36 protein-coding genes, 1 tRNA gene, 1 rRNA gene and 1 other RNA gene are annotated in these 43,948 nt (G+C 33.5%); 15 read left to right on the top strand and 24 right to left on the bottom strand.

Annotation, left to right across the window (positions count from 1 at the left end; translation table 11 throughout):
* The 4 genes from ACKOWY_RS06210 to ACKOWY_RS06195 form a co-directional block, all read left to right on the top strand.
* Window positions 1-690, top strand: a 690-nt coding sequence (locus tag ACKOWY_RS06210) for a T9SS type A sorting domain-containing protein (protein WP_408940573.1), incomplete at its 5' end; no start/stop codon positions are given.
* 11 nt (window positions 691-701) lie between these two features.
* Entirely contained in the window at window positions 702-2,441 is a 1,740-nt protein-coding gene (locus ACKOWY_RS06205; protein WP_408940572.1) for a FlgD immunoglobulin-like domain containing protein, read from the top strand.
* 70 nt (window positions 2,442-2,511) lie between these two features.
* Window positions 2,512-4,116 (top strand): T9SS type A sorting domain-containing protein, encoded by a 1,605-nt coding sequence (locus tag ACKOWY_RS06200; RefSeq protein WP_408940571.1) that lies wholly within the window; start codon window positions 2,512-2,514, stop codon window positions 4,114-4,116.
* Window position 4,117: 1 nt separating this feature from the next.
* The gene (locus ACKOWY_RS06195) at window positions 4,118-5,296 is read left to right on the top strand and encodes a DUF1566 domain-containing protein (RefSeq protein ID WP_408940570.1); all 1,179 of its coding nucleotides are present in this window, start codon (window positions 4,118-4,120) and stop codon (window positions 5,294-5,296) included.
* A gap of 1 nt (window position 5,297) precedes the next feature.
* Here ACKOWY_RS06195 and ACKOWY_RS06190 read toward each other — a convergent pair whose 3' ends face one another.
* Window positions 5,298-6,833, bottom strand: coding sequence for a YifB family Mg chelatase-like AAA ATPase (locus ACKOWY_RS06190; RefSeq protein ID WP_408940569.1), 1,536 nt, complete (start codon window positions 6,831-6,833; stop codon window positions 5,298-5,300).
* Between the two features lie 147 nt (window positions 6,834-6,980).
* On the opposite strand from ACKOWY_RS06190, the gene ACKOWY_RS06185 reads away from it, so the two are divergent.
* The gene (locus ACKOWY_RS06185; RefSeq protein ID WP_408940568.1) at window positions 6,981-7,460 is read left to right on the top strand and encodes a hypothetical protein; all 480 of its coding nucleotides are present in this window, start codon (window positions 6,981-6,983) and stop codon (window positions 7,458-7,460) included.
* On the top strand, window positions 7,450-7,650 hold the full coding sequence (locus ACKOWY_RS06180) for a helix-turn-helix transcriptional regulator (RefSeq protein WP_408940567.1): 201 nt from the start codon (window positions 7,450-7,452) through the stop codon (window positions 7,648-7,650). Before ACKOWY_RS06185 ends, ACKOWY_RS06180 begins: the two co-directional genes overlap by 11 nt.
* A 34-nt stretch (window positions 7,651-7,684) precedes the next feature.
* On the opposite strand, the gene ACKOWY_RS06175 is transcribed toward ACKOWY_RS06180, so the two are convergent.
* The 7 genes from ACKOWY_RS06175 to ACKOWY_RS06145 all read right to left on the bottom strand — a co-directional run bounded on the left by ACKOWY_RS06175 (window position 7,685) and on the right by ACKOWY_RS06145 (window position 14,737).
* Complete coding sequence (locus tag ACKOWY_RS06175; protein WP_408940566.1) at window positions 7,685-9,685, bottom strand: cytochrome c biogenesis protein CcdA; 2,001 nt, start codon at window positions 9,683-9,685, stop codon at window positions 7,685-7,687.
* Window positions 9,685-10,935 (bottom strand): tRNA lysidine(34) synthetase TilS, encoded by a 1,251-nt coding sequence (gene tilS, locus ACKOWY_RS06170; protein ID WP_408940565.1) that lies wholly within the window; start codon window positions 10,933-10,935, stop codon window positions 9,685-9,687. Before tilS ends, ACKOWY_RS06175 begins: the two co-directional genes overlap by 1 nt.
* 66 nt (window positions 10,936-11,001) lie before the next feature.
* Window positions 11,002-12,285 (bottom strand): anthranilate synthase component I family protein, encoded by a 1,284-nt coding sequence (locus tag ACKOWY_RS06165; protein ID WP_408940564.1) that lies wholly within the window; start codon window positions 12,283-12,285, stop codon window positions 11,002-11,004.
* Window positions 12,286-12,370: 85 nt separating this feature from the next.
* Window positions 12,371-12,444, bottom strand: a tRNA-His gene (locus ACKOWY_RS06160).
* A gap of 62 nt (window positions 12,445-12,506) precedes the next feature.
* Window positions 12,507-13,223 carry a bacillithiol biosynthesis deacetylase BshB1 gene (gene bshB1, locus ACKOWY_RS06155; protein ID WP_408940563.1) on the bottom strand — a complete coding sequence of 239 codons (717 nt, stop codon included), beginning with the start codon at window positions 13,221-13,223 and terminating at the stop codon, window positions 12,507-12,509.
* A 36-nt stretch (window positions 13,224-13,259) separates the two neighbouring features.
* Window positions 13,260-14,315, bottom strand: a complete 1,056-nt coding sequence (locus ACKOWY_RS06150; RefSeq protein WP_408940562.1) for an isochorismate synthase — start codon at window positions 14,313-14,315, stop codon at window positions 13,260-13,262.
* The gene (locus ACKOWY_RS06145) at window positions 14,315-14,737 is read right to left on the bottom strand and encodes a hotdog fold thioesterase (protein ID WP_408940561.1); all 423 of its coding nucleotides are present in this window, start codon (window positions 14,735-14,737) and stop codon (window positions 14,315-14,317) included. The genes ACKOWY_RS06150 and ACKOWY_RS06145 overlap by 1 nt, the downstream gene beginning before the upstream one ends.
* Window positions 14,738-14,867: 130 nt before the next feature.
* Here ACKOWY_RS06145 and ACKOWY_RS06140 point away from each other — a divergent pair, with 130 nt between their 5' ends.
* Window positions 14,868-16,445, top strand: coding sequence for a hypothetical protein (locus ACKOWY_RS06140; RefSeq protein WP_408940560.1), 1,578 nt, complete (start codon window positions 14,868-14,870; stop codon window positions 16,443-16,445).
* A gap of 155 nt (window positions 16,446-16,600) precedes the next feature.
* Complete coding sequence (purL, locus tag ACKOWY_RS06135; protein ID WP_408940559.1) at window positions 16,601-20,257, top strand: phosphoribosylformylglycinamidine synthase; 3,657 nt, start codon at window positions 16,601-16,603, stop codon at window positions 20,255-20,257.
* 1 nt (window position 20,258) lies between these two features.
* Here purL and ACKOWY_RS06130 read toward each other — a convergent pair whose 3' ends face one another.
* Complete coding sequence (locus tag ACKOWY_RS06130) at window positions 20,259-21,677, bottom strand: ATP-dependent RecD-like DNA helicase (protein ID WP_408940558.1); 1,419 nt, start codon at window positions 21,675-21,677, stop codon at window positions 20,259-20,261.
* Window positions 21,678-21,747: 70 nt separating this feature from the next.
* On the opposite strand from ACKOWY_RS06130, the gene ACKOWY_RS06125 reads away from it, so the two are divergent.
* Window positions 21,748-22,605 carry a DUF3822 family protein gene (locus ACKOWY_RS06125; protein ID WP_408940557.1) on the top strand — a complete coding sequence of 286 codons (858 nt, stop codon included), beginning with the start codon at window positions 21,748-21,750 and terminating at the stop codon, window positions 22,603-22,605.
* Complete coding sequence (rsmD, locus tag ACKOWY_RS06120) at window positions 22,602-23,159, top strand: 16S rRNA (guanine(966)-N(2))-methyltransferase RsmD (RefSeq protein ID WP_408940556.1); 558 nt, start codon at window positions 22,602-22,604, stop codon at window positions 23,157-23,159. The genes ACKOWY_RS06125 and rsmD overlap by 4 nt, the downstream gene beginning before the upstream one ends.
* On the opposite strand, the gene rnpB is transcribed toward rsmD, so the two are convergent.
* The 7 genes from rnpB to ccsA all read right to left on the bottom strand — a co-directional run bounded on the left by rnpB (window position 23,157) and on the right by ccsA (window position 30,316).
* Window positions 23,157-23,470, bottom strand: an RNA gene (gene rnpB / locus ACKOWY_RS06115) — RNase P RNA component class A. The two genes, rsmD and rnpB, sit on opposite strands and share 3 nt — an antisense overlap.
* Window positions 23,471-23,497: 27 nt before the next feature.
* Complete coding sequence (locus tag ACKOWY_RS06110; RefSeq protein WP_408940555.1) at window positions 23,498-24,406, bottom strand: ribonuclease Z; 909 nt, start codon at window positions 24,404-24,406, stop codon at window positions 23,498-23,500.
* A 259-nt stretch (window positions 24,407-24,665) separates the two neighbouring features.
* Window positions 24,666-24,998, bottom strand: a complete 333-nt coding sequence (locus ACKOWY_RS06105) for a ribonuclease Z (protein WP_408940554.1) — start codon at window positions 24,996-24,998, stop codon at window positions 24,666-24,668.
* A gap of 11 nt (window positions 24,999-25,009) precedes the next feature.
* Window positions 25,010-25,939 carry an aspartate carbamoyltransferase catalytic subunit gene (locus tag ACKOWY_RS06100; RefSeq protein WP_408940553.1) on the bottom strand — a complete coding sequence of 310 codons (930 nt, stop codon included), beginning with the start codon at window positions 25,937-25,939 and terminating at the stop codon, window positions 25,010-25,012.
* Between the two features lie 2 nt (window positions 25,940-25,941).
* Window positions 25,942-26,481: a bifunctional pyr operon transcriptional regulator/uracil phosphoribosyltransferase PyrR gene (gene pyrR / locus ACKOWY_RS06095; protein WP_408940552.1), complete on the bottom strand. Its 540-nt coding sequence runs from the start codon at window positions 26,479-26,481 to the stop codon at window positions 25,942-25,944.
* Between the two features lie 113 nt (window positions 26,482-26,594).
* The gene (locus ACKOWY_RS06090) at window positions 26,595-27,179 is read right to left on the bottom strand and encodes a glutathione peroxidase (protein WP_408940551.1); all 585 of its coding nucleotides are present in this window, start codon (window positions 27,177-27,179) and stop codon (window positions 26,595-26,597) included.
* Window positions 27,180-27,181: 2 nt separating this feature from the next.
* The gene (ccsA, locus tag ACKOWY_RS06085; protein ID WP_408940550.1) at window positions 27,182-30,316 is read right to left on the bottom strand and encodes a cytochrome c biogenesis protein CcsA; all 3,135 of its coding nucleotides are present in this window, start codon (window positions 30,314-30,316) and stop codon (window positions 27,182-27,184) included.
* 162 nt (window positions 30,317-30,478) lie between these two features.
* Here ccsA and ACKOWY_RS06080 point away from each other — a divergent pair, with 162 nt between their 5' ends.
* From ACKOWY_RS06080 to ACKOWY_RS06060, 5 genes are all read left to right on the top strand, one after another.
* Window positions 30,479-31,237 (top strand): Rossmann-like and DUF2520 domain-containing protein, encoded by a 759-nt coding sequence (locus tag ACKOWY_RS06080; RefSeq protein ID WP_408940549.1) that lies wholly within the window; start codon window positions 30,479-30,481, stop codon window positions 31,235-31,237.
* Window positions 31,221-31,748 (top strand): KdsC family phosphatase, encoded by a 528-nt coding sequence (locus tag ACKOWY_RS06075; protein ID WP_408940574.1) that lies wholly within the window; start codon window positions 31,221-31,223, stop codon window positions 31,746-31,748. The genes ACKOWY_RS06080 and ACKOWY_RS06075 overlap by 17 nt, the downstream gene beginning before the upstream one ends.
* Before the next feature lie 15 nt (window positions 31,749-31,763).
* Window positions 31,764-32,690 carry a geranylgeranylglycerol-phosphate geranylgeranyltransferase gene (locus ACKOWY_RS06070; protein WP_408940548.1) on the top strand — a complete coding sequence of 309 codons (927 nt, stop codon included), beginning with the start codon at window positions 31,764-31,766 and terminating at the stop codon, window positions 32,688-32,690.
* Window positions 32,683-33,279, top strand: a complete 597-nt coding sequence (locus tag ACKOWY_RS06065) for a Maf-like protein (protein ID WP_408940547.1) — start codon at window positions 32,683-32,685, stop codon at window positions 33,277-33,279. Before ACKOWY_RS06070 ends, ACKOWY_RS06065 begins: the two co-directional genes overlap by 8 nt.
* Window positions 33,280-33,433: 154 nt before the next feature.
* Entirely contained in the window at window positions 33,434-35,155 is a 1,722-nt protein-coding gene (locus ACKOWY_RS06060) for a sodium:solute symporter (protein WP_408940546.1), read from the top strand.
* On the opposite strand, the gene cmk is transcribed toward ACKOWY_RS06060, so the two are convergent.
* The 8 genes from cmk to rrf form a co-directional block, all read right to left on the bottom strand.
* Window positions 35,152-35,841: a (d)CMP kinase gene (gene cmk, locus ACKOWY_RS06055; RefSeq protein ID WP_408940545.1), complete on the bottom strand. Its 690-nt coding sequence runs from the start codon at window positions 35,839-35,841 to the stop codon at window positions 35,152-35,154. The genes ACKOWY_RS06060 and cmk overlap by 4 nt on opposite strands.
* A 33-nt stretch (window positions 35,842-35,874) precedes the next feature.
* Window positions 35,875-36,897, bottom strand: coding sequence for a type IX secretion system protein PorQ (gene porQ, locus ACKOWY_RS06050; RefSeq protein WP_408940544.1), 1,023 nt, complete (start codon window positions 36,895-36,897; stop codon window positions 35,875-35,877).
* A 126-nt stretch (window positions 36,898-37,023) separates the two neighbouring features.
* Entirely contained in the window at window positions 37,024-39,477 is a 2,454-nt protein-coding gene (lon, locus tag ACKOWY_RS06045) for an endopeptidase La (protein WP_408940543.1), read from the bottom strand.
* 179 nt (window positions 39,478-39,656) lie between these two features.
* Window positions 39,657-40,241, bottom strand: a complete 585-nt coding sequence (locus ACKOWY_RS06040) for a lipocalin family protein (RefSeq protein WP_408940542.1) — start codon at window positions 40,239-40,241, stop codon at window positions 39,657-39,659.
* 54 nt (window positions 40,242-40,295) lie between these two features.
* A complete protein-coding gene (locus tag ACKOWY_RS06035; RefSeq protein ID WP_408940541.1) occupies window positions 40,296-41,606 on the bottom strand; it encodes an MFS transporter in 1,311 nt (436 codons plus the stop codon).
* Between the two features lie 67 nt (window positions 41,607-41,673).
* On the bottom strand, window positions 41,674-42,501 hold the full coding sequence (locus ACKOWY_RS06030) for a M48 family metallopeptidase (protein WP_408940540.1): 828 nt from the start codon (window positions 42,499-42,501) through the stop codon (window positions 41,674-41,676).
* Between the two features lie 64 nt (window positions 42,502-42,565).
* Window positions 42,566-43,432, bottom strand: a complete 867-nt coding sequence (locus tag ACKOWY_RS06025) for a T9SS type A sorting domain-containing protein (RefSeq protein WP_408940539.1) — start codon at window positions 43,430-43,432, stop codon at window positions 42,566-42,568.
* A gap of 438 nt (window positions 43,433-43,870) precedes the next feature.
* Window positions 43,871-43,948 (bottom strand): 5S ribosomal RNA (rrf, locus tag ACKOWY_RS06020); the annotation flags it as partial.

The raw sequence follows: 43,948 nt of genomic DNA, 5'->3' as shown, positions 1-43,948 counted from the left end.
GCACATCATTCAAGAGGACAAGGTCGAGGTGGAACTGTTTGGGCGCCCGGATTTGAATGGGGAGGCATGCAAGGAAATCAATATAAATTTGACCAATACCGTCCGGGTTGGGGAAAACCCATTCAAAAAGTATTCGAAGATACTGGAGTCGATATTTTCTTTCAAGGACATGATCATTTATATGCAAAAGAGCAACTAAACGGAGTTGTATATCAAGAAGTTCCTATGCCAAGTGATGCCACTTATACCTATGGATTTACCTCTAATGGTGATGCATATACCGATGTAACTTTAGATGGCACTGGTCATGTTAAAGTAAATGTCACTCCGGATTGTGTAACAGTAGATTATGTAAAATCATATATTCCAGGAACTACAGGTTCTGCAGGACATACAAATGGAGAAATTGGCCATTCCTATTCTATTGGAACTTGTGCTTTAAATTCTAATCAAGTTAGCACTACAAAACCTGAAGTTGTAGTCTATCCAAACCCAGCAAGTAACTTGTTAACCATTAATTTTACAGATAATTCTACCAATCATAAATACGAATTAACTAATTTATTAGGTCAATCTGTTCTTCAATTTGAAATGAATGAAATAGACACTTCTAAAATTGCAGATGGAATCTACTTTTTAAAAAGTGACCAAAATAACAATTGGACAAAAAAAATAATCATTAAGCACTAAACCGATATAATATGAAAAAGAACTATTTAATAATAGTAACCATAATATTTACTTGTAACCTAATCGCTCAAACGGTTTCAAGACAAGAGGTTTTAGGAAAACCAAGAGATACGGGGATTGCCCTTAAAATGTTTTTTTCAACCCCAGCAGAAATGGCAGTTCAATTTGGAACAACTAGTGGTAATTTAACATCTCAAACTCCATGGCAAACTTTTGCTGCTAATGCACCTGCAGAAATTACCATTAACGGACTTCAACCGGATACTAAATATTATTACAGAGTGATTCATAGAAATCCGGGTGATATTAATTTTACCACACGAGGAGAGCATTTTTTTCATACTCAAAGACAACTTGGTAGTGCTTTTACTTTTGTAGTTCAGGCCGATCCTCACATGGATGCTTCTACCAATGTAGCTTTATATCAAAGATGTTTACAAAATCAATTGGAAGACAATCCCGATTTTATGATTGATTTAGGGGATTTTTTAATGACAGATAAATTAAAAAATCTTACCACAAATACCATTCCTCATGACACAATTCCGTACCGATGCAATTTACTTCGCTCTAATTATGAAACTATTTGTCACTCGGTTCCTTTATTTATTGCTTTAGGAAACCATGAAGGTGAAGCAGGTTGGAATTTAACCGGAACAGCTGATAATATTGCTATTTGGAATACCCAAGAACGCAACAAGTACTTTTTAAATCCAGGACCTGATGGTTTTTATTCTGGTGACACTACCCAACAAAATTTTGTAGGACCTAACAATACTCCTGGGCAAAGAAATGCCTATTATTCTTGGACTTGGGGAGATGCTTTATTTATCGTAATCGATCCCTATTGGTACACCAATCCTAAACCTAATGCAACTGCAAATACCGGTTGGAATTGGTCTCTTGGACTAACTCAATACAATTGGCTTAGAACCACTTTAGAAAGCAGCAATGCCAAATTCAAATTTATTTTTGCACATCAAATTGTTGGTGGTGACCCAGAAGGACGAGGCGGAACAGAATTTGCTGATAAATACGAATGGGGAGGAATGAATTATGATGGAGTTACCCCAGGATTCGCAACTTATAGACCCGGATGGTATAAACCAATTAAAGATTTACTAACCGAAAATCATGTTAATATCTTTTTTCATGGGCATGATCATTTATTTGTTAAACAAGATAAAGATTGTTTAGTTTATCAAGAAACACCGCAACCAAGTTTACCTAATTTTAATTATCCTTCTCAAGCGGCAACTTATGGCTACTTAGCAGGACAAATTGTAGGGAATTCAGGGCATTTAAGAGTTACCGTTACCGGAACAGGACTTCAAGTAGATTATGTGCGGGCTTATCTAACATCGCAAGAAAGCGCTACGCGCCACAATAAAGATATTTCAGCAACCTATTCAATTGGGTTAACAAATTGCTATAATCTTAGTACGAATTCGGCTGTGATTTGGAATAGCAACTATGCAGATGAAATCACTTATCCCAATCCATTTTCAAAAGAAACCACCATTTCATTTACATTAAATAAAGCCCAAAACATTTCAATAATTATTTATAATGAATTAGGACAAGAAATAAAAAATTTAATTCCAGGAAACTTTGTGAATGAAGGTAAATTCCAAGTGGTATGGGATGGAACAAGCAACTCCGGAAGTGAAGTTAATAATGGTATTTATTTTTTCAAAATTTCAGGTGAAAACCGAGAAATAAAATCTGGTAAAATGATATTAAAAAGATAAACTATTTAGTTTAACTTCATTGCACAAGTATTTTATTAAAAAAACATCTAATAATTAAATAACATAAATTATGAAAAAAATAGTCGCATTTTGTTTATTGCTTTTTAGCATTTCAATGACATCACATACACCTAATTATGAAAATCAAGTTCTTAGACATTGGTATATCCAAAAAGAGAATAAACATATTGAGGGATCATTTCATAAATATAAAAATGGCATGGTATCTATTGAAGACGAACACAACAATTTAATTGATGTGCCTTTAAAATATCTATCTTCAGCAGATCAAACTTATGTTCAAAAAAGAGAAAATGCAATTATTAATTTAAATACGCATTACTCGAGCCAAATAACCAAAAATAATTCCGTTTTCTTATCAAATAAAGCAATAACACTGATTCTGATATTTATTTTAATTGGAATTTGTGTTTATTTCTTTTCAAATAATCAAAATCGAAAATACTTAATTCCTCTATTTTTTGCAGGAAGCCTACTGACATTATTCGGATTTGGAAAAAAATTACTTACCACAACCGATCCGAACTTTGTAAATTCAGCATTTATTCCTTTTATTCCAAATGTGCATACCTCTTGGGATAACACCTATTTTTATGTTGAAAGTAAAGGAATTCCAAACCACACCATGATGGTTGGAATATCAAATCATGGTTGGCAACAGCAAGTACCTAATCCGCAATGTTATATTGGAACAAATCATTGGAGTATTCCATTAAATCCAGTCATTGCTGCTACCCCAACTCTTATTGACAATGTACATTTTACAAGAGGTGCAATTGGTATTGCAGCAAATGGAGTTCCTATTTTTAATTATCATACTAATACAGGAGTAGATTCGTATTTGGATGGTCAATTAGATACTTACGGAGGTCATTGCGGCCGAGGAGATGATTATCATTATCACATCGCACCAACACATTTATACACTTTAGGTCAAACTACAACTAATCTTCCATGTGCTTTTTCTTTTGATGGATTTGCAGTATACGGAAGCGTAGAACCAGATGGAACTCCAATGACAACTCTTGATAGCAATCACGGACACTACGGAACTAACGGAGTATACCATTACCACGGAACTGCCACCGCTCCTTATATGATTGGAAGTTTTGTAGGGCAAGTTACTGAAGATGCTACCTACCAACTAATTCCGCAAGCTGCTGCCCATCCTGTAAGAAATGAAAACTGGACTCCACTTGTTGGAGCATTGATAACATCTTGTGTTGCTAATGCAAATAATAACGGATACAACCTTTCCTATACTTTAAATGGAACACCGGGTTATGCAACTAACTTTAGTTGGAGTGGCGCTACATATACATTTAATTATGTTACTCCAACTGGAACTACCACTACTAATTATAATGGTTTTACCCAATGTACCGTTCCATTGGCTGCTACCGTTTTTGCCTTAGATAATGCAATTACTATTTATCCAAACCCAGCAAAAGAGTTACTTCAAATTAATTTAGGCACTACTCTTACGGATAGTGATATTCAAAATATTGCTATTTATGGAATAAAAGGTGAACTATTGCTAAAAACAAATAGTTTTAAACCTTCAATAGATATCAAAAATTTAGCTCCAGGAACTTACTTTGTTAAGTTTCAAATCAATGAAGCTCAAATTACTAAAAAATTATTAGTTAAATAAAATGAAGAAACTAGCACTTTTATTTATCTCTACTATTTCTTTTTCGCAAAGTATTTCCAAAACAATAAACTTGTTACCTGATACCGGGCAAACAACAAGTTACACTACAACATTTGGCGAAGACCATGATTATAATATAAACACACCATCCTATTCTAATAATGGTAACGGAACAATTACAGATAATGTTACCGGATTGATGTGGCAACAAGCAGATGGTGGCGAAATGATATATGAAAATGCTGCTCCCTATTGTGATGCCTTAAATTTTGCCGGTTATACCGATTGGAGATTGCCATCACCTATTGAAGGATTTACTTTGATGAATCTTCAAAATAACAATCCAGCAATGAATTCAACTTTCTTTACAACAAGCACTGCAGAATATTGGTGGACTAACACCGTTCAGGTTGGAGATAATACGAAAGTTTGGTGTACGAATGCAGGAGGAGGAATTGGAAACAAACCAAAATCAGAGACAATTAGCGCCGGTGGAACATTTAAGTACCATACCCGTTGTGTGAGAGATATTGCAACTCCTTCATCACTCCCGAATCATTTTACCGATAATGGAAATGGCACAATTACAGACAATTTAACCCAACTGGTTTGGCAAAAAATTCCAAGTACAACAACTTACACTTGGGAGCAAGCTTTAACCTATGCGGAAGGATTAAATTTAGCCGGAAATACAGATTGGCGCCTTCCAAACATCAAAGAATTACAATCACTTAATGATGAAAGTGTCTCTAATCCTTCTGTAAATTCGGTTTATTTTAATGCGTTAGGAGTTCATAATTATTGGTCATCCACTACTTTAAAACCAAACACAACCAATCCTTCAAGTGCTTGGTATTGGAATACGCAGCTAGGAATAACAACTTACGATCTTAAAACTAATTCAAATTATGTACTGTGCGTAAGAGGAATTCCTACTTTAAGTAATAACGATTATCAAACTGATAATAAAGTTTTTGTAATCTCAAATCCGTTTACTTCAAATATTAAGTTGCTAAACACTAGCGGAAATGAATCATATGAATTATTTGACGCAAATGGGAAATTAATTTACAGCGGAAAAAATATTGAAAAACAGGATTTTTCTGCAATTTCAAATGGATTTTATTATTTGACAATTCAAGATATTATATCAATTCAAATAAAATTAATCAAAATCTAATTTACCCCAGCCACCCTTCTCGGTCCAAACTTCGGTATTGTATAGCTTCTGCTATGTGCATAGACTCTACATTTTCCGATTCTTCTAAATCGGCTATGGTTCGAGACACTTTTAAAATTCGATCATAAGCTCTTGCCGAAAGGTTTAATTTTTCCATGGCATTTTTCAACAATTCAAGTGATTCAGGTTTGAGTTCACAATATTCCCGAACTAATTTCGAACCCATTTGGGCATTATAATGAACATTTTCCAATGCTTCAAATCGAACGGTTTGAATCTCTCTTGCCTTAGTAACACGTTTTCTAATTTCTACACTACTTTCTGCTTTTCGAGTTTCTGTTAGTTTTTCAAATGGCACCGGAGTCACTTCAACATGAATATCGATGCGATCTAATAGTGGTCCCGATATTTTACTCAAATACCGTTGCATTTCCATTTGCGAGGAACTAACAGGGGCATCGGGATCATTAAAATATCCACTCGGACTCGGATTCATACTCGCTACCAACATAAATGAAGACGGATACGTAATTGTGAATTTTGCTCTTGAAATAGTAACCTCTCTATCTTCCAGTGGTTGCCGCATGACTTCCAATACTTCCCGTTTAAACTCGGGTAATTCATCTAAAAACAATACCCCATTATGGGATAACGATATTTCTCCCGGTTGCGGATAACTCCCCCCTCCGACTAATGAAACACTGCTTGCCGTGTGATGGGGACTCCGAAAAGGCCTTTGACTCATTAATCCCGCATCTTTAATTTTACCCGCAACCGAATGTATTTTGGTGGTTTCTAATGCCTCCTTCAAAGTCATGGGCGGTAGTATACTTGGAAGTCTTTTGGCTAACATGGTCTTACCTGATCCTGGAGGCCCAATCAAAATTATATTATGTCCTCCGGCTGCAGCAATTTCCATGCATCGCTTTATGGATTCTTGACCTTTGACATCAGAGAAATCGAATTCTGGAAAATCTAATGTTTTATAAAACTCTTCTCGAGTATTGATAACCGTAGGATCAATAGTTCCATTACCTTCAAAAAAATCAATAACCTGAGTAACATTTTCAATTCCATATACATCCAATCCGTCAACAATAGCCGCTTCTTTTACATTTTGAATGGGAAGAAAAAAACCTTTAAATCCTTCTTCTCTTGCTTTTATTGCTATCGATAATGCTCCTTTTATGGGCTGCAAACCACCATCCAAAGACAATTCACCCATAATGATGTATTTATCTACTTCTTCAGCTTTAATTTGACCGGATGCAACTAAAATGCCAATCGCCAAAGTCAAATCATAAGCAGAACCTTCTTTTCGCAAATCGGCTGGAGCCATGTTAATAGTAATTTTCTTACCAGGAAGTTGATAGCCGTTATTCTTTAATGCAGCTGCTATTCGGTAACTGCTTTCTTTAATGGCATTATCGGGAAGCCCTACCAAGTGGTACCCTACTCCTTTATCAATATTGACTTCTACTGTAATCTTAGACGCCTCTACCCCAAACACCGCACTTCCATAGACTTTTACCAACATAATTATTTCCTATTAATTGACTAGTCTATTAAATATACGAAAAAGAAATCAAACACATTAAGTAAAACAAAATATACTTTTAGTAAATTTTATTTGTCTATATGTAAAATAAACTTTACTTTTGAATTGTAATTTTAAATATAATTTATGAAAACTCACTTTTTATTTCCTAATCAATTTAAAACAATTGGTTGGATTTTATTTATTCCAAGCTTTATTGCAGGAACATTCTTACTATTTTCTGATTTTGATTTTGACAGGAATTATGAGATACAAGTTTTTGCATTTTTGAATGACACCATTTTATCTGATATTAAGTATTGTACAATTATTAAAAATGGAATATTAGACGAGTTTTTAGTTATTTCAATAATTACAGGCGCAGTATTCATTGGATTTTCTAAAACTAAAAATGAAGATGAATTTATTTCAAAAATTAGATACGAAAGTCTAGTTTGGGCAACTTATTTAAATCTAGGATTAATGATATTGAGCACTTTATTCATTTATGGTTTTTCTTATTTTAATGTTTTGATTATAAATATATTTGCGATGCTTATTTTCTTTATTATTCGCTTTCATTTTATGATATTCAAACTAAACAAATCTTTTAGCGATGACGAATAATTTAAAAGTGCTTAGAGCTATAAAAACCATTTCTCAAGAAGAATTGGCTAAACAAATTCAGGTTAGTCGCCAAACAATAAATGCAATGGAAAAAGGAAAATACGTTCCATCTACGGTATTAGCTTTAAAATTGGCTGGTTATTTTAAAGTTTCGGTTGAAGAAATTTTTAAATTAGAAAATGAAGACTAAAAAAATCCCATTATTACTAATGGGATTTTTTTATTTATTTTTTGAAATTCGCAATTCCTTGATTCAACCAATCCTCAAACAATTGTGCATCGGGATCGTAGCTAGTGGTTGGAGTTATCGAATTCAAGTTATTACCATCTAAATCAACCAAAACATACAAAGGCTGTGTATTGGTTTTATATTTTGTAATCATGAAGTCGGTCCATTTATCTCCAATAGTTACAATTTCTGATCCAGTAGAAGGCGAAATATGTTGATCACTTTTAGGTAATTCGCGTTTGTCATCGGCAAACAAGGATATTAATACCACTTCATTTTTCAAGATTTGAGCAACCTGTTCGTCCGTCCAGACATTGTTTTCCATTTTTCTACAATTCACGCATGCATGACCCGTAAAATCTAAAAGTACTGGTTTGTTTACTTTTTTGGCGTAGGCCAACCCTTTTTCATAATCGGTAAAAAGAAGCAATCCATGTTTGTTGCGTTCGGCTCCATCCGGTAATTGATCAGATGAAAATTCAGCAGTTGTACCACCTACCCCATTCGGACTTTCACTATATTCTTCAGGAGGTGGAAATGCACTAATTAATTTTAATGGCTCACCAAACAATCCCGGAATCATATAAAATGTAAACGAAAGAACTAATAAGGCAAGCATTAATCTTCCAACTGAAATATGTGTTAATGGTGAATCATGCGGTAAAGTTATTTTTCCTAATAAATAAATTCCCCACGTTCCAAATATTGCTATCCATATTGCTAAAAAAGTTTCTCTTTCAAACCAATGCAATTGCAAAACCAAATCAGCATTTGATAAAAACTTGAAGGCTAATGCCAATTCTAAAAAACCAAGTGAAACCTTAACGGTGTTCAACCACCCTCCCGATTTTGGCAAGGAATTTAACCAACCTGGAAACATAGCAAACAACATAAAAGGAAGTGCCAATGCCGAAGAAAAACCAAGCATCCCAACAATTGGAGCGATTCCGCCACTCGAAGCAGCCTGAACTAAAAGCGTACCTACAATTGGTCCGGTGCAAGAAAAAGATACAATAGCTAAGGCCAAAGCCATAAATAAGATACCAATAATTCCGCCTCGATCAGCTTGTTGATCTACTTTGTTTGCCCAAGAATTAGGCAACATGATTTCAAATGCACCCAAGAAAGAAGTTGCAAAGAATACCAATAAAACGAAGAAAATCACATTAAACCATACATTCGTAGACAATGCATTTAAAGCATCTGCTCCAAAAATAGCGGTCACAGCCAGACCTAAAACAACATATATTCCAATAATTGAAATCCCATAAATAATCGCATTACGCTTTCCTTGCGCTGGAGTTTTACTTTGTTTGGTAAAGAAACTAACCGTCATCGGAATCATAGGAAAAACACAAGGTGTCAACAAAGCTGCAAATCCACCTATAAAGGCAAAGAAGAAAATAGACCACAATCCTTTTTTCTCTTCGTTTTTTGGTTCAACTTTTGGCGCCGTTTTAACCTCAGTTTGAGTTGCTGGTTTTTCTATTGCAGCTGAATCACTTTTTACTGTATTTGCAACAGCATCAGGAGTTTCTGCAATAGCTACTGTTGGAATTGCAAAGGTCAAATCTACATTATCATTAATACACTGGTTTTGACAAGCTTGAAAATCCAAATTAATAACAATTTTATCAGTTTTTGGATTGGTTATTTTAACCTTTTGAGTCAACGTGGCTTTGTTTTCAAAATAGTATTCATCAACTTCAAAATCTTTATTGAACTCTTTTTTGTACGGACTTTCTTTCGTTTTACCAATCAATTCAAAATTGCCTTTTTGATTTTTAATGGTTACCGTAATTGGTAATGGGCCGCCATCCGGAGTGAATTGAGAATACATGTGCCACCCTTGCTCAATGGTTGCATTCATAACCAAATTGAATTCGGTGTCCGAAATCTTTTCTGTTTTGGCTGTCCATTTAACAGGCTTTTTAATTTGTGAATTCACATTTACAAAAGCAAAAATAGCTAAGAGTAAAAAAAGTAATTTCTTCATTATTGTAATTTAATTTGTAATTTATTTTTGGTGTTTTTTGTAATTTTAAAACGATCATCTTGTCTTTTTCCAACAACCCAAACTATTTGATTATTAGAACATAAAATCCATTGATTTAATTTATCAATTAAAGAGTATTTCTCGTCTTTATAATATTTACTTAACTTCTTTTTTCCTTGCATTCCTATCGGATAAAAATAATCTCCCTCTTTCCATTTTCTAATAGTTAAAGGAAATTGCAAAGCATCTTCATCGACAAATATACAATCGGAATTGACATTTGTAATGTGAATCACGTTACAAAATGAAAATTTTATAGGTGTCTCAAACCCCTCTCCAATTTCATATTCCTGAGTATCCTTATCTTCTCTTGGTGAAACAATTAAATAATCTCGATCTTTTAAAACCATGAAACTATCCGAAAACACCTGTTTACCAGATTGTGCTGTGACTAATTCATAAATATCATTCCATGCCGTAAACTCGAAATCCTTCAGCCACTGAAACAAATAAGCCTTAAAATTAGAATGTTTAAGCAATTCATTAATATTGATTTTTAGCTGATTACCTTCCTCTTGTATTACATTTTCATAAACCAAATTGGACGCATCCTCAACAAGCGATTGGGATTGATTTAAATTCTCCAATGTATTTTGAAAAGAAGAAAGTAAACCCGAATTGAGTTCCTTTAAAACAGGTACTACATTGTGTCGAATTTTATTTCGAAAATATTTGTCGGAAGCATTACTCGAATCTTCGCGCCATTTCAAATTGGTTTCCGAAGCATATTTTTCTATTTCTTCTCTTGAAAATGGCAACAAAGGACGGATGATTTTATCATTTTGTGCCGGAATTCCGGTTAAACCCTCTAATCCAGTACCACGCGTGAAATTAATTAAAAAGGTTTCTAGATTGTCATCTAAATGATGGGCAGTTAAAATATAATCAAAGTTTTTTTTAGCTAACTGACTGTAAAACCAATCGTAACGCAATTTTCTTGCCGCTAACTGAATGGACAATTTAGAATCCTCAGCAAATTTATTGGTGTCAAATTTTTGAATATGCACTGGAATAGATTTCGCTTCACAAAAACTCCTCACAAACTCTTCATCACCATCACTTTCTGTATTTCGAAGTGAAAAATTACAATGAAGCACTTCAATTTCATAATCCAATTGATGAAACAAATCTAGTAAAACCATGCTATCAATTCCTCCGCTTACAGCCAAAAACAAACGCTTTCCTTTCAAAAAAGGAAATTTGGAATCCAAGTGAACTGTTAATTTATCAAGCATCTTTCAAAAATACGGATTTATTTAACTTAAAACAGCAAACATTGCTTTTGCCTTTAACAAGCATTCTTCGTATTCTTTTTCGGGATCGGAAAGTGAGGTGATTGCACTCCCAACAGAAAATGAAACATATTGATTTTGAGCATTATATAGTATACTCCGAATCACCACATTAAAATCGAAGTCACCATTTGGAGTAAAATAACCTACAGCCCCGCTGTACAATCCCCTCTTGGTTTCTTCGAGTTTTTCAATAATATTCATAGCCGAAATCTTAGGCGCACCCGTCATACTTCCCATAGGAAAAGTCGTTCTAAGAATCTCAACTGGTGAAATTGTATTTTCCACTTGAGAAACTATAGTAGATATCATTTGATGAACCTGTTTAAAAGAATACATGCCACATAATTCCTCTACTTCTACCGAACCTTTACTAGCAGTTCTTGAGAGGTCATTTCGAACCAAGTCCACAATCATAATGTTCTCCGAACGCTCTTTTTCATTGAATTCTAAATCTGTTTTTGATTTTTTATCCAATTCAATTTCAGTATGTCTTCGGGAAGTTCCTTTAATGGGTTGTGAAATTATATTAGTAGCTGTTTTTTTCAAATAACGTTCAGGCGAAGCCGAAAGCAAGAATTGCGAATCATTTTTAAAATACACAGAAAAAGGAGCTTCCGAAATGGAATTTAATTTTTGATAGACATCCAATGGATTTATTACAGAATTATCTGCGAAAAATTCCATGCAAAAATTAGCTTCATAAATATCACCACGCTGAATATGCTCCAGCATTTTTTCAACTTTAACTACATATTCTTCTTTTGAAATTCGTGGCTGAATTACAACTTCCGAAGTAAGATTTGTGTAAACAGCACTCTGAATAATCTCTTCAAAATCACTTTCCATTTCATCATCACAAAAACGCAAATAATGCATTTCTAGTTGATTTCCTTTTAGAAGAAAAAGTTTTTTGGGTTGAAAAAAATACAAATCCGGAAATTCCAATCCGTCAAAATTTGCTGAATGCAAATCTTCAGTATCATTTTTCAAGTCATACGACAAATACCCAAAAAGCCAATCTTTTGTTTGCTCTTGGTATTGATGTAAATCTTCAAAGGCATTGATGTAATCCGTTTTTATTGAAGTAAATGCATCCACAGCCAAAACACAATCAAAACTTGAATATTTTTGAGGATAGGAATTGGAATCCAAAAAAGCCACTTCCCTAGCGGAATTGGACCACTGCAAAAGGTACTTTTTAAATTGTGTTGGGTTTTCTATAAACTTGGAAAGCTGCGTTCTCAAAAGATTGATTTATTTTTCAAATTTACAATAAATGAAGTTTTTAGAAACAAAAAAACCTTGAATTTCTTCAAGGTTTTTTATTAAGGGTGGCTGACCGGGTTCGAACCGGCGACCCGCGGCACCACAAACCGCTACTCTAACCAGCTGAGCTACAACCACCATTTTTGACGAGTGCAAATATATTGTAAAAGTTTTCGTTATACAAAGAAAAAAAGAAAAAATTACTTCAAATCACTTAAACTATTGACAGCCAAATATCTTTCTACTGTAAATCCTTCTCCGTGGGCTACACCAATGATTCTACCAAGATCTTGAGCGCGATATTTAACGCTGTCAAGGAAGTTTTTTGAACTAATTGGAGATTCTGGTTCTTTTGAATTTGGATCATAAAATTGAGAGCTGTAGGCCAAAATAGATTCCATTTTTACATCTATAAAACCAGAAATATCTACTACAAAATCAGGCTGAAGATTCTCCCATTGAATATAATGATAAACTACTTTAGGGCGCCATGCTTGTTGGGATTCACCATTTAGTGTTGTTTCAATTTTTCTCAAACCCGATAAAAAACAAGCATCAGAAACCAATTTACTTCCCTTACCGTGGTCAATATGGCGATCCTGAATAGCATTGCACAATACAATTTCGGGTTGGTATTTTCGAATCATTTCAATGATTTTTAGCTGATGTGCTTCATCATTAATAAAAAATCCATCACGCATGTCAAGATTTTCTCGAACAGCTACTCCTAAAATTTGAGTTGCTTTTTCTGATTCCGAATTTCGAATTGCAACCGAACCACGCGTACCTAATTCACCTCGAGTTAAATCAATAATCCCGACTTTTTTACCAAGGCTAATTTCCTTGGCAATAGTACCACTACATCCTAATTCCACATCATCGGGATGGGCTCCAAAAGCTAAAATATCTAATTTCATATGCTCTAATTTAATGCTAATTTAGTCAATCCTAAATTAATGCAAGATACTTTTTAATGTTTGCGACTTGTTTACCGTTTCAATAAATTCTTTTTCGGGTTGGCTTCCGCTATTAATTCCGCAACCAACAAATAAAGATGCAGTAACATTTTGCGAATTAATTTCCATTTTCATACAGCGTAAATTCACATATAAATCAAAATTTCCATCTTGATTCCATTCTCCTAAATAACCAGCATAGTATTCCCTATTATACCCTTCGTTGTTCAGAATAAATGCTTTGGCCAAGTCTTTTGGGAAACCACAAACAGCAGGAGTTGGATGCAATAATTCAATGCAATTTGATGCTTTTATTTCTGAGTCAAACTTAGCTTGAATGTCGGTTTTGATATGTACAATTGCTCCTGCTTGAAAAGTATATGGATTTGAAACAACCACTTCTCCCCCAGCAGATTGCAATACATCAACGATATAATTAGTAACCGTTTGCTGTTCGTTTATTTCTTTTTCTGCCCAAACTACATTTTGATTATCCAAAGCCAATTGAGTCCCAGCTAATGCAACCGTATTAATTGTATTTCCTGATGATTTTATTAATTGCTCGGGGGTGGCTCCCATCCAAAAACCAATTTGAGGATGATAAAAACAATAACGAAATGAATTTGGGTATTTTACTATAAGTGATGAAAAAACTTTTTCAATTGAAAAATTTGGCAATTCAATTACTTCCTTTCTTGACAGAACGACTTTCTCAAAGGTATTGGAATTTATCTCTTCTAGTGCTTTATTTACAAGTGATTCAAATTTGTTTTTGGCATTTTCATCCCAATGCTTTTCTTTTAAAGAAGTAGAAAAATCGGTAAAATTTGAAATTGATTCGGTTGCTTGTTCCGATTCTTTTAGTGGAATTCCATATTTCTTTTCAGAATCAAAAGATACAAATGCAAAACCCGATTCAATTTGATCTAAAGAAAATAAAGTAGCATCTTTATGAAACAGTGCAATTAGTTGATCTGCATTGGGTTTACAATAGCAAACAAACGGTAATTTAGCATCAAAATGGTTTTGGATTTTTTGTAATAATTGACTCATTATCTACGAGATAATACCATATTAGTTAATTTACAAAGTGAAATTAACTTATCATTTTCATCAACAATTCTAATTTCCCAAAGGTGAATACTCGCACCTTTATGCAATATTCTAGCCGTTGCAGTAACCAATCCTTCGCGCTTACTTCTAACATGATTTGCAGAAATTTCGATACCACGAACTTCTTGTTTTTCGGGATTAATGAACATTAAAGAAGCAGCACTCCCAACACTTTCAGCCAATGCAACTGAAGCACCACCATGTAAAATCCCCATTGGTTGATGCACTCTAGGGTTAACCGGCATCGTTGCAACAAGAAAATCTTCACCAGCATCTACATATTCAATTTCTAAAGTTTGCATCAAGGTGTTATTTGACCACTCTTTGCATAATGTCAGCATTTGTTCTCTATCGAAAGCCATGTTATTTTTTTTGCAAAATTACTAATTTTATAGTCACAAACTAATATTGCTCTTTTTCCGTTATTAGAAGGCAGAATTGCTTTTTTATTTTTCAAATAATTGCCTACATTTACAAATTAGAAATTAAGATATGCGTAATTTACTTTTTATACTTCTTTCGGGAATAGCAATCACAATGTCTTCATGTAGAAATGATTTTGCTTTTGAACCAAGTACGGGCGGACTGGAATTCTCTAAAGACACCGTTTATTTAGATACAGTATTTACAAATATTGGATCAAGCACTTATACAATAAAAGTATTTAACAGAAGTGATAAAGACATTTCCATTCCGAAAATTCAATTGGGCAAAGGAGTAAATTCTAAATACCGAATTATGGTTGACGGAATGACTGGAGATGCAGGAGCTCAAGGTAAAATATTCAGTAATGTAGAACTTCTAGCTAAAGACAGTTTGTTTATTTTCGTAGAAGTTACCGCTGATGTTGCTAGCGCCAATCCAACCGATTTTTTATATACCGATCAAATTCAGTTTACAAATATTTCGGGCGCAGCTCAAAAAGTAGAATTAGTAACGCTAATCCAAGACGCTTATTTTATTTTCCCTCACCGAACTCAAAATGCCGACAATACCTTTACGTATGAAGGAATCAATTTAGGTAATGATGACACCAACCAACCTGTTACAATAACAGGAAGTACCCTAGACCACAACGACCCCATAAATCATGACGAATACAATTGGGGCAATGACAAACCTTATGTTATCTATGGGTATGCTTTAGTTCCAGATAACGAAACACTTAATGTGAGCAGTGGCGCTCGAGTTCATTTTCATGCCAATTCGGGTTTGATTATTGCCAAAAACGGTACACTTAGAATTAACGGATTACCATCAACTACAAATGATCCCGCCGATATAACGAAAGAAGTAATTTTTGAAGGCGATCGATTGGAACCTGATTTTTCAGATGTTCCTGGGCAATGGACTGCGATTATTAATTTTTCAACTTCCAATAATAATCTTATTGAACACTTGACGTTAAAGAACGCAACCGTTGGTATTTTGTCGAATAACTTGGCATTAACCACGGATAATTCAGTTACTAAAATGACCATAAAAAATTCGCAGATTTACAACTGTTCAAATTTTGGAATTTTAGGAAGATCGGCACAAATAACAGGAGATAATTTAGTTATCAATTACAGCGGACAAGCTAATCTAGCGGCAACCTATGGTGGAACTTATACTTTTACGAATTGCACCTTTAACAACAATTGGAGCAGCTCTAAACAAGCAGCAGTTTTATTGAATGATTATTTAGAAACAGATACCGCTTATTTGACAAAAACAACGACAACCAATTTAACTAATTGCATCGTATACGGTTCCAACAGTACTGAAATATCACTTGAGAAAAAAGGCGTTTCATTCACTACAAATTTTTCTAATTGCTTGTTTAAAGTTTACGATCAAAGTACGGCTTTGGCAAACAATCCTTTGTATGAAAGCATTCGTTTGGAGCAAAATGGAAACAAGAAAAACCTAAATCCAAAATTTAAAAATAGTGCTAAAAACCAAATGTGGCCAACTGAAAATTTATTTGCGGTAATTCCTCCTGCAAGCTCGAGTCCGTTTGACATCCTCAATAAACCTAGAAATGCTACCAATACCAATATTGGAGCGTATCAGTTTATAGCGAATTAATAGAAAGCCCTATCGGGCTTTTTTTTATTTTTAAATTGTCGAAAACCCGTTAAAAACTATTTACAACTCCTTTTGTAGCTTTTAATTTTTAAACTAAATTTGCATACACAACAAAAGTGCAATTTTTAATTTGCCACTTACAACACAACAATAAAATGATTCACTTTTTCGGAAACGAAAGCGCTGTTGTTTTTGCCGTTCAATCGAGTGAAAACCAACTTTCAGCAGAAACTATTTCTAAGTTAAATTGGCTTTTTGGTAACGCAATAAAAATAGAAAAATCCGTCGTTGCGGATTTTTTTGTAGGTCCAAGAGCAGCAATGGTTACACCTTGGAGTACAAATGCAGTTGAGATTACTCAAAATATGGGTATTTCTGGTATCATTCGAATTGAAGAATTTGAGAAAGTAACAGCAGGTTTCAACCAATTTGACCCAATGCTTTCGCAAAAATACTCGGAGTTAAACCAAGATTTATTTACAATAAATATTGAGCCCGAAGCTATTTTAGAAATTGAAGATATAGCACAATACAACCAACAAGAAGGTTTGGCATTAAGCGCTGAGGAAGTGGACTATTTAGAAAACCTTTCTAAAAAATTAAACCGAAAATTAACCGACTCAGAAGTATTTGGTTTTTCTCAGGTAAATTCAGAACATTGCCGTCACAAAATTTTCAATGGAACTTTTGTAATTGATGGCGTTGAAAAACCAAGTTCATTATTCAAGTTAATTAAGAAAACATCAGCGGAAAATCCGAATGATATTGTTTCTGCATATAAAGATAATGTTGCCTTTATTAAAGGTCCAAAAGTGGAGCAATTTGCACCAAAAAGCGCAGACCAACCCGATTATTACATCAAAAAAGAATTTGATTCGGTACTTTCCTTAAAAGCAGAAACTCATAATTTCCCAACTACTGTGGAGCCATTCAATGGAGCTGCAACCGGATCGGGAGGAGAAATTAGAGACCGTCTTGCAGGTGGTCAAGGATCATTGCCTCTTGCAGGAACTGCGGTATACATGACTGCTTATTCAAGATTACAAAAAGATAGAAATTGGGAAAACGGAATGGCCGAGAGAAAATGGTTGTACCAAACTCCAATGGACATATTAATTAAAGCATCCAATGGGGCTTCCGATTTTGGAAACAAATTTGGACAACCTTTAATTACCGGTTCGATTTTAACTTTCGAACACGAAGAAAACAATAGAAAATTAGGTTACGATAAAGTAATCATGCAAGCCGGTGGAATTGGTTATGGAAAAGCGGCTCAAGCACAAAAACACGAACCAAAATCAGGAGATAAAATTGTAATTCTTGGTGGAGAAAATTACCGAATTGGTATGGGTGGCGCAGCCGTTTCTTCAGCTGATACGGGTGCTTTTGGATCGGGTATTGAATTGAATGCAATTCAAAGATCAAATCCTGAAATGCAAAAAAGAGCAGCCAATGCTATTCGTGGATTGGTAGAAAGTGATGAAAATCCAATTGTATCCATTCACGATCACGGTGCAGGGGGACATTTAAATTGTTTGTCGGAACTGGTAGAAGCAACTGGTGGTTTGATTGATTTAGATAAATTACCTGTAGGTGACCCTACTTTATCTGCCAAAGAAATTATTGGAAATGAAAGTCAGGAACGAATGGGATTGGTTATTGGCCAAAAAGATATAGACACTCTACAACGAATAGCCGAAAGAGAGCGATCTCCAATGTATCAAGTGGGTGAAGTAACTGGAAACCATCGTTTTACTTTTGAAAGCAATAAAACAGGTGCTAAACCTATGGATTTTGCACTTGAAGATATGTTTGGCAGTTCGCCAAAAACCATTATGGCCGACAAAACGGTGGTTAGAAACTACAATGAATTAAGCTATATTCATGAAAACCTTCCAAATTATTTAGAGAATGTTTTAAAACTGGAAGCTGTTGCTTGCAAAGATTGGCTGACTAATAAAGTGGATCGTTGTGTAGGAGGAAAAGTAGCCAAACAACAATGCGCGGGTCCGTTACAACTTCCGTTAAATAATGTTGGAGTGATGGCGCTAGATTATAAAGGAAAAGAAGGTATTGCAACAACCATTGGCCATGCTCCTATTTCGGCACTAATTGATACAAAAGCAGGAAGTAGAAACGCCATTGGAGAAGCCTTAAGCAATATTGTATTTGCACCATTGAAGGACAATTTAAGCAGTGTTTCCCTTTCGGCAAATTGGATGTGGGCTTGTAAAAATGAAGGCGAAGATGCTCGTTTGTATGAAGCAGTAGAAGCTTGCTCAGAATTTGCAATTGAATTAGGAATCAATATTCCAACAGGAAAAGATTCACTTTCAATGAAACAAAAATATCCAAATGATGAAGTAATCGCTCCAGGAACTGTAATTATTTCTGCCGCAGGAAATTGTTCGAATATAACAAAAGTTGTTGAACCGGTATTGCAACGCAACGGTGGTTCTATCTACTATATTAATTTATCGCAAGATGAATTTAAATTAGGCGGAAGTTCGTTTGCCCAAACACAAAATAAAATTGGTGAAGCAACTCCAACAATTAAAGATGCTGCCTTTTTCAAAAAAGCATTTAATACAATTCAAAACCTTATTAAAGACAGACAAATTGTTGCTGGTCATGATATTGGTAGCGGTGGATTGATCACTACTTTATTAGAAATGTGTTTTGCAGATGTGAATTTGGGTGCAAAAATTGATTTCGATTCATTAAATGAAAAAGACATAATCAAATTATTATTTTCAGAAAATATTGGTGTGGTTCTTCAAGCGAAAGACGATGCTACATTTGAAAAAGCATTTGAAGGAATGGAAATTTTCAAAATTGGATCAGTTACTGAAAGTGCTATTTTAGAAATTGCAAGCTGGAAATTAGAAATAAATAACTACAGAAGAATTTGGTTTGAAACTTCTTATTTATTAGATCAAAAACAATCTAGAAACAACAAGGCAACTGAACGCTTTGAGAATTTCGACAAACAAGCATTAAACTATAAATTTCCTTCACATTTTACCGGGAAAGCTCCAATTATTCCAAATAATGCGCGTCCTAAGGCTGCGATAATCAGAGAAAAAGGAAGTAACAGTGAGAGAGAAATGGCAAATGCCATGTATTTGGCCGGATTTGATGTAAAAGATGTTCACATGACTGATTTAATTTCGGGAAGAGAAACCTTAGAAGACATTCAATTTATTGGAGCCGTTGGAGGATTCTCCAATTCGGATGTATTGGGTTCTGCCAAAGGTTGGGCTGGTGCCTTTTTATATAATGAAAAAGCAAAAACTGCTCTACAAAATTTCTATAAAAGAGAAGATACTTTATCGGTGGGTATTTGTAATGGATGCCAATTGTTTATGGAATTGGAATTAATCAATCCAGAACATGAAATTCATGGTAAAATGCACCATAATGATTCTCAAAAACACGAAAGTATATTTACTTCAGTAATAGTTCAAGAGAACAATTCGGTTATGTTATCAACTTTGGCCGGAAGCACTTTAGGAGTTTGGGTTTCTCATGGTGAAGGTAAATTTAAATTACCTTACGAAGAAAGCCAATACCATATCGTTGCCAAATACGGTTATGAGGGATATCCTGCAAACCCAAATGGATCGGATTACAACACAGCTATGCTGTGTGATAAAACGGGAAGACATTTAGTTATGATGCCACATATTGAGCGTTCTACTTTCCCATGGAACTGGGCGTATTATCCTACCGATAAAAAAGATGAAGTTTCACCTTGGATTGAAGCATTTGTAAATGCTCGATTATGGATTGACGAGGTAAATTCTAAGTAATTTATTCTTCGAAATTTTCGTCTTTAAAGCCAATTAAATAGAGTTTATTTTTGGCTCTAGTCATTGCGGTATACAACCAGCGAACGTAATCCCTATCAATTCCGTCGGGAAGATACGGCTGTTCAATAAAAACAGTATCCCACTGCCCTCCCTGGCTTTTATGGCAAGTAATGGCATAGGAAAATTTGACTTGCAAGCCATTAAAATATTCGTTGTTTTTTACTTTTTGAAACCTCGCATATTTTGAAGTCAAATGCTCATAATCTTTTTGAACTTCTTCATAAAGTGCATTCGATTGTTCGTAGGTTAATGAAGGAGATTCACTTTTTAGGGTATCTAAAATTAAAACCGTTTCAAACGGAATCTGATTTGGATAATCGACCATTCGAATCTTAACTTTTGCAAAATTAAATCCGTATAATTCTTTGAAACTGTAAATTTCTAATACTTCTATAATATCGCCGTTGGCAATAAAAACAGCTTCATCTTTTTCTTTTAACCACAAATAATTGTTCTTCCCCACCATCAAATACTCACCTACAGACAAATCACTTTCTTTATCAAGAATTTTAAGTCGGATTTGTTCGTTGTATTGATTGGCTCTTTTATTGGAACGGACAATAAATGCGGTATCTTCAATAGAATAATTACTATATGCCTGATTGATAGCATCTTGAATATCATATCCATCCGTTAAACGAATAATATCTTTGTACCCAGATAGTTTAAATTTAAAATCGGTAATAAAAGAATCTTTAAGCAATTCGCGTAATTCGGTTGCATTGTATAAAATCCCTGAATCCAATTCTTGACGCATTACTTCATCCAATTCAATTGAATCTACACGTTTGTCAAAACCAAGCTCTAAAGTATCTGTGTTTAAAGCGGGTGAAATATCTAAACTTACCGGAGGTAACTGCGCGCTATCGCCCAATAAAATCATTTTACAATTTTCACCACTGTACACATAGGATATCAAATCATCAAGTAGACTTCCATTTTCATACATTTTGCTTTCATTACTTTGGTCAGAAATCATGGAAGCTTCGTCAATAATGAATATGGTATTCTTGTGTTTATTTTGTTGCATGGTAAAGGCTACACCTCCTCCACTCGACTTTTTTGGATAATATATTTTTTTATGAATTGTAAATGCTGGCTTATTCGAATAATTTGCAATAACCTTGGCAGCTCTTCCCGTTGGGGCTAAAAGCACATATTTCTTATTAATTTCAATTAAATTATTTACAATTGTAGAAATAACCGTTGTTTTTCCGGTACCTGCATAACCCTTTAATACAAAAATAGAATCATTTGAAGGCGATTCTAAAAAGGCAGCAATTTTTTGAAAAAATAAATCCTGTTTAACCGTTGGATTAAATGGAAAATTACTGGTTAATATGGAATAAAAATTCTTCAAAGGCTTATTAAATAAACAAGTTGTAAAGATAGAGGATAAAAAGCCAAATTCAATAACCAAATACTATCAATTGAAAAATATTGATTTTTTCTTCGTAAGTTTGCTTATTCAAAAAAGAAATATGTCGAGCAGTATTATTGATAAAACGTACAAAAAATTAGCTGTCCAAGTTGCCTTAGACGGATTGTCATTTGGCGTTTTTGATACCTTGAATAATACACCTCTTCTATTAAAACAAGTTCCGTTTAACTCGATTCAACGAAGTGCGAAGATTGAAGACATCATGGAGGAGGTTTATGGTGACAATCCCGAATTGAAGCACCAGTATGATGAAATTGCTGTTATTCACAGTAATAATTTATCCACTTTTGTCCCAACGGCGCTATTTGATGAAGAATTCATTGGTAGTTACCTTCAATACAATACCAAAGTTTTTGAAACCGACTTTTTTACTTTTGATACACTAGAAAATTATGAGATGAACCATGTGTACATTCCGTATGTAAACATGAATAATTTTTTCATTGATCAATATGGATCCTTTGATTACAAACACGCCCATACAGTTTTGGTTTCTCGACTATTAGATTTATCAAAAAACAAAGAGGAACGCAAAATGTTTGTTCATATGAACGAAAGTCATTTTGAAATCATTGTGGTTCAAAATCAAAAATTACTCTTGTTCAACTCTTTTGAATATAAAACCCCTGAAGATTTTATCTACTATATTTTGTTTACGGCAGAGCAATTGCAACTTAATCCAGAAAACTTCAATTTAGAATTACTTGGAAACATTCAGGAGGATGATGTTTATTTTAAAATTGCCTATCAATACATTAGAAATGTTGCTTTACTAGATGTTTCAGAAAAAAAGAATACTTTTTCTGATGCTGAAAATAGATCATTTTTTATCCTTTTGAACTCGTGAGAATCATATCAGGGAAATACAAAGGCAGAAGAATCACCGCTCCAAAAAATCTTCCGGTTAGACCCACTACCGACATGAGTAAAGAGGCATTATTTAATATCTTAAATAATCATTTTAGTTTTTCAGAATTAAAAATCTTAGACTTATTTTCTGGGACTGGAAACATCAGTTACGAATTTGGATCCCGTGGTTGTGAGGACATTACATGCATTGACGGAGATATGGGCTGTGTGAATTTTATTAAAAAAACAGCCAAAGAATTCGACTTAAATATCACGGCAATAAAAAGTGATGTTTTTAAATTTTTAGAAAAACACAAATCCAGTTATGACATTATTTTTGCCGATCCTCCTTATGGAATGGAGCAAAAGGAATTCGAAAAACTAATTCTTCAAGTTTTTGAAAACGAATTACTTGACGAAGAAGGCATGTTAATTATTGAGCATTCTAAGCACACTAAACTGGATCATTTAGAACATTTTTCCTTTGAGAAAAATTACGGAGGTTCGGTATTTACCTTCTATGAATTTGATTTGGAGGAAGAAACTGAATAAAAAAGCAGACCTATAAGCCGGATTCTGTCACTGATAAATCAGCGCCTTATCATTTATCTAGGCTTGCAATTACTCACAAGCTCCATCTTTCTACCCTTCGACAACGGACGAGTAATCCTTAAATGCCGATATACTTGAAATTTCACCGCATAGAGTTTACCTGGTTTCACTACAGCATTACCTGTACCTGCTTTCTGTTGCACTTGTCCTAAGTTAATTTCTCAACCCGACGGGTGTTACCCGCTATGCTACTCTGTGGTGTCCGGACTTTCCTCTCTTCATAACTGAACAGCGATAAGGCGGTCTGCTCTGCAAAGATAGGTTATTAGATCTGAATATTATTCCAAAGAAAATTCTTTTCCATCTTCGGCAAGATGAACCGATGAAAATATCGTCTGAGCCTCTTCTTTAAAGAATTCAATACTACTGTATCTTGTAGAATAGTGTCCTAAAATAAGGTTTTTTACTTGGGCTTTACTTGCTATAGTTGCTGCTTGCTTTGCGGTAGAATGCATTGTTTTTTCGGACAAAGCTGCTTCACTTTCTAAAAAAGTACTTTCATGATACAAATAATCCGCATTTTGAATTACCGGAATAATGCTTTCATCGTATCGGGTATCACTGCAATAGGCATAGGATTTTACTGGCAAAGGGGGAAATGATAATTCAGAATTTGGGATAACTGTTCCATCTTCCAGAGTAATGTCTCCGCCAAATTTTATTTTGTTAAAATATACTTTATCAATGTTGTAGTTTTCTATTGTTTCAAAATTTAATTTTCTTTCACTATTTTTTTCTTGAAACAAAAAACCATTAGTGTATATACGATGACTTAACGGAATAGTTTTAACAATTACTTTATCGTCTTCAAAAACGGTAACCGATTCTTTTTCTGTCAATTCATGAAAATAAAGATTGTAACCCGAATACGAATCGGAAGCTCTTAATTGCAGCAGAATAATTTCTTTAATTCCTTTAGGTCCGTATATGTGCAAATCATTTTCGCGGTTTAACAACATAAAAGTAGATATTAAACCAATTAATCCATAAAAATGATCTCCATGTAAATGCGAAATAAAAATGTGATTGATTTTAGAAAACTTAATTTTGCTTTTACGCAATTGCACCTGAGTTCCTTCGGCACAATCAATTAAGAATACTCTATTTTTTATCTCTAAAACCTGTGAAGTTGGATTGGATAAAGTTCTGGGAGTGGCTGCATAACAACCTAATATAGTTAGTTTCATAAGATTAAAACATTGAAAAAGTTAGAACTAACTACCGATTATTTATTTTTCGTTTTTGTTATTTTCAATTTTACCCAAGCGAACAACTTGAACAATAACATAGACTAATAAGGCTACATTTACTCCAATTTTGAAAAAATCAAAATTCTGAGTTTTGAACCCTTTAATTATTCTACTTGTTAGCAAAAAAGTTAGGATAAATAAGAAAGCTATGTAAATATAAAGCAGCATTTTATTGTTTATTTTCATGTAGTTGTAATTAAAATCCCAAATCTCGCTCTATTTCTTCCATTTCAATAATATCATGTGCCTCTTGAATTGAAGGAACGACCGTTAATTGAGCTGGAACGGCATTGAAATCAATATCGGAAGCTACTAAAACAAAAGATTTTTTCCCTTTTGTATGTAATTTCGACAAATCGGAAAACAATTTAATATCAGAAAGTTGCACATTTTTATCATGTGTTACATCTACAATTAAATTTTGATTTTTAAAAGATCCGTGTTCGTGTGAAAGTTTTTCAAGAAAATTTTGAATGGCTCCCTGAGTATCTTTTATTATGGTAGTATGTCCTTTTTGATCTACTTTCATCCTTGAATTGTTTACTGTTTAATTTTGGAAGCCAATAAATAAATTACCGCCATACGAATAGCCACTCCATTTTCTACTTGATCTAAAATTACCGATTGTTGTGAATCGGCAACATCAGAGGTAATCTCTACACCACGATTTATTGGACCTGGGTGCATGATGATAATTTCTTTATTTAATGAATCTAAAAAAGCTTTATCAACTCCATATTGTTGAGCATATTCTCTTGTAGAAGGAAAATAATTCACATCCATTCTTTCGTTTTGAACACGCAACATATTGGCAACATCACACCATTCAAGAGCTTTGCGAAGATTTGGTTCAACGGTAACACCAAGACTCTCAATATATTTCGGAATTAATGTTTTTGGTCCGCATACTTTCACTTCGGCACCTTGCATTTGCAAAGCATAGATATTTGACAATGCTACACGCGAATGTAAAATATCACCAACAATTACTATTTTTTTGCCTGCTACTTCTCCTAGTTTTTCTCTGATAGAAAAGCTATCTAATAAAGCTTGTGTAGGGTGCTCGTGCGCACCATCACCAGCATTAACAATACTTGCATTTACATTTTGTGAAAGAAAATAAGCAGCTCCAGGATTAGCATGACGCATCACAACCATATCCACTTTCATAGAAAGGATATTATTTACTGTATCGATAAGGGTCTCCCCTTTTTTCACTGATGATTGTGCTGCCGAAAAACTAATTACATCTGCTGAAAGTCTTTTTTGAGCTAATTCAAATGATAATTTAGTTCGTGTACTGTTTTCGAAAAATATATTAGCAATAGTAATATCTCGTAAAGAAGGAACTTTTTTTATTGGTCTGTTAATTACTTCCTTAAAATGATCGGCAGTTTCAAATATTAAATCGATATCTTCTTTAACAAGGTATTTAATTCCTAATAAATGGTTTACACTTAATTCTTTCATAATTATTCTTTAATCAAATAAACAGCATCTTCTCCTTCTTTCTCTTGCCAGCAAACTTTAACTTTCTCGCCATTAATAGCGTCTACTTGTCTGCCTCTGTAATCGGGTTGAATTGGCAAATGGCGACTAAACCTTCTATCTATTAAGGTTAGCAACTCAACTTCTGTTGGGCGACCAAATGATTGAATCGCAGTTAATGCCGCATTTATACTTCTTCCGGTATATAAAACATCATCAATGAAGACAACTTTTTTATTTTCAACTAAGAAATCGATTTGAGTTTTATTCGCCTCTAATAGCTTATCGCCTCTACGAAAATCATCTCTAAAAAAGGTAATATCCAAGAACCCTAAGGAAATGTTTTTTAATTGGTACTCGGTTTCTAGAATTTGCTGAATGCGTTGGGCTAAATATTTACCTCGAGGTTGCAATCCAATTAATACAGTATTTGAAAAATCAAGATGCTTCTCGATTAACTGACAGGCCAAACGATTTAGGATGATAGTAACTTCTTTGGAAGTGAGCAATATTTTTTGACTCATAATGAAGTGTTGTTTGGAGTGTAAAAGTAATAAAAATATTATAAATGGACCTAAAAAAATCCTTATACAAACGTAAAAGGATTTTTATTTATTGATTTTATTCAAAACCGAAATTATTTTGTTATCCAATTAACAATTTCAGCATCTGTTGGAAGCACCTGCGGAAGCACTACTTTTTCCAACTCACCTTTTTCATTAATTAAATACTTCTGGAAATTCCACTCTACTTGACTGTCTTGCAATCCGTTTTTAGATTTTTGTGTCAAAAATTGGTACACAGAACACATATCTGCTCCTTTAACCGAAACTTTTTCCATCATTGGAAAAGTAACTCCATAATTTTTTTGGCAAAATTCACTTATTTCTTTGTTTGTTCCTGGTTCTTGTGAAGCAAAATTATTTGCTGGAAAACCAACAATCACAAAATTATTGGATTTATATTTTTCATATATAGCTTCCAAGTCTTTATATTGAGGTGTCAAGCCACATTTAGAAGCGGTATTCACAATTAGAATTTTCTTTCCTTTTAGCGAAGCAAAATCAAATTCATTTCCAGATAAATCGTTTACTTTATACGAATAGATAGTTTCTTTTTTCATTGTTTTTGTTTTTGTTGAAATTGGAACAGTGGTCTCTTGGGCTTGATTTTTGCAACTTAATAACATGCAAAATCCTATTACTAATACTATTTGTTTCATAATTATTTTTTAAAAGTTTTTCGATATTTCAAATAAACCAAAGTAGAAAAAACCATATAGGTAATGAAAACATAGAGATAAATAATCACATTTTGTTTTTCCCCTGATGCATACGAGTGCATTCCAGTTAAATGGAAATTTACTCCGAAATAAGTCATTAAAATAGATGCAAATGCCAATACACTCATAAAGTTAAATGTAAACAAACCTCTTAACGACGGCACAAAACGAGCATGTATCACAAAAGCATAAACCATAATACTAATTAAAGCCCAAGTTTCTTTTGGGTCCCAACCCCAATACCTTCCCCAACTTTCATTAGCCCATTGACCTCCTAAGAAGTTCCCAATAGTTAGCATTACCAAACCTATAGTCAAAGCCATTTCATTGATGTAAGTTATTTCTTTAATATGTAAGGTCATTTTTTCTTTGTTGCTTTCATTAGTGAACAACATCAAAAACAAGGCTACTAATCCTAATACCATACCCAATGTAAACGGACCGTAACTCGCCACAATAACGGCTACATGTATCATCAACCAATAGGAATTCAATACCGGCTGTAAATTGGCAATTGAAGGATCCAACCAATTTAAATGTGCCACCATTAATATCATAGAAGCTACAAAAGTTCCTGATGCTACCGTTAATTTTGATTTTCTATCAAATGCCAAGGTAAAAAACATAGTCGCCCAAGCAACATATATCATACTTTCGTAGGCATTACTCCATGGTGCATGCCCAGAAACATACCAACGAGCAATTAAACCTAGAGTATGAAAAACAAACAATAACCCCACAATAATATGGAATGCAGTAACAGCAATTCGTATGGGTTTATTATTAAAGAAGATATTTATGATTACCATGATAAGCATCAAACTTCCGGCAAGCATGTACATCCAAAATAGATTTTTGAATACATCATATTTATTTAACAAAATCTCCGAAGAAATTTGATCGTCAGATGGGCGCACTGCTTTTCCATATTTCTTTTGGTAATTCTCCATACCCAGCAACATGGTGTTTGCCATAGTAAAATCTTTCGTTTTGGTAGCTTTAGCTAAAGCATCAAAATAATAAGGCAAGGCATTTTTTATGGCATCGAGATCATTGCCCATTGGGTGATCAATTTCTAAATAAGAAAGCCATTTGTTGTTTTTATCATTCGGAATTGGAAATACTTTCAAAATGTTTCCGCTTAACGCCGAATTTAAAAGATTTACTTTTTTATCTACTTCGATAAAATCTTTTTGAAACTGATCAGGCGTATTAGTTTTGTATGCTTCATCTAAATAGGGACTCAATTTATAATTCCCCATTTTGTCAAAAAGTGACCTAAAAGTAACGTACTTATCTTCGGGGTTAACCCCAATAATTTTTCGGATGCTATCGTTACCTGTTTTAATATAAATCAACGGTAATTCAAACCAAGCCGTTGGAAATTGCGACATGGAGATGAACACTTGATCAGAATTCATGCCTTCATAGGTTTCACGCTTACTCACTTTTCGAAGTAATTCAGATGAAAATGTATTGATCGGTTTCATTCTACCTCCATCATCTTGAATCACCAATCTACCAAATTTTTCAGCTTGTGCTTCGGGAACTTTATAAGCTAAAATTGAATCGAGATAATTGAATTTAACATGATTATTTTGATGTTGGGAGAAACCCGAAAAACTAACCAACAATAATAAAATTGAAAGTAATTTTGATTTTTTATTTTTCACTTCTTCTAACTTTCTTTTCAGATCAGCAAAACGTGTGTTCTTTACAAACAAAATCGCCATCATTGCAAAAAACAAAAAGAAATAACCAATATAAGTTACCAAAGTTCCCCAATAATCGTGGTTTACAGAAAGAATGGTTCCTTGTTCATCGGGATCAAATGACGATTGAAAAAAACGATACCCACCATGATCTAAAATGTGATTCATGTAGATATCGGCATTGAATTTTGTGTTGTTATCAGTAACTGTAACCTTACTTTCGTAGGAAGAATAACTTTTTTCTGTTCCCGGATATTTTTTGGCAATAAAATCATTCAGAGTAATATTAAAAGGCAATGTGTACACTTTGCTTCCAAAAAATAGCGTAAACTCTAAATTTCCTAATTTTACTACTTGAGGTTCTCCGGCATTTCCTTTAGACCCTTTAAGTAAAACTTCTTTTGATTTTCCTTCTGATTCCACATTTACAATTAATGCATCTGTAGAATTTTTCTTTTTAAATTTTTTACCCGAAACAATGTCTTTCAACCCTTTAATTGGCTGCTCAGGAAACACAAACTGTGCACCGCCTACATTGTATAAAGAACGAAACATTAAAGGTTGTATCGCATCTTTATTTACTTCACCCTGAAATTTATCAGCCATACGCATAAACTGTCCGTCAAACGGAGCTTCAATTGTAGTTTCTGCTCCAGTTGTAATATTTATTGCTCCTTTAGTTGGTTTATTCAAAGCAAAAAGCACATTGTGAATGTTGCTAACAGTTCCTTCTTCAAGGTAGTGTTCATTTCGAGAGCCTCCCCCCGATTCTACCATTTTTAAAAAAACCTTACCATTTGCGGAAGCTTTAATGGTATCTTTGGCATCCATGATATAATTTTTATAATCAATCTTGAATGAAGTGGTATCAAATTTATCATTGATTGCAAAATAATTACTTGCAAATGGAGGACAAACTGCAGGTGATAATAATAATGGTTGTTCTAAAACGCGTCTTTTTAATTCTCCATGATACTGACCGTCTACATATACCGTAAGGAAATTATTGCTTGAATAAACTTGATTGGATGTTGCTCCTTCTCGAATAGGCATCATTCCTTCGTAACTGATGTATCTAGTGATGAATGCTCCAAAAATGATAAACACAAAAGACAAGTGTAATAGTAAAGTTGCCCATTTTTCTTTTTTGTACAATTGGTATCTTTTAATATTTCCAGCGAAATTTATCATGAAGAAAACCATAATCACTTCAAACCACCATGCGTTATAGATCCAAATTCTAGCAGTATCGGTATTGTAATAACTCTCAATAAAAGTTCCTATTCCCATAGCAAGAGCAAAAACTAAAAACAAAACCGCCATTAATCTTGTTGAAAAAAGGAAAGAAAAATACTTATTATTCATGGTAATAAAATTTGTAGTGACCCAATGAATTGGAATTGCAAAAGTAAATTAAAAAAAGTGAAATTAATAGTCCGAATAGAGGTTTTAAATGCTAATCAACCCACAATTTTTTGTTAAAATTCATTTGTTTACTAATTCAAAAAAAAAGAATAATTTTACAAAATGATATCGATAAGCATACTTGGTTCTGGAAATGTAGCCCAACAATTGGTTTCTGCTTTTGAAAAAGCTGATAATATTCAATTGGTTCAGGTTTTTTCTAGAAAACAAAACACTATTTCTACCTTATCAAAATCGGTATCCATAATTCAGGATTACAATCAATTAGAGTCTGTTGATCTGTTTATTATTGCCGTTTCAGATGATGCAATTGCTAAAGTTTCGGAACAAATTCCATTTCAAAATAAATTAGTGGTACATACTTCGGGAAGTGTTTCAATGGAAAGTTTAAGTGATGTAAATAGAAAAGGAGTTTTTTATCCGTTACAAACTTTATCGAAAACCAAAGAAATAAATTTCAAGGAAGTTCCACTTTGCCTTGAAGCAGCAACAGCTTCTGATAGGGAGTTACTTCACAAAGTTGCTTCTTCAATATCGAATCAGGTGTATAATATTGATTCTACACAGCGCCAATCATTGCATGTTGCTGCCGTTTTTGTAAATAATTTCACCAATCATTTATTTCAAATTGGAGCTGCTATTTGCAAAGAAAACGGAGTTTCATTTGATATTTTAAAACCCTTAATTAAAGAAACTGCAGATAAAATTAATTTTCTTTCACCTGAGGAAGCGCAAACCGGACCTGCAAAAAGAAGAGATACAACGACAATAAATAAACATTTGGATTTTTTAACGGATTCGAATCAAAAAGAAATATACAAACTAATAACAAAATCAATAATTGATAATGGAAAGTTATAAAGAAATAATGAATCAAATTACCACCTTCATCTTTGATGTTGATGGCGTTTTAACAGATAGTTCGGTTCACGTAACGGAAAATGGGGAAATGCTTCGAATTATGAATATTCGAGACGGATTTGCCATGAAAGCTGCTTTAGAAAGTGGTTATAATGTTTGTATTATTTCGGGGGGTAAAAATGAAGGAGTTCGAGTTAGATTACGAAATTTAGGAATTCATGACATTCATCTTGGGAGCCCTGATAAAGTGGAAACTTTCAAAGAATACATTGAATTGTATCAAATTAAACCGGAAAACGTTTTGTACATGGGAGATGATATTCCCGATTATCATGTCATGCAATTAGTTGGTTTACCAACTTGCCCACAAGATTCAAGTCCAGAGATAAAAGCTATTTCAACATATATTTCTCATAAAAACGGAGGCAAAGGAGCCGTTAGAGATGTAATTGAACAAGTGATGAAAGTTCAAGGTAAATGGCATTTGTACTATAATGGGAAGCACGATTAACACTGAATATAAAACATGAAAATCCTACAATTAATTCGTTATAAAAACTTATTACTATTAGCATTAATGCAGTTTGTCATCCGGTTTGGATATTTAGAGCAAATTCAAATTCCGCTTGCATTATACTACTGGCAATATGCATTACTTATATTATCAACTGTTTTAATTGCTGCCGGCGGCTATGTTATCAACGATGTTTTTGATCAAGATGCAGACGAAATCAATAAGCCAGAAAAAGTAATTATCGGAACCTATCTTTCAGAATCGTCTGCTTATAATTTGTATGCCGGATTAACAATTTCGGGGGTTGCCTGCGGTTTTGTACTTGCCAATTCAGTTGCTCATTCCAACTTTGCGATCATTTTTGTTCTTATTGCTTCCCTTCTCTATTTTTATGCAAGCAGCTTAAAGCAAATTCCGTTTTTGGGAAATATTTTAGTTGCTTCCATTCTTGCAATTAGCGTTTTAATTATTGGTGTTTTTGATATTTTCCCAAATACCTTTGAGATTAATCAACAGGAAATGAGTATCGCATTTTTAATATTATGGGATTATGCCAAATTTGCATTTATGCTAAATTTAGTGCGAGAAATTATCAAAGATATTGAAGATGTTGAAGGAGATAAAATTCAGGAAATAAAAACATTACCAATAGTTATCGGAATTAAAAATTCAAATAGATTTGCCTTTGCGTTATTGTTAGCACCCTTACTCTATTTATTTTATTATTTGTACAATTACTTGTATTCAAACAATTTATTTATTGGGATTTTATACATGATAATCTTTGTAATTGCTCCAATGATTTTTAGTTTGATTTTGATTTGGAAAGCAAAAGAAAAAAAGGATTATACCAAATGCAGTCAGTTATTAAAATGGATTATTTTCTTTGGTATATTATCGATTTGGGTAATTACCTATAATATTAAACACCATGCCTAAGCCCTATAAAATAGTTTTAGCTTCTGGCTCACCAAGAAGACAACAATTTTTTAAAGATTTTGATTTAGAGGATCAATTTGATTTTGAAATTCGATTAAAAGAAATCGATGAAATATACCCTAATCATCTTAAGGCTGAAGAAATAACAAATTATCTAGCGGAATTAAAAGCAAGTGCTTTTAAAGATGATTTAGCCGAAAATGAAATACTTATTACCAGCGATACATTAGTTTGGCTAAAAGACAGAGCGCTCGGAAAACCAAAAGATTATGACGATGCATTTTTGATTTTAAAATCTTTATCAAATGCTACACACGAAGTCATTACCTCCGTTTGCTTTAAAACCACAACTAAAACCGAAACTATTTTTGAAGTCACGAAGGTTACCTTTACCGAATTAAGCGATGCTTCCATTCATTATTACTTAAAAGAATACAAACCCTTTGATAAAGCAGGTGCCTACGGAATTCAAGAATGGATTGGGTTAATTGGTATAACAAAAATTGAAGGTTCTTATACTAATGTAGTTGGCTTGCCTACCGAAAAAGTATATGCTTATTTAACAAAGAATTATTCCAATAATTTGTAGCTTTACAATAATTAAAAACAATTATTGCTTTTCATTTAATTAAAATATTATGAATAAATCAAATAGATGGAAAACAAACTACACTTGGTTGTTAGTAATTAATGCCGCATTCATTGTATTGTTTTATATATTAATGCAAATATTTTCTTAGCTCATGCAGCAACTTGATTGGATAATTTTATCGGCTACACTATTATTCATCATTTTTTATGGAGTTTATAAAACTCGTGGGAGTAAAAATGTTGAAGAATACATCCTTGCTAATAAAGAAACTCCTTGGTGGTTGGTTGGTCTTTCGGTAATGGCCACACAAGCATCCGCAATTACCTTCTTATCTACACCCGGACAAGCCTATCACGACGGAATGGGATTTATTCAATTTTATTTCGGACTCCCAATTGCAATGATAGTTATTTGCATGGTCTTTATTCCTATTTACCATAAATACAAAGTTTATACCGCTTATGAATATCTTGAGCAACGTTTTGACGTAAAAACAAGATCACTAGCCGCAATATTGTTTTTAATTCAAAGAGGATTGGCAGCCGGTATTACTATTTATGCACCAGCAATAATTCTATCTACTCTATTGGGTTGGAATATCACTCTACTCAACATCCTCATAGGTTTATCGGTAATATTTTACACCTTTATCGGAGGAACACGAGCAGTAAACATGACTCAAAAACAGCAAATGTTTGTCATTTTAGTGGGAATGTTTATTACTTTTTATTTGATTCTTCACATGCTTCCAAACGAGATGACTTTTTCGAATGCACTTCATATTGCTGGGGCAAATGACAAAATGAATATCCTTGATTTTTCTTTGGATACCGAAACAAGATATACCATTTGGAGTGGAATTACTGGGGGATTTTTCTTAATGCTATCTTATTTTGGAACCGATCAAACTCAAGTTGGAAGATACCTTTCTGGGAAAACCGATCGTGAAAGTCAAATGGGATTAATTTTAAATGGATTTTTAAAAGTTCCGATGCAATTTTTTATTCTTTTAACTGGTGTAATGGTTTTTGTGTTCTTTCAATTTAATGCCGTACCACTGAACTTTAATCCAAATAATAAAAATCTAATTGAACACTCAAAATACAAACTTGAATATCAAAATCTTGAAAAAAAATTAGCCAATTTAGGAGAAGAAAAAAAAGAATACAACCTTTTATACATTGACCATTTAAATCAAAATTTTGATAATCCAATTCTAAGAAACAAACTTGAGGAGTTAGCCGGTAGAGAAAAAGACCTCAGAGATCAAGCAAAAGAATTGATTGCAAAAGTAGATTCGAAGGCAGAAACTAACGATAAAGATTATGTTTTTTTACATTTTATCTTACACTATCTGCCTAAAGGATTAATTGGACTTTTACTCGCTGTAATTCTGTCTGCTGCAATGTCATCATCCGCTTCAGAGCTTACTGCATTAGCATCAACAACAGCTATAGATATTTACAAGCGCAATGTAAAAAGTGAACTTTCTGAAAAGCACTTACTCAACGCAACACAATTTTTTACTTTAGGATGGGGCATTATTGCAATATTATTTGCTTGTTTCTGCACGCTATTTGAAAACTTAATTCAGTTGGTGAATTTATTGGGTTCCATCTTTTACGGAACCGTATTAGGAATATTCTTGGTTGGCTTTTTATTTAAATATGTAAAAGGTAAATCGATATTCTTCGGTGCGGTAATTAGTCAGATTTCTATTTTCTTTATTTACTACTACTTCATCCATATTTATCCAAGCGGACAAGAAAAACTAGGGTATTTATGGCTTAATTTTATTGGAGCAGTTTTAACAATTGTAATTTCAAGTCTATTACAATTAACATTAAATTTAAAGAGGAAAATTCAGAATTAAGCAGTAATTATTTCTTGAACCAATTCTGAAACCAAAGTGAATTGCTCTTCTCTTGTTAAATGAGAATTATCAATTTCTACAGCATCTTCGGCCTTAACCAATGGAGAATCTGCTCTATGAGTGTCAATATAATCACGCTCTTGAACATTTTGAAGTACTTCATCATACGAAACCGAATCACCTTTTGCTTGAAGTTCTTCAAATCTTCTTTTTGCTCTAGTCTCCGGACTTGAGGTCATGAAAATTTTTAATTCGGCTTCAGGAAAAACAACAGTACCGATATCTCTACCATCCATTACAATACCTTTATCCTTGCCCATTTCTTGCTGTTGTTCAACTAATTTTGAGCGCACCTCAGAAACTTCAGCAATCCGACTTACAAAACCAGAAACTTCAATAGTGCGTATTTCTTTCTCTACATTAACCTCATTTAAATACATTTCAGCAAAACCTAATTCGGCATTAAAATGAAACTGCAGTTTGATATTTGGAAGACTATTAATCAAAGAAGTTTTGTCTAAAGTTTCTTTGGATATGAAATTATTTTGCATTGCAAACAAAGCAATTGCTCTGTACATTGCACCGGTATCAACATAAATATACCCCAAACTTTTAGCAAGTTGTTTTGCTAGGGTACTTTTTCCTGTAGAAGAAAAACCGTCAATGGCAATGGTAATTTTTTTCATGATTATTTTTTACAAATATAGGGAAAGAAAATGCTAATCATTAAAATTAATGATCAAGCCAAACAGACTTGTATTTCCTGCCAATGAATATCTAGAGTGGGAAAAATTAAATTTAATATTATTCATTTTCAATCCGAAACCTAGAGAAATCCCAGAAAAATTTCGTTGATCTACCACACGCAATTCTTCACCTCTTCGAAAATTATATCCAAAACGTAAGTTAAATCCTTTTTTAGGAAACAACTCAGCGCCAATAATTAAATGACGCAAAGCATTATTCATAAAACCAACTTTCTCTGGTGTTTCAGTTCCATCGATACTACTTGTTGCTCGATTGGGATTGGAGAATGCAATATTCCATTGTTGTAAGTTTTCTAATGTCAAGTGCCATCTAATAGGTACATTTTCGACCTCTTGGGAGACTCCAATCATTACCTCAAGTGGTAATTTTTCTTGCAAACCCGAATACGTAGTGATTTGGGCACCTACATTACGTACAACAAAAGCCCAATTCACATCATTTCGATCATCTATAAACAAGGCTCCAATATCTGCGGCAGCACCAAAAGAAGTATAACTCTCTAAATTAGAAGATATTAATTTACCATTAGCACCAAAATAAAAATTGGAATGAGGCACATTATATGAATAACCAAAGGACAACGCCATTTCACTACCCGTAAATGTGGAAGTCGCAGAACCGTATTCATCATAACCCTCAAATTTTCCATAATTCACGTAGTTTACCCCAGCATGAAAAGTTTGTACATGACGATCATAGGTGTACGCATATGAAGCGGTGCCATAAGTGATTGCTCCCAAGTAATTTCCATAGTTTACAGCTAAGTGATTGTCCATTTCTGGATTAATAGTTGCTGGATTAAAGAGAGCTTGATTTACATCTTCATCGTAAAATGTCAAGACCTTACCGCCTAGTGCAGCTTGTCTTGGTGAAGTAACCAAATTTAGAAATTGGTAAACCGACTTACCTCCTATTTGACCATAACTTATGGTGCAAAAAAGAACAACAAAGGAGATAAATAGTTTTTTAATCATACAATATTTGCGAAACACTAGTCTATAACGGAAATGCGAAGATATTATTTTCAAAGTTAAGTCAAAAACACAAATAAAAAAGGCATGAAACAAAAATGCTCATGCCTTTTAATATTTAAAATCTAATTAGTCTATTGTCTTAGCATTTTTGACTTTAGTATTCGTCAATGCGATATCAATAACTTCGCTCATTTCTTTTACATAATGAAAAGTAAGACCTGATAAATAATCCGATTTTATTTCGTCAATGTCCCTTTTATTTTCATGACACAGGATTATTTCTTTGATATTAGCTCTTTTTGCAGCAAGTATTTTCTCTTTAATTCCGCCCACAGGCAACACTTTTCCTCTCAAGGTAATTTCACCTGTCATTGCTAAATCTTTTTTAATTTTTCGTTGTGTATATAAGGAAACTAAAGAAGTTAACATAGCAATACCAGCACTTGGCCCGTCTTTTGGCGTAGCTCCTTCAGGCACATGTAGGTGCACATTATATTTAGAAATCACTTCTGGATCTAAATTAAATAAGGTAGCATTGGCCTTAATATATTCTAAAGCTATAGTTGCAGATTCCTTCATTACCGTACCTAAATTTCCGGTCAATGTTAGCGCTCCTTTACCTTTTGAAATCAATGATTCTATAAATAAAATATCTCCTCCAACAGAAGTCCAAGCCAAACCAGTAACCACACCAGCCACTTCATTTCCTTCGGCTTTATCTCTTTCTAATCTGGGAGCTCCAAGCACTTTAACAATATCTTCGTCGGTTACTTTTTTATTGTATTCTTCATCCATTGCAACCGATTTGGCTGCATTTCGAATTACTTGCGCGATTTTCTGTTCCAAACCACGAACACCCGATTCACGTGTATAACCCTCTACAATTTTCTCTAATTGTTTTTTACCAATAGATAAATCTTTGGTAGTCAATCCGTGTTCTTTTAATTGCTTCGGAAATAAATGCTGATGTGCAATTTCTACTTTTTCTTCAGTAGTGTAACCTGCCATTTTTATAACCTCCATACGGTCTCTCAAAGCAGGTTGAATGGTAGACATTGTATTGGATGTAGCAATAAACATCACTTTTGATAAATCATAACCCAACTCTAAGAAATTATCATAGAAAGAACTATTTTGTTCTGGATCTAAAACTTCGAGCAAAGCAGAAGAGGGATCTCCTTGATTGCTTATGGATAGTTTGTCGATTTCGTCCAAAATAAAAACCGGATTGGATGTTGTTGCTTTTTTTATACTTTGAATAATTCTTCCTGGCATAGCACCAATATAGGTTTTTCTATGACCGCGAATTTCTGCTTCATCACGCAATCCACCAAGAGAAATTCGAACATATTCTCTTCCTAATGCTTCTGCAACCGATTTTCCAATAGATGTTTTACCAACACCCGGAGGACCTGTTAAGCATATAATTGGCGACTTCATGTCGTTTCTTAATTTTAAAACAGCAAGATGTTCGATCATTCTTTTTTTCACATCTTCCAATCCAAAATGGTCGCGATCTAATATTTTCTGAGCGTGCTTTAAATCAAAATTGTCTTTAGAAAATTTGTTCCATGGTAAATCTAAAAACAAATCCAAGTAGTTTCGTTGAATTCCAAAATCCGGCGCTTGCGGATTCATGCGTTGCAATTTTGAAAATTCTTTCTCAAAATGTTTCTGCGTTTTATCATCCCATTTTTGAGATTTGGCACGCTGACGCATTTCTTCAAATTCTTGCTCATTAGAAACACCTCCCAATTCTTCCTGGATGGTTTTCATTTGTTGATGCAAGAAATATTCGCGTTGCTGTTGATCTAAATCAAAACGAACTTTAGACTGAATGTCGTTTTTAATTTCCATTTTTTGCAACTCCACATTCATGTAGCGCAATGTTTCTAAAGCACGCTCTTTAAGGACGTGCATCTTTAATAAATTTTGCTTTTCTTCAACTGAAAGATTCATATTGGAAGAAACAAAATTGATAAGAAACGACTGGCTTTCGATATTTTTAATTGCAAAAGTTGCTTCTGTAGGAATATTTGGACTTTCTCTAATTATTTCAATTGCCAATTCTTTAATAGAATCTACAATAGCAGAGAATTCTTTATCATTTTTTTTAGGTTTATTTTCTGGAACTTCTTTAACTTTTGCTGATATATAGGGGGTTTCAGAAATCACTTCATCAATTTCAAATCGTTTTTTCCCTTGAAGAATTACTGTAATATTTCCATCAGGCATTTTTAATACACGAAGGATTTTTGCAACGGTACCCAACTGGTAAATATCGTTTTTGGTAGGGTCTTCATCTTCCTCATTTTTTTGTGCAACGACACCAATTATTTTAGTTCCTGCGTAGGCTTCATTAATTAGCTTGATCGATTTATCTCTTCCTGCAGTAATCGGAATTACCACACCAGGAAAAAGAACTGTATTACGTAAGGGTAAAATTGCTAATGATGTAGGAAGCTCTTCCTTTGCCATTTCCTCTTCATCTTCGGGAGTCAATAACGGAATTAATTCTGCTTCTGTATCAAATTCTTGAAGTGACAAACTGTCAAGAGTTATTATTTTTGGATTCGACATAGTATAAATTAGGTCAATATGACATTATAAAATTAATGTAATCGTATTCTAAAAGGAATTATAGGCTTGAATAATTCATTACAACCTATTTGAATTCTCTTCTATTAATTAAACAAGGATTATGCCATTAAAAAAATCCGCCATATAGACGGATTATTATGATTAATAATAGTCAAATGTTATTGTTTAGTATATATAATTGTAATATTACAAGTTAGATATGCTGGGGCGTGAGTTACTGTATCGTAACCAACTGCCTGACCATTTTGTGCAGTTGCAGAAAGTGTATTTCCAGAAACTGTAAAGGTTTCAGTTGTAGTAGGATTACCTAATATTGTGAGAGTTAATGTATTCCCAGATAAGCTCCAAGCACCAGTATCATCGGGATCAGAAAAACATGACGTTGTTTGTGTAGAACCATTTGCTACAATATCAACTCCTTTTGAATTTGCAACAAAAGTATGATCTGCATTTAAAGTTAACAGCATATTGTTATAACAACTAGTTTCTGATAATTGATTGACTGAAGCGGTACCATCATTATTTAAATCTGTTGGCACAGAAGTATTAAAGGCAGTCAATAAATAAGTACCTTCAATAGAAGTTGGACTAACAATCCCTCCTCCTGTTCCACCAGTACCTGTTGAATTGTTTTGAGCTAGTTGAAGCGCTAAAACAGAATCCACAGGCTCCACATTACAAGAATTGAAAATAAATAAAAAAGCAATTGAAGATACTGCGATAGAAAATGATTTATAATTCATGATAGAATATTTTTTTCAAATATAGCTATATTTTTTTGTTGCTAAAAAAATAATTTATTTAGAAATAGATTCGTTCTTTTTCATAAAACTCAAAACAATATATCCCAATAAAAAAAATACAGCTAAGATAAATATTGAATTTCGCAATGAATTGGATATTGATCCAACAAAACCAAAAATAAAAGTTCCTAATACGATTGCTATTTTTTCAGTTACATCAAAAAAACTAAAATAAGTAGCATGGTCTTCGGTTTCTGGAAGTAATTTAGAGTAAGTAGATCGAGATAGGGATTGAATAGCTCCTAAAACCATTCCGATCACTCCTCCTAAAGTATAGAATTGAAGATCTAAATATTTGTTGTGTGCATCCAATAAAAAGGCAGCAAAACAAATCAATCCCCAAATAGCAATGGTTAATTTTAAGGTTTTAATATTTCCTATTCGTTCTGATATTCTTGCAAAAACAAATGCCCCAAAAATGGCCACTACCTGAATCAATAAAATTGTAATAATGAGTTTGTTAGATTCGATTCCGAGTTCTTTTTTACCATAAATTCCAGCTAACAAAATTATAGTTTGAACGCCTATACTGTATAAGAAAAAAGCAATTAAAAACTGCTTCAAGCTAGTTAATTCTTTCAAACTTTTTAATACTATTCGAAGTTCATGAATTCCCTTAAAAATAAAGTTTGTTCCAGATTTCTTCTCAACTGTTTTACTTGGCAAATAGTAAAAAGTAACTTGGGCAAATCCAATCCACCAAATACCAACCATTAAAAAGGAGATTCGAGCGGGAAGTGTTGGATTTGTAATCCCAAATAATTCTGGTTTCATTATCATTACCAAATTAAAGGCCAACAACAAAATAGACCCCGAATATCCAAACATAAATCCTTTGGCACTAACGCGATCTTGCTGTTCTGGAAAAGCAATTTCAGGTAAATACGAATTATAAAAAACAATACTTCCCCAAAAACCAATACTTGCCAATATTGTAAATACAATGCCAATCCATAAACTTTCAACACCATCAAAAAAGAACAAAGCCATTACTGACAAGGATCCCAAATAACAAAAAAACTGCATAAAACGTTTCTTGTTTCCAATATAATCGGCTATTCCTGAAAGTATGGGTGACAAGAATGCAACAATTAAAAAAGAAAAAGATAAAGAATAAGAAAGCAATGTAGAATTATGAAATTGGGTTCCTAAAAAAGAAACAATTCCATCATTTTCACTCGTAATAGATTCGTAATAGATAGGAAAAACAGCGGTTGCAATAACCAGACTGTAAACCGAATTCGCCCAATCATAAAATGCCCAAGCATTTATCAATTTGGGATTCCCTTTTTCTAAATTTGCCATAATATATATATTAGTAAAAAATCTTACAATTAAGTTTCAAATATACTAATTCTATATTACCAAAAGGTTATTTAAAATTCACGCCAAATTTTACTGCTTCTGCTTTAGCTTGAGGAATCAAAGCTTTTAAATCGGCAATTCGAGTAGCATCTGAAGGGTGCGTACTTGCAAATTCTGGTGGTGCTTTTCCCGATGCTGCTGAATTTGCTGCCATGCGTTCCCAAAAAACAACTGCCTGCTCCGGATTATATCCCGCAATAGCCATTAAAGTCAAACCTATTTTATCCGCCTCACTTTCATGACTTCTACTAAACGGTAACATTCCACCATATTGAGTAGCTGCACCATAAGCCGTCATTGCTATTTGTTGCGTTTGCTCACTTTTAGAACCTACAGCAACACCTACACCAGCAGCACCTAATTGTTGTAACAATCCAGCACTCATTCGTTGCTGGCCATGATTAGCCAAAGCATGAGAAACCTCATGACCTAAAACGGTGGCTAAACCCGCTTCATCTTTTGTAATGGGCAAAATTCCCGAATACACCACAATTTTTCCGCCAGGCATACACCAAGCATTAACATCTTTGCTATTGACAAGTTTATATTCCCATTGATAATCTTTAAGATAACCCTCATAGCCATTGGCATTCAACCATTTCTCTGCAGCATCTTTTATTTTTTTGCCTACAAGTTCCACACTTTTAGCATCCGAAGTTCCCACAATCACTTTATTTTCAGATAAAAACTGACTGTATTGCTGAAAAGCAGTTGGAAGAATTTCACTATTAGGCACCAAAGCCAATGTACTTTTACCTGTAAATGGATTTTTAGCGCAAGAATAAATTACAGATAATATTAGGAGAAAACCAATTACTTTTTTGTTAGATATCATAATATAAACTTTGTAACCAAATTTACAAAATAATTAAGCAAACTAAAAAGTTGTTTACTATTTATTATTTTTTTACAAATTTAATTGTTTTAGATGCAAGTTGATTTTCAAAATTAATTTGTGCAAAATATATTCCTTCAGTTAATTCAGAAACGTCAATACCATGAGTGAAATCGGAACAATTTAATTTTATTTTTTGACCTAATTGATTAAAAATAAATACATTAGAAATTTCATTACTATATTTATTATCAATAAACAACGATTGTCCTACTGGATTTGGATATAATTTTAGTTCTTCCTTTTCAAACTCAGAAATAGACAAAGCTGGACCAATTGTAACATTAAAATCATACATACAACCCATAGCACCTATATTAGTTGAAGAGCAACTAGAAAGTACGTAAGTTGAACTGTAATTTGCATGAATTGAAACATCATTACTTGCCCTCATTATTCTCATTCTAGTAGCACCTTGCGTTGCTGTAGTAGGGATTGTTATTGTTTTTATTACAGGTGTTACTGCACCTCCAAACGTAGGTAATTCCGTATTAATAGTATTATTGTTTTGCATGACAATCTCTGAAGTTTCAAATACATTATTTTTATTAAAATCAATCCAAACAGCAAAATAGATAGGTTCAGAATCATTAACACTATAAAAATCTAAAGTGAAACTATAATCAGAACCTTTAGCAAGAGTTGGTAACGTTGTAGTATTAAAATATTTAAATGTCGTTATAACATTTCCGTAAGAACCCATTACACCAAAATTTTGAATAAGTGCACCTCCTATTTTAAAATCTTGTATCATATTGTATGTTGTGTTTGATGGATAAACAGGTGTACAATAAGGTGCTGCTGATGTTAATTGAGCCTTTAAAATTAATGAAATAAGTAATGCCGTAAGAGTTAAGATAATTTTGTTCATGATATTGAATTTTATAGTTAATATCAAGAAAAGTATTAAATATAACTTCGTAACATTTTAGTATTCGTTCAAATACCTCTTTTAACGATGAAAAATTAAATATATTAAAATATTAATAATATTTATATGAATTATACTACAACTGTTTGAAGTATTTTTCTACGAATACCAAGACTATATCAACGATCTAGAACTGAATACTTAATTTTATTGGGGCGTGCCCCTTCGGGTCGGGCTGTTCGCTACACTCTTTGCTTCGCAAAGGATTTTCGCTACCATCCATCACGCGAGGGGAGATTGCTAGAGCGTTAGCATTAATAGTTGAAATGCGATTGCCACGTCGTTCCTCATGGCAATGACAAGGCGGCGAACCGAGCTTGCGAACACGGCGCACCAATAAACAAAAAAACTCCAATCTTTTCAGATTGGAGTTTAAAAAAAAGGCGGCGACATACTCTCCCACAAATTGCAGTACCATCTGCGCAATCGGGCTTAACTTCTCTGTTCGGAATGGGA

Source organism: Flavobacterium sp., assembly GCF_046073885.1.
Classification (GTDB): Bacteria; Bacteroidota; Bacteroidia; order Flavobacteriales; family Flavobacteriaceae; genus Flavobacterium.
This window is presented reverse-complemented; position numbering and strand designations above follow the sequence as displayed.

Bases quoted from the DNA above. Each gene is read 5' to 3' on its own strand.
- ACKOWY_RS06205 (WP_408940572.1), top strand. From the start codon at position 702: ATGAAAAAGAACTATTTAATAATAGTAACCATAATATTTACTTGTAAC.
- ACKOWY_RS06200 (WP_408940571.1), top strand. From the start codon at position 2,512: ATGAAAAAAATAGTCGCATTTTGTTTATTGCTTTTTAGCATTTCAATG.
- ACKOWY_RS06195 (WP_408940570.1), top strand. From the start codon at position 4,118: ATGAAGAAACTAGCACTTTTATTTATCTCTACTATTTCTTTTTCGCAA.
- ACKOWY_RS06190 (WP_408940569.1), bottom strand. From the start codon at position 6,833: ATGTTGGTAAAAGTCTATGGAAGTGCGGTGTTTGGGGTAGAGGCGTCT.
- ACKOWY_RS06185 (WP_408940568.1), top strand. From the start codon at position 6,981: ATGAAAACTCACTTTTTATTTCCTAATCAATTTAAAACAATTGGTTGG.
- ACKOWY_RS06180 (WP_408940567.1), top strand. From the start codon at position 7,450: ATGACGAATAATTTAAAAGTGCTTAGAGCTATAAAAACCATTTCTCAA.
- ACKOWY_RS06175 (WP_408940566.1), bottom strand. From the start codon at position 9,685: ATGAAGAAATTACTTTTTTTACTCTTAGCTATTTTTGCTTTTGTAAAT.
- bshB1 (WP_408940563.1), bottom strand. From the start codon at position 13,223: ATGAAATTAGATATTTTAGCTTTTGGAGCCCATCCCGATGATGTGGAA.
- ACKOWY_RS06150 (WP_408940562.1), bottom strand. From the start codon at position 14,315: ATGAGTCAATTATTACAAAAAATCCAAAACCATTTTGATGCTAAATTA.
- ACKOWY_RS06145 (WP_408940561.1), bottom strand. From the start codon at position 14,737: ATGGCTTTCGATAGAGAACAAATGCTGACATTATGCAAAGAGTGGTCA.
- ACKOWY_RS06140 (WP_408940560.1), top strand. From the start codon at position 14,868: ATGCGTAATTTACTTTTTATACTTCTTTCGGGAATAGCAATCACAATG.
- purL (WP_408940559.1), top strand. From the start codon at position 16,601: ATGATTCACTTTTTCGGAAACGAAAGCGCTGTTGTTTTTGCCGTTCAA.
- ACKOWY_RS06110 (WP_408940555.1), bottom strand. From the start codon at position 24,406: ATGAAACTAACTATATTAGGTTGTTATGCAGCCACTCCCAGAACTTTA.
- ACKOWY_RS06105 (WP_408940554.1), bottom strand. From the start codon at position 24,998: ATGAAAGTAGATCAAAAAGGACATACTACCATAATAAAAGATACTCAG.
- ACKOWY_RS06100 (WP_408940553.1), bottom strand. From the start codon at position 25,939: ATGAAAGAATTAAGTGTAAACCATTTATTAGGAATTAAATACCTTGTT.
- pyrR (WP_408940552.1), bottom strand. From the start codon at position 26,481: ATGAGTCAAAAAATATTGCTCACTTCCAAAGAAGTTACTATCATCCTA.
- ACKOWY_RS06090 (WP_408940551.1), bottom strand. From the start codon at position 27,179: ATGAAACAAATAGTATTAGTAATAGGATTTTGCATGTTATTAAGTTGC.
- ccsA (WP_408940550.1), bottom strand. From the start codon at position 30,316: ATGAATAATAAGTATTTTTCTTTCCTTTTTTCAACAAGATTAATGGCG.
- ACKOWY_RS06080 (WP_408940549.1), top strand. From the start codon at position 30,479: ATGATATCGATAAGCATACTTGGTTCTGGAAATGTAGCCCAACAATTG.
- ACKOWY_RS06070 (WP_408940548.1), top strand. From the start codon at position 31,764: ATGAAAATCCTACAATTAATTCGTTATAAAAACTTATTACTATTAGCA.
- ACKOWY_RS06065 (WP_408940547.1), top strand. From the start codon at position 32,683: ATGCCTAAGCCCTATAAAATAGTTTTAGCTTCTGGCTCACCAAGAAGA.
- ACKOWY_RS06060 (WP_408940546.1), top strand. From the start codon at position 33,434: ATGCAGCAACTTGATTGGATAATTTTATCGGCTACACTATTATTCATC.
- cmk (WP_408940545.1), bottom strand. From the start codon at position 35,841: ATGAAAAAAATTACCATTGCCATTGACGGTTTTTCTTCTACAGGAAAA.
- porQ (WP_408940544.1), bottom strand. From the start codon at position 36,897: ATGATTAAAAAACTATTTATCTCCTTTGTTGTTCTTTTTTGCACCATA.
- lon (WP_408940543.1), bottom strand. From the start codon at position 39,477: ATGTCGAATCCAAAAATAATAACTCTTGACAGTTTGTCACTTCAAGAA.
- ACKOWY_RS06040 (WP_408940542.1), bottom strand. From the start codon at position 40,241: ATGAATTATAAATCATTTTCTATCGCAGTATCTTCAATTGCTTTTTTA.
- ACKOWY_RS06035 (WP_408940541.1), bottom strand. From the start codon at position 41,606: ATGGCAAATTTAGAAAAAGGGAATCCCAAATTGATAAATGCTTGGGCA.
- ACKOWY_RS06030 (WP_408940540.1), bottom strand. From the start codon at position 42,501: ATGATATCTAACAAAAAAGTAATTGGTTTTCTCCTAATATTATCTGTA.
- ACKOWY_RS06025 (WP_408940539.1), bottom strand. From the start codon at position 43,432: ATGAACAAAATTATCTTAACTCTTACGGCATTACTTATTTCATTAATT.